The sequence below is a fragment of the Paenibacillus sp. FSL R5-0345 genome, assembly GCF_000758585.1.
In the GTDB taxonomy this organism is placed as follows: domain Bacteria; phylum Bacillota; class Bacilli; order Paenibacillales; family Paenibacillaceae; genus Paenibacillus_AQ.
The window spans coordinates 6,627,171-6,684,841 of the sequence record NZ_CP009281.1; the positions used below are offsets into that span (position 1 = coordinate 6,627,171).

A 57,671-nucleotide genomic window follows, 5' to 3' on the forward strand; every position below is an offset into this window, starting at 1 on the left:
CTTAGACGAATCTGAACCTTCGAGAGAGTCTGGAAATCATCCACTAATTTCTGCAGGGACTGCATAAGCGTCAACGAATCCTGAGAGGAGCCCACATGGTGCAAATATCGCCGAACATCATCTAAGCCATTACGAGTTAGCTTTAATAAGGAATCTATCTTTTGCTCTCCTTCAGAGGTATTCACCTCCGTACGTAAAGTCTCTAGCCCCATAAGAATGGAAGTATAAGAATGTCCGACAGTGTCATGCAAATCTTTGGATAATCGATCTCTTTCCTCCAGAAGGGTCATACGCTCGACTTGTGAGATATACTGCTCCAGGACAGCATTCTGGTTCTTAATAATCCCGTTCTGCTTATGATTCACCACCAGCAAGTGAAAAGCGAAGCCAATCGTATACACCAAGCCAAAGTTCACAATCATCGATATAGCATCCATTTGTTGTGACAATCTAGATAACATTATTGGAATCAAGATCACCGTGATCGGAGCTGACCAACGATAGGACTTCTGTGCACTATTGCTGGCAATCATAAAAGCAATTGGCAGAAAAGTTACATACGAATCAGGAAACAGAGCAGCCAAATATAAGCATAGACCACCTGAAAGGAGGATCTCCGCCATCAGATAATACTTATAATGCAGCTGCAAACAAAACCAAGGCACTGAAAAAGAGATCACACCCCAAACAAACACGATCCAGAAAGGAATCGTAAAATCCTCTGAGAGGTAACACATCGTAACTATAAAAGAAGTAGAAAAACAAATCCGAAACAGGAGGACGAGCCAATCGTACCAGAACCACTGCTTAACCAGATTAAACACTGAATTGCCCCCTATATACTGTGCTGACTAGACCTTTATTATAGTGTAACCTCCTAAAGTCTTACTAGTTACAAAAGGTCATGAGGTGGTATGACATTTCTGCTAAAGGTGTAATTTGTGCAGATGAAACATCTTTTTAAATGAAAGCCCGCATTGTATGATAGTACATATTATTTAGCCGAAAATGTAGGAGATCATCAAATGATGACCCTTGAAGGGCTAATTCAAATTTTATAACGCATTACTCATCATCGGAGGAATCATCTATGTTAGCCGCACTACTTCACGGAATCGCCTTAGCCTTTGGATTAATTCTTCCGCTTGGCGCACAAAATGTTTTTGTATTTAACCAAGGCGCCTCACAGCCAAAATTTGAGAGGGCGATTCCAGTTATTCTTACAGCCGCTTTATGTGACACCCTTCTTATTTTATTAGCCGTACTAGGCGTTTCTGTTCTTGTGTTTGCCATCCCTGTTCTACAGACCGCTTTATTTGCTGTGGGACTTGTATTCCTTTTGTATATGGGATGGTCCATCTGGAGAAGCACACCTACCTCTTCATCCACAGACACAGCACCTCTATCTTCAAAAAAACAGATCTTGTTTGCAATGTCCGTCTCTTTATTAAATCCACACGCGATCCTGGACACCATTGGGGTTATCGGCACCAGCTCTCTGAATTACACGGGCATATATAAAGTTATGTTTGCTGCTGCGACCATTCTGGTTTCTTGGGTTTGGTTCTTTGGGCTTGCTGTAGCAGGGAAGATTGTAGGACAAATAGACTCGAGTGGAAAAATCATGCGGATCATTAATAAGATCTCTGCGATTATCATTTGGGTCGTTGCAGCATATATTGCTTACAAGCTTTTTCAGATGTAATGGAAGAAAGGTCATCCCTATAGGGATGACCTTTTGTTAATATCTATACATATCCTCGTCCCTACATTCAGTTCACTTTCGATAGAAATGCCGTAAGCTTCTCCATAGTACAGCTTAATTCGTTCATGAACATTCTTCAGGCCGTAGCCTGTTCCGTTAGAGTATAACAACTGCTGGATTTGCTCCTGATCCATCCCTTTTCCATTGTCACTTACCACAAACCGGATATTGTCATTATACGTATACGCTTCAATGGTAAGCATGCCTTTTCCATCTTCTTTTTCATCGATACCATGTTTAATCGCATTCTCAACAATCGGCTGCAATATAAAGTTAATCGTCTGATAGGAATACAACTCTTCCTCAATATGATAAGTGACATCGAAAAGCTGATCATCATGCATGGCCAACTGAATGTCGATATAGGCTTGAATATTAAGAATTTCATCCCGGATACTTGTCAATTGTTTTCCATTGTTCAGACTGGTTCTATAAAATTTCGAAAGCGCATTGACCACCACGCTGATGTCCTCGGCCTCCACTTGAACCGCCCTCCAATTAATAATCGAAAGCGTATTGTATAGAAAATGAGGACTAATCTGTGCCTGGAGTGCCTTCAATTCCGCTTCTTTTTCCATAATACCGGATTGATAGACCTGCCCGATCAATTCCTTTATCCTCCGAACCATGCTGGCAAAGCTGTTGGTAAGCTCACCAATCTCATCTTTAGAATTAGAATGGATCAGGATATCGAAGTCGCCTTCTTCCACGACTCTTATTTTCTTTTTCAGCTTATAGATGGGTTGCACTAGCGTTTTTGTAAAAATCCATATAATCAGCAATAAGATTAAAATACATACCACTATGATGGACACCATTGCGGTTAGGATACTGCTGGTATCCACAATCATGCTTTTTACAGGTGTATAATAATAAAGCGTCCATCCGGGGCGTTCAATATCACTTTTGACCAAGGAATATTCCTTATGTCTAATATTGAATTGCCCTGAATCGGCACCTACAATATGATCTGCGACATTCTCTTCTTCAACCCCGCTACTTGCACTCGAATAGACAACTTGTTGATTGCGATCTGTAATAATGATGCCATAATCACTCTTCGTATTCAGCTCATCCAATTTTTCGAATATTCGATCCTTATCGAGCCTCACGTACAGCACACCAGCAAAGGTTGTATTATTACTTTTCATAATATTATGGGTTACAAATAAAACGTCATCATCATAGTTCCACTCCGTCTGATTGCTCATCTTCGCGGATTGATACCAATCTAAATTTCGAACCTGATCACTGGAGTAGATAAAGTTTCCGATCTGCTTGCCCGTATATTCTGAATAGAAGTTAACTTCCTTTAACTCCATATTAATATTCGTATAGTACCAAAGTGTCGGCTCAATATTTTCATTGAGTTCCTTCGTATAACTTATAATATCGCCTAATTCATAGCCCATAATTTTCTTGATAATCGGATTGAATACCATGAAATCAATAAAATTGTTCTGTTTCTCAAAGGTCTGTTCCAAGTTAAGCGAAATTTGTTCTACCGTATTCTTCATACCTAACATCAACTGCTGCTTCAAATAAGATTCAGCCATCCGGTAAGAATAGACTCCTAATACTAAGATGGGGATAATGATCACGACAAGATAGGAGGCCAGCAGCTTATGTTTGAGCTTTCTGTCTCGAAAAAAAGTCAGTATCGTTCTCACAACGAACGGACCTTTTCCCGATATTGCGTCGGCGTAAGTCCGAAATGCTGTTTAAAGGAAACACCGAAATATGAAAAGTCGGAATAACCCACCATTTTATATACATCGTTAATTTTATAGTTGCTTTGGTCTAGAAATTCTTTTGCTTTTTCCATGCGGTACTGATTGATATATTTCACTACACTTGTGCCCGTTCTTTTCTTAAAAATATGACTAAGATAGCTGCCCGACAGATGGACACTCGCCGCTAAATATTCCAAGCTTAGATCCTGGTTATATTTGCTCTCGATGATACGGATCAATTCATCCACAGCTCGCTTACCATATTCGCTGTCTGCTGAACGGCTTCCATCCGCCTCTGACTTGGACGGTGCACCCGCCCCTGTATACGGTTTCAAATTTACGTTACGTTTCTGGGATTCCTCTAGCTCACATTGTTCTACGACCTCAGACAGAACGTTGCGTAATGCTTCTGCTTCAACGGGCTTTAACAAGTAATGCAGCACTTTCAAGGGAATAGCCGCTCTAGCATATTCGAACTCGCTATGACCGCTGAGAAGGATGATTTTCAGATTTGGATAGATTTCCCGAGCCGCCTTCACTAACTGCAGCCCATCCATAAAGGGCATTTTAATATCTGTTAGTAAAAGATCGAACTCCTGTTGTTCAATAATCTGCAGCGCTTCCTTGCCATTTCTGGCCTCGCTGATTTCTAAAGGAAGTTTATATTTAGAGATCAAGTATTTCATGCCATCTCTCTCGTACTTATTGTCATCTGCTATTAGCATTCTGTACATGATAGGACTCCCTCCATGGCTTAATTTTATCAACTTCATTCTTGAATTCAATGGTTTTCTGAAGCCAAATCTCTACAGCCTTAAGGAATGCGGGAAAAACAGTCCCCTTAGCCACTTTCTGGCTAGAAAACTGTTTTCCTTGAAGCTCATTCATTGTAATCTGCTATACCAAACTCAGAAATCGTATTTATGATGCTGCTCACCACTTCATACAACGATCCTTGTGGCTCTGTCGCAAATAGCTCATGACCCTGCGTCCATTTATACTCCCAAGCATACCAATCAATAGGTTCTGGCGGTGTCTGACCAGACATCGCCTTACTAAGCGAAGAGATAAACATCTCCCAACGAGGTAAGTAGAAGCTCTCGATTAAACCAGACCATTCTCTATGAGAGTATTCGTGCAGTAGTTGTGATGATTCCTCTGGGCCCCACAATGTGATTAGTGTTCTCGCATTAAATTCGAACAGCTCTTTCTCTTCTACCGTTCTTCCCATACGTTTAGCATCTTCAAGCCACGGTCCAAGCAAAAATTGTTTATAGGTACGCAGCAAACGCTCCTGCATACGAATCAGCTGTAGAAATTGCTCTGATTCTTTTTCGAATGTGACCTGATCCCCTGTCTGATAAGCATCTGTGAAGCGTTTATAATAGACTCGAGACAAATCGGCCAAGGCTTGCCGAGTCACATCCGTAAGGTCATATCGATAGGTCTCAGCATCGCTGTATTCCTCAAAACACTCAAACAGAGATTTGCAGGCTTGACGCACATCTTCAAGCTCATAATATACATTTGTCGGACCCCAGTTAGATACTTTGGTAAGCTCCAAGGACGGACGTGCACATATGAAGGACTCCATCCCACCCTGCTGCACTGTGTTACAGTTGTATACACTCTTTTGTAGGAGGTTCCAAGCCTCTTGTGCTGCTGGAACAACTTTACCGTACCGACGTTCGATATAACCTTCTAGCCATTCCCCAACATCATTCGCTTCTGAGCGCCAAACGGTGTCCACCAATAGATCGTACATTACAGGATTGGTCTCAATCCCCTCCATAGCCATTCCGATCCCACACATACGACCCGCTTGTGGATTGTGCAAAGTGGTGATAGGGTCATGTGCAATTCTATCTAAGTTGCCGAACATCCCGTTTTTACCACCATAATTCTGAATCATACACCACACCCAAGGGATCCCTTGAAAGGCTTCACTCGTCTCCCAAGTCGGATGGGACTCACACCACAAATCAAGCACCAGTGCTTGCTCCGGGATCACGTTCTGTAAAATTTCTTTTTTCGGATTACCTTCCCAAGCTTGAAACACCCACACAGCCTGTGGATCATGACGAAGCATCTCAGTCTGAACACCAACTGCATAAGCTGCTAAATCAATTCCCTCGGTATTTCCGCCTTCATGGAAGGGATCTACACTATAGAAATGAATATCTGTTCCGAATAGCTTTTGCTGTTCCTCATAGAAAGCAGTAGCTACTGTAGCATACATCGGATCATCTGCCAGTAAGAGTGAAGGTCTATCAAAATTACACCATTTGCCTTGATTGACCGGTCTTGAACTAGGGAATTTATCACCGAAATCCCGGGGAACCATACCACTATAACCTGGCAGCACAGGCGAAATGCCTAAGCTTAACATCCTCTGATGAATGGCATTCGCTAATTTAGCTCGATCTTCAAACCACCATTCGGGTAGCGGACCTCCCCAAGACGTCATATTCTGCATCCATTGCCACGCAAAGAAAGCCGGTCCACATACAAATTCAGAAACCTCTTGTTCCTCATAACCTATCCGAAGCAGCGTTCTTCTCCACACTTCTTCTTGCCCAATAATGCTAAGTGCCAAGTTGATACCGTTCATCGCCATCTGATCAATTTCTTGTTGCCAACGTTCCCAATCCCAGAAAGGCATGGAGTAGGAGAAGGTACAATAGTTCAAATAATACCGATATTTATAAGGAGTCGCGAGACGAACAGGTTCGAATAGTCCAGGTAATTGTTCAGGCAACTCAAGTTGATTTCCGCACCACGATAAATGTGCCTTACAAGTATGTTTTAAATACCAGTGGAAGCCCGATGCCAAAGCTGTTCCGGAGGAGCCCTTGATCACAACCATACCACTGTCGCTTGCTAACTCAAATACATCCTGATCATTCTCTGGCGCTATAGATTCCAGGCGGATTTGGGAGGACTTTTCTGGCCCGATGACTCTTTCAATCATAGCTAATACATTCATTACATCTACACTTTGAAGCATCATAGAACGAATCCCCCTACTATCCTTTTAGCGCTCCAGCCGCAACGCCCTTAATAATATATTTTTGCATCACGAGATAGAAAATCATTAGAGGTGCAACACCCATCAATAACATTGGAAACAGGCTGGTCCAGTCCACGGAGAATTGTCCGACATTACGGAAGACTTCCAACAGGATGACGTTATTCTCCCTTGACTGTAGGAATAGAAGTGGGTTCATAAAGTCGTTCCATACGTTCAACGTACTTAAAATGACCACAGTTGCTATAACCGGCTTCAATAATGGAAATGCGATAAGCCAAAAGGTTTTAAAAACCGAACAACCGTCTATAAAAGCTGCCTCTTCCAGTTCAATCGGAACCGAGCTAAGGAAGAAGCTATGAAATAAGAATATGGCAATGATGCTGCCCGTACCGATATTTACAACCGTTACGGCAGCTAGATGATCCATTAAACCAAGCGCATTGATCAATTTATACAGATTCACAAGTCCCATTTGGAAAGGAACCATCATTCCCGCCAAGAAAAAATAGAACAAAAAGCGATTAAACGCATGATTTCTTCTCGCCAGAGCATACGCCGCCATGGATGAGAACAAGACAATGCCTAACACAGATAGCACCGTAACAATCAACGTATTCATAAATACACGCGGATATTGCATCGTGTTCCATGCCTCTGCATAATTGCCGAAGTTAAAAGTAGAGGGTAATGACAAAGCAAACAGCGTTGCCTGATCTGGTGTTTTAAATGTAGTCACAATCAAATAGTAAATTGGTATAAAAGTAATTAAGGCAGCAATAATCATACAAACTTCAAATAAGGGATTTCCCCATTTTCGCAGCCATTTCGTATTCATCGTGTTTGTTCACCCCATTTTCTCAAGAAGCTCATCATCACCATGGTAATGATCATCACGGCAATGAAGAATACAACTCCAAAGGCTGCACCTTTCGCATAAAATCCTTCTGTAAATACCGTCTTGATATAAGCTGTCATAATTGTTTGTGTCGAATTTCCCGGTCCACCTTCGGTTAGAGCAAAGATAATATCGAATACTTTTAACCCACCGATCATGGCAGTGACCGACACAACGTTAACGGAAGGCTGCATAAGCGGCAAAGTCACTCTCCAGAACTTACCCCAGCTATTGGCTCCGTCGATTTCTGCCGCCTCATATAAATCCTTAGGAATGGATTGCAGATTGGCAAGGAAGATAACCATCGCCCACCCGGTCCACTGCCACAATTGCGTTCCGACCACCGAATACAAGGCTAAGTCAGGATTGCCTAAGAAATTGATTTTCGCAAATCCCAGCGCAGTAACCGCCCGGTTGATCAGACCGAAATCTGAAGTAGACATAATATAGCTCCATAAATAACCAATAATTAACGGGCTAAATACCGCAGGCAAGAAGAACATCGAACGCAAAATATTTTTGGTCTTTAGTTTACGATCTAGAAATACAGCCAGAATTAAGCCGAGACTAGTCTGGAATACGGTCATTAGAATGGCGTAGATAATGGAGTTCTTGATCGATATCGTTAACAGATCACTATCAAAAATACCCTTAAAATTATCGAATCCTACAAATTTCAAATTATCTAATTTCATATTGGAATAGTCGGTAAAACTATAGTAAAATGTCGAGAAAAAGGGATATACACAAAATAGTAAGTAAAAGATCAGCACCGGCAGGATCAATATTTGATAATCAAGTTCCCTCTTTAGCAACCTCATTTTCGTATTCATACTATTCAACCTCTCTTGTAAAACACTTGCGGGCAGCGATCAGGCTGCCGCAAGTATCATAGCTCATTATTGTGCTTTACCTTGAATGAGTTCATTGGTCTTCTTATCAATGGCTTGCAGTGCTTCCGCAATTGTCATTTTTCCACTCAATACATATTGAAAATTCTTACCGTAATCTTCAATTACATTAGATGCATCGCCCCAGTTGTTCCACGGTGCATATACATTTCCTGCTTTCAACGTTTCGCTTACACTGGCGAATTGTTCAGGCATTTCGAATTCAACATCTTTCAAATAGCTGCTGCCACCCTTGTTGTCACTCCAGAAAGCTTGTTGTCCTTCAGGCGTTGAAATTAAATCTAGTACCTGCATGATTTCTTCTTGGTGCTCTGACTTACTATTTGCAGCAAATCCTACACCCGGACCACCAATCAACCAGCCCGCACCTGGCTCAGATCCATAGAAAGGAAACATATCAAATTTCAAATTCGGATTTTTCGTTTGAATGGCTTCTACAGCCCACGGCCCAGACTGCCACATAGCAGCTTTTCCAGTTGCGAATTCATCCAAGGCTTGGTCATAATCCACGCCGAGCATATCCTCCGTTAAATAGCCCCGTTTGATTAATTCCGTCCATTGCTCAAGGGCTGTATTCCAGTTCCCATCAAGCTTTTTCTTACCTTCACCGTACTGTACATCGAAGTCTTTATTCTCAGCCTTAGACAAGAAGTTGTTCATTACTAGGCCCATAGAAGATTTCATCATAGGCTCCCAAGATTTAGCACCCATCGCCTGAGGTTTGATTCCATTCTGTTTCAATGTCTCATGGAGCGCTAGTTCTTCCTCAAAGGTTGTAGGAACCTTCAGATTCAGCTTTTCAAAAATCTCTTTATTATAGAACATGCCTTCAAACCAACTGATTCCCGGAAGCGCATATAATTTACCGTCTACAGAGTAGACATTCTTGCCACCGTCATTATAACGATCAGCTAGTTCAGAGATATCCTTAATGTAGCCTAGCTTTGCATATCTTGATGCCGTATAAGGATTAGTAGAAATAATGTCTGGGCCTGCTCCAGCCGTTAGCTGTGTTTCAATAATATTTTGATACTGCTTGTTATCAATAAATTGATATTCAAGCTCAATATTCGGTAGCTTTTCTTTTACCAGATCAAGAAGGGTCTTAACACTATCCTCTTTGTTCCAGTACGCAATTCTAATTTTCACCTTATCTTTCTTTTCCCCTTGATTGGCTGCTGGAGCGTTATTCTCACTACCACAACCTGCAAGTGTCATCGAGAGTAAAGTGACGGCGGTGAGAAGTAAGATATTAAACTTTTTCACGGTGAGACCTCCCTTTTCTTTTCTATAATGTAAGAGCTTCCATGACTAAATTTTAGAGCAGTTCTTAAATTTACGTTATCTAAATTTCTTTGGTTCGTTATGAATAATCTGCTTTTTTATATGAATCATTAGTTGTACACCAAATTGTCGTATAATTAAGTCCAATTTACACCATAATGTACTAGAATTTTGACTTCTTGTTCGGAATGCTGTACATTACAAAGTGGACGAACAATCAACAAACCAAAATACTATAATGTTCGCATTTAGAGGTGTATATAATGAAAAAAGTATTCGATTATGAAGATATTCAGTTAATTCCTGCAAAATGTATCGTAAATAGCCGTTCGGAGTGTGATACATCAGTAACCTTGGGCGGTCATACTTTTAAATTACCTGTGGTACCCGCAAATATGCAAACCATCATAGATGAGAAGATCGCCAGCTTCTTAGCGGAAAATGGCTACTTTTACATTATGCATCGTTTTGAACCGGAGAAGCGTACATCTTTCATCAAAGACATGCACGCCCGCGGATTAATCGCATCCATAAGTGTCGGAGTTAAAGAGGAAGAGTATGATTTCGTGGAACAATTATCTAACGAACAGTTGGTTCCGGAATTCATTACAATAGATATTGCTCATGGTCATTCCGAGGCAGTCATTCGTATGATCAAGCACATTAAACAGTACCTGCCTACTAGTTTCGTTATTGCTGGAAACGTGGGAACACCAGAAGGCGTTAGAGAATTAGAGAATGCTGGGGCAGACGCTACTAAAGTAGGAATTGGACCAGGTAAAGTATGTATCACGAAGATTAAGACTGGATTTGGAACAGGCGGCTGGCAATTGGCTGCACTGCGCTTGTGTGCGAAGGCTGCAAGTAAGCCTATTATCGCTGACGGAGGCATTCGGACACACGGTGATATCGCCAAATCCATTAGATTTGGGGCTTCCATGGTCATGATCGGTTCCCTATTTGCAGGGCATGAAGAATCTCCTGGTGATACCATCGAAATCGATGGAAAGCTGTATAAAGAGTACTTTGGCTCCGCTTCTGAATACCAAAAAGGTGAAAAGAAGAATGTTGAGGGCAAAAAAATAGTTGTCGAACACAAAGGCGCTTTAGCAGAAACGTTGAGAGAGATGGAGCAAGATCTTCAGTCCTCGATTTCTTATGCTGGAGGCAATAAATTGGAAGCCATTCGTAAAGTCGATTATGTTATCGTTAAGAATTCCATTTTTAATGGTGACAAGGTCTATTAATAAGCATAAACGCCTTCGCCGTCCTTATAGGGACGGCAAGCGTTTAAAAAAGAGGTGAGTAAGACGACTTAGGTCGTTCTTGCTCACCTCTTTTTTGGTTGTTATGATTTCCGCTATAACACTTTGGGGTAATCAACTAATAGGCTATTAGATTGAACAAGAGAGGATAATTCCTATGCGGCAAGCTATGATTATTATTAACCCCTCATCTGGTAAAGAAGAAGCTGGCGAATATGTCAGATATGCAGAAAGAGTTCTAGCTGATCAAGGCTACTTGGTTACGATCAAGGAGACGGCAAAGGAACTAGATGCAACTCGTTACTGTATCACTGCCTGCGAGGAGTGTTACGATCTAGTCGTCTCCATTGGCGGGGATGGCACGCTTCACGAGACATTAATGGTCTTATGAATCAGAAACAACACCCAAAGTTAGGTGTAGTCCCTTTAGGAACGGTTAATGATTTTGCCCGCGCGTTACAGATTCCATTGAATCCCGAAATAGCCATTCAAACCCTTGCTTCCTCTAACGTAAAGACAGTTGATATTGGTTGCTTGAATGACCGCTTATTCGGAAATGTTGTTGCTGTAGGTTCAATCGCCGGATCATTATCCTCCGTATCAATCGAAGAGAAAACCAAACTCGGCTCATTGGCATATTTGAAAGAAGGCCTAAAACAACTTACAAGCACTTCCCCCCACCCTCTTGTCATTCATTATGATGAGAAGACATGGCAAGGCGATTCCCCGCTTTTTCTCGCCGTGTTAACCAACTCTGTTGGTGGATTCGAGAATCTGATACCTGATGCTGCGGTTGACGATGGTCTGCTTCACTGTTTTATTATTCAAGACCTTAGTATACTCAATACCATTACAGCCAGTATTTCTTTACTACTTGGCAGCCTTAAGGATCATAAAGACGTTGTCTATTTCACGGCCCAAAATGTGACAGTCAGCTCTCCAGAATCCGTAAGAACCAATGTGGATGGTGAAGAAGGTCCGATTTTACCAATTACGCTAAGTGTTCTCCCTCGTCATATCCAAGTCATTGTACCGGAGGTAGACTAACAAATAAAAAGCAGTCCGGAACTAAAAAAGTTCCAGACTGCCATTCATTTATGGATACCCCGTTCCATATCTCCTTCTAATCAAATAACTAAGAAGTAAATTCTATTCCGCTACAATAAACTTTTTACTTAATAACCACATTCCGCCGCTAATCCCTAAGAAATAGATAGGCATCGTCAGTAATGAACCATTATGCAGGGCGCTCATTCCCCACGTCGCTAAACTTACTAGCAGATAATATCCCAAGCTGAAGATCGCGCCTGCCGTTCCTACAACGTCCTGAAATTGAACAAGAGCAAGACTTAGACAATTAGGCAAAGCGATACCGGCCCCCATTAACATAACAAAAAGGGTGATTAAGATACATACGATCAGTATTATATCCGGCAACGCTCCAAGACTACTCACAAGTGTTAATAGCAAGGAACCAGCAGCCATCACTAGACAGCCGATGTGAATTATTTTTTCTGCGGCATAGAGACTCAATAATCTCTTGGACATCATTGCTCCCACTATCGATGCCAAGGCCACAACAATGCCTAAAAAACCATATACTCCCGGTGAAATGTTAAAGTGTTCAATAAATATAAAGGGTGCTTCTGCATAGTAGCTAAATAAAACTCCATTGATGCCCCCGATCAGTAACCCAAACACTAGTACACGTGGCAATGAGAGCATTCTTTTAACGATAGGTAGAATGGCCACCTTTTTTCTCGCGGAAACATCTGTGGTTTCTGGCAGCTTCCAAAAGGCATACATAAACAACAATACACTCATCATCACTAATGTAAAGAAAACTGCTCGAAAACCAAAAGCTTGATCCACGAAGCCGCCAATAAGCGGCCCTACTGCTGGAGTAAAAGCAATCACAGCCGAAATTTGGGCAAACATGGCATGCCGCTTATTTCCGGATACACTCTCACGAAGAATTGTTTGTGTAATGATCGAGCCTGTCGCTGCTCCGAACGCTTGTATAAACCGACTGATTAACAGCAGATTAATGGATTCCGAGTAAAAACACATCAAGCTTCCAATACCATATACAATGAGGCCACCCAGCATGGCAGGTCTCCGTCCTATGAAATCAGAGAGCCAACCCCAACACAAAACACCTAAAGCAAATCCGATAAAATATATACTTAATGTTAATTGTACAGAACTATTAGCGACGCCAAGTGCAACCGCAATATCCGGCAAAGATGGAGTATAGATCGTCTCACTAATTTGCGGAAAAGCCACAAGAACAATCATTAGCAGTAAAGATGGTGCTGCATATTTTTTCATATTAAATTCGCCCTCCTACAAGCTTATATCCTCGAACAACTACAAGAATATGAGCCTAGCTAGGGAAATGGGGGCATCATTATGGCAAGACGACTATAAATCATCATATTTAAAAATTACCTCTCATTGTTATGCTTTCATTGTTATATAGGAGGGCTTACCCGAAAGTACGGGCAAAGACTTAAGTTTCAATTATTCAACCAAGATATCATTATATACGGAAATAGAAAAGCTCTCAAACGAATCGCTTCGCCTGAGAGCTTATTTATATTACGATTTTTGTTCCGATAATCCATGTATAGTTACGCCAGCAGCGCTGGATTTCTTTTTGTCCTGAGAAGCATGTAGCTTTACCATCACAAATCTTGCAAATGGCTGTATCAATATACTTTCAGCGAATAGTGCAATCAGGAAATTTCTTGGCCAATTGGCTAAGAAGTGATTATACGTTTGAGAACTCAACCCATTTCCGATCATGTCTCCAATAAACGTCATACAGAATGACATTCCCAGTACGGTGAATAAGATGCGGAAAAGGATTTTGGCGTTGAAACTATCGGTGGGTTGTGTGAATGTAGCTGTCAGCTTTTCAGCAATACGACCAATAACAACAGGCTCAATAATCATAACAATTACCCAAATGATCGGAAACACCTTAAGAATCGTTAAGGCAACTTCACCATTAAATTCTCCAACTCCTAAAATGATATTTATTGAAGACATAAACAGTACCGTCAGTGTACAAATGATTGCACCATATAACGCCCCCTCCTTGCCGTTTCTTGGTAATCTTGCTTCTTGATTCATGATGTTCTTCCTTTCAATATTATAGGGAATAGTTGTGCCACAGTTCTTAGGGGATCTGATGATTGTTGCGTTAGACATAACATCATCGCACCTTCAATCGAAGCTATCATCCACATAGCAATCGTAGAGGCTGATTCATTCGTGAATCCGTCAGATACAAGCTTTGCACGATAAATACTTTGAATGTTCTCATATAACAAACTGCATGCTTTGCGTACAGGTTCACTCACGGTAGCCATTTCACTGACAATACTGCTAAATGTATATCCAGTGATGGTACCCTCTGTTTCTAAGCTCAAAATTAACTTATCGATCATGAATTGTATAGCTTCTTGAGTCGATGAATGTTTACTAAAAATATCCTCGACATCTATCATGATGGTTTCATTTAATCCGTGTAAACAAGCAATTAATAGTTCTTCTTTTCCATTTGAAAAATGATGATAGAGCGCTCCTTTTGTGACCTCACAAGCCTTTAAAATTTCACTGACACCTACGCTCTTATATCCTTTTTGTTGGAAAAGGAGTGTTGCCTTATCAATTATCAGCGATTTTGTATCCAAAATATCGTATTCCTCCTGACATACCAACCGGTCTGTTTGTAATTATAACAATATAAAATCCAATAATGTAAGTGTTTTTTGATTTATTTCAAAAAATAAATCAAAATTTTCATTTAATATAGCAAAAAGAGCTCAATTTCCGGAGCCCTTTCGCTGATTGTTATCCCTAGTCATATTAAGGTTATATTGCAGGAGCAAGCAAAGTTGCCGTCTCCCATGAATTAATGATATCATTCGGATGAAGTTATCTTACTTTAAATAAGAAGGAGGAATACCCGATGAAAAAGAGATCGCTAAAATATTTGTCCTTTGGTATTGGGTATTCTACGGCTGTTTTTTTCTAGAATTAATGATTGATAGGATAAGTCTGTCAAAAAATAAAACTAAAAAACAGTGGAGATATATCACCTAGATATCGTTATGTATCTTCTATTTAAAGGAGACTTCATAAAAATGAACTTAAATAATAATATTGTTACAAGATATAATCCAGAGAATATTGCGAAACCCGTTGGTAACTATAGTCATGTAACAAAGATAAGTAGAAATGCCGAGATGTATGTATTTTCCGGCCAAATTGGAATCGATCATCATAATCATATCCCTACAGATTTTAATCAACAGGTAACTAATACAATGAGTAATATTGTTGAAGTCCTTTCTTCTCAAAAGCTGACACCGGATCATGTAGTCAAAATCAACATTTGGGCCACGGAAGAAATCGATTGGGACCATTTCTATGAAATTTGGAATAAGGTATTCGGCAAGACGCCTCCTTCAATGACCATTGCTTATGTCAAAGGATTAGGTTTACCTGAATTAAAAATCGAGTTAGATGTATGGGCCGCAGGTTAAACCCTAAATTAAGAAAAACTAATTTTATATCTTCAATGCAAAACGAAAAACGAGCCTCAGAAGCGATTCGAAAGGCTCGTTTTTCTAATTCTATCTCTTTATATCTGAAGAATTGTCCCAACCATCAACGTTCTCAAGTCCCGGAATGCTGTCTTTATAGAAAACAGGATCCTTTCCTTCACGTTTCTGCTTTTTATAATCCTTCAAGGCGGCAAAGGCCACTTTAGATAATAGCAGGATGGCAATCAAATTCACGATAACCATGAAGCCCATAAATAAGTCGGCCAAATCCCATACCAATTGAACCTTTGCTACGGAACCAAAAATAATCATCGCCAAAACACTGTATCTATAGAATAGTAATACTTTTTTATTGGAATTCAAAAATTCTATATTAGTCTCACCGTAATAATAATTTCCAATTAACGTGCTGAACGCAAACAAAAAAATCATAATCGCTAGTGATCCGGATGCCCAAGAACCAATATGCTCGCTTAATGCGGCTTGTGTCAGCTTGATTCCATCCAGCCCTGGCTGCTTATAGGCATCAGACAACAAGATAATGAACGCCGTACTCGAACAAATGAGTAACGTATCTGTGAGTACGCCTAGCGCTTGCATTAGCCCTTGCTTCACCGGATGACTCGTGGTTGCCGTTGCCGCAGCATTAGGCGCACTACCCATACCCGCTTCGTTAGAGAACAAGCCACGCTTCACACCCTGTAGAACTACTGCACCAAGAGAGCCACCAGCGACTTGTTCAAATCCGAAGGCACTTTTCACAATGAGTGCGATAACTCCCGGGAGCTCCGTAATATTAATCAGCATTATAATAAGAGCAGCCCCAATGTAGAGCCCTGCCATTACCACTACAATGTATTCAGACATTCTTGCGATACGCTTAACACCGCCGAAGATAACCACCGCAAAGGCAGCAGCCATTACAAGCCCAAGAATGGCCCGGTTGGTGCCAAACGAATTTTCAAAAGCCACTGTGACCGTATTCGATTGGACCGCGTTAAATACAAGGCCGAAGGATAATGTAATCAGAACCGCGAATATCGCTCCCATCCAGCGCTTGTTCAGGCCTTTCTCCATATAATAGGCAGGGCCACCGCGAAATCCGGTCTTATCCTTCACTTTATATACCTGTGCCAAGGTGCTTTCTATAAAGCCGGATGCTGATCCAATAATGGCAATCACCCACATCCAGAAGATAGCCCCTGGACCACCTATGGCAATAGCAATTGCGATCCCCGTTATATTACCTGTCCCTACCCTCGCCGCCATACTAATGCAGAAGGCCTGGAAGGATGAAATACTATCTTTTGACCTTTCATTGGATCCTTTAAGAACCCGAAACATTTCTTTGAACATACCAAACTGTACAAATTTCGATCTTACGGTGAAATAAAGTCCACAAGCAATAAGAAGGATCACCAATATTTTTGACCACAAAAAATCATTTGTTACGCTAATCATACTATCTAAAAATTGTTGCATGTAATTCCGCCTCTCCATTCTGTCGATACCAAGTTGCTAAGCTTATAACGCATAGTATTTTCAAATATAACAGTCATTATTTCAAATGCCAATAAAAATTGTAACTTTCATAACATCTCTTGTCAGTGGGTTTCGCATACTTTTCAGAATTATGGTAGAAAATACTATTCATATCTGAATAGAGGTGGAGCTTTGTCATATGGATAAGGAAAAAGAAGATATGATTTTAACGGATCGACAGGGACATCCGATTACAGATAATCAAAATATACGAACGGTAGGAAATCGCGGGCCATCGACGCTCGAAAACTACCACTTCATCGAGAAGATATCACATTTTGATCGAGAGCGTATTCCAGAAAGAGTTGTGCATGCTAGGGGTGCAGGCGCTCACGGGTATTTTGAAGCTTATGGAAAAGTAGGCGATGAACCCGTCTCGAAGTATACGCGTGCTAAGCTATTTCGAGAAGCAGGCAAAAAAACACCTGTATTCGTACGATTTTCTACGGTAGTTCATGGTCTTTACTCTCCGGAGACCTTTCGTGATCCACGCGGCTTCGCCACAAAGTTCTATACAGAGGATGGCAACTGGGACTTGGTCGGTAACAATCTGAAGATCTTCTTTATCCGTGATCCGCTAAAGTTCCCTGACATGGTTCATGCTTTCAAGCCAGATCCTGTGACCAATCTGCAAAATCCAGAGCGGATGTTTGATTTCGTATCGAACTCACCTGAAGCTACTCACATGATTACGTTTCTGTTCTCTCCTTGGGGGATTCCAGCCAACTATCGGCAAATGCAGGGGTCTGGGGTCAATACCTACAAATGGGTGAATGAACAGGGTGAAGCCGTCTTAATCAAATACCATTGGGAACCACTGAAACATGGCATAAAGAATCTAACTCAGCAGGCTGCAGAAGATATACAAGCTAAAAATGTCAGTCACGCTACGCAGGACTTATATGAGGCGATTGCACGCAAGGATTACCCCGAATGGGAACTTTGTGTGCAAATCCTGAGTGACGATGAGCATCCTGAGCTCGATTTTGATCCACTCGATCCTACTAAGCTTTGGGATCATGAACGTTTTCCATTTTTACCTGTCGGAAAGATGGTTCTGGATCGGAATCCAGACAATTATTTTGCCGAGGTGGAACAGGTCGCTTTCGGGACTGGAGTTCTAGTAGACGGTCTGGATTTCTCGGATGACAAGCTGCTGCAAGGCCGGACGTTCTCCTATTCGGATACTCAGCGGCACCGGGTGGGCGCGAACTACATTCAATTACCGATCAACGCTCCAAAGACAAGGGTAGCAACCAATCAGCGGGATGGGCAAATGACTTATCATGTGGATAAGGCGCCTGAGCAAAACCCGCATGTCAATTACGAACCTTCCTCGCTTGGCGGGTTAAAGGAGGCAGCTCCTTCTGGCAAAGAACATCAACCGATGTATAATGATCGACTAGTTCGCGACAAAATTAGTCGGACAAATGACTACGGGCAAGCTGGAGATACCTATCGCAAGTTCGAGAATTGGGAACGGGATGAATTGATTCATAACTTGGTCGATGCCCTAAAAATTTGTGCGCCGGTTATTCAGAACAATATGATCGAGCATTTCACAAAGGCTGATCCCGACTACGGCCGCCGAGTGGCTGAAGGTCTTGCTCAAGCCAAAGCCTACCACAAACATCTAGGTACCTCAGATAATCGAGAGGGCGCGGAAATTGCAGAGCAATCTGGTACACAAACGGACGGATATTAAAGATCTAAAAAAGGGTTAAGGGGCCGGTTGTAAAGGCTTCTTAACCCTTTGCCATATTCACGTAACATACCAATACTATGATTATTCTATAGCTAAGATCATAGGAGGAACAAATCGTGCAGAATACAACCATATTAATTACCGGAGGAACCGGATCTTGGGGACGGCAGCTAGTAAAACGTTTATTGGAAAGAGAACCTAAAGAAATCAGAATATTTTCCCGTAATGAATCTCTTCAAGTAGAACTACAACAGGAATTTCTTCATAATCCCAAACTAACCTTCATCATTGGTGATGTTCGTGATAAGCATGAACTGATGCAGGCTTGCTATCAAGTAGATTATATCTATCACTTAGCAGCCTTGAAGCATGTGCCGATCTGTGAACAACAGCCGGACAGTGCGATGAAGACTAATGTACTCGGAACTCAGCATGTGATTCAAGCCGCTATTAAACATGGCGTAAAAAAAGTAGTCTACGTCTCAACCGATAAAGCAGCGCAACCATCGAGCACCTACGGAATGACAAAATCACTAGGCGAAAAGCTAATGGTGCATGCCAATCTCAGACAAACCAAAACTCAGTTTGTTTGTGTGAGAAGTGGCAACGTCCTGGGCTCAACAGGCAGTGTGGTTCCTATTTTTAAACAAAGTATTGCAAATGGAAAAGACATTTCTCTTACAGATGCTAGAATGACTCGTTTTTTCTTAACCATAGATGATGCAATTACCTTACTCCTTAAGGCGACAGAAGACAGCAAAGGCGGAGAAATTTTTGTGACCAAGATGCCTGCATGTCGCATTAAGGATCTTGCCCAAGTCTTAATTGATAACTTATCAACTGGCCCGATCCAAATCAAGGAATCAGGAATCCGCCCCGGAGAGAGCTTAAGTGAGGCTCTAATTTCGGAATTCGAGAGCACATCTTCTATTCATCTGGATGATCACTATTATGTGATTCTCCCTCCTTTTCCTATAGAAGGGTTACAAAAAGTTTATGCCTCTTGCCCGCCCGTGGACTTCCAAAGCTATGATTCCGATCATGTGTTGATGAGCAAACCTGCGATAAAAGAAATGTTACAACAAGGTGGGTTTCTAGTATGAGTACCTCGATCGTATTTACAGGTGGAGGCTCCGCTGGCCATGTATCCGGCAACCTCGTGTTGATCCCTAAGTGTTTAGCAGAGGATTGGGACGTTCATTATATAGGCTCCGAACAAGGGATTGAGCGTAAGCTTTTGTCTGATTACAAGGAGGGTGTGACCTATCATCCTATTTCCACAGGAAAATTGAGACGCTACTTCGATTGGAACAATGTAACTGATGTATTCAAAATCATGAAGGGCATCTTTCAATCCTACAGGCTCCTACGAACCATCAAACCAAGTGTAATTTTTTCTAAAGGTGGATTTGTTTCTGTACCCGTCGTGATTGGGGCTAAACTTAACAAAGTGCCTATCATTATTTATGAACCGGACCTAAATCTTGGACTAGCTAATAAAATATCACTTCCGTTTGCCACTCATCTGTGTACAAATTTTCTGGATACTGTAACCCAGTCCGCTTCCCTCAAAGCCGTTCATGTGGGACCGCTCTTGAAGGAGCAATTCAAATTAGCTGATAAACAACGTGGTTTAGCCTTTTGCGGATTCACCTCTGCTAAGCCTGTTCTTCTTATTATGGGAGGAAGCCAAGGGGCACATAGCATTAACCAAATGGTGAACAATGTACTCGCTGAGTTGATAAATAAATTTCAAGTGGTTCATATTTGCGGGGAGGGAAAAGTTGATTATCACCTCTCGATGTCAGGCTACAAATCGTATGAGTTCATTACAAGCTGTGAGTTGCCGCATTTATTAGCTATGGCGGATGTTGTCGTATCCCGTGCAGGCTCAAATTCTATGATGGAGCTTCTTTCTATGCAAAAGCCAATGTTATTAATTCCGCACACGAATGGTGGCAGCCGCTCTGGTCAACTTGCCCAAGCGCAGTATTTTCAACAAACTGGACTCGCTGAAATGTTACTTGAAGAAGAGATGACCACTCAAACCTTTGTTCATTCGATTATGACGCTATACGAGAACCGCTCTACTTACAAAGATAAGATGAAGCCTTATGAGAACGGCAGAGGAGCCTATAAGGTAATGAATTTAATCAAACAAGTAAGTGGTGAGAACTTAACAATGATCAAGGCAGGTACGGTTTAGATGGGAATGAAGCTAGCGGATTGGTTACTCCTCTGCTTTATCGCTGTCGTCTGTATTCTGGTTTATTTTGGACAAAAGATCCTGTAATAAACATTTCTAAATTGTACCGGGCTTTCTGGGGATGGGTATAATTAAAGCATCCATAATTTTAGGGGGAGAAACTCATGAAAAAGCATCCCGCGTTAGAAATGTATGATTATAATGTATGGGCCAATCAAACGATCATCCATCGCTTAAAGGAGTTGCCTAAAGACATTTATCATAAGGATATTCAGAGTGGTTTTTCTTCGGTAGCAAAGGTTGTGACGCATATTTATGTCGTGGAGAATATTTGGTTTGACTTGATTTCAGGACGAACTAGGAATGAAGCTAAAGCATCAGCTGCCCAATTAGAGCCCTTGTTAGCAATAAAAGATATTGAAGAAATGGATGTCCTCTATCGTGAGCTAACCAGCAAAAATAAAATGGTGTTGGCTAGTCAAATAGATAAGGATCCCACCGTTGTGTTAGATCATCCAACGATGGGATCGCTTGAGACATCCATTTCTGGGGCTATCTTTCACGTTGCGAACCATGGCAGCTATCACCGTGGGAATATCGGTACAATGCTACGACAAATGGGCCATACTTCAGTACTGCAGGATTATGTTGCTTATCTATACAACGAGCCGAAAAAATCATAGTGCTGCTGAGTCTATCTTATTAATTAGCTACAGATTTAAAATATTGATACACCTGATTTAGCTTCTTTTCATGTTTACCTTTCGGGCTCTCCATATTCCCAAACTCGAAAAACTTCACTTTCTTGATCCCACAATATTGAAATAATGCTTTTCTCATCAGCACTTTATGGGAGTTATTTAACCAGTATAAAGGATACAGGGTTGGCCCCTTCATACTGGAAATACAAACTACTGACTTCCCTTTCAGCAGCCCTTCAGGTATAAGCCCGCCCTTTTCTCTGTAAGCGAAATTAGAAGCGAACATTTGATCAATATACCCGAGTAGCATAGCGGGAGGCCGGCCCCACCAGATCGGGTACACGAACACAATTTTGTCGGCCTGACGAATCTGCTCACGATATTTCTCTAGCTTGGGATCGATATGCATGTCTCTTCTACGTTTGTTTTCATTAAAGACCAGCACCGGATCAAATTGCTCTTCATATAGATCAAGCACCTCGATCTTCGAGATCTTAGCATTCTCATTACTTCCTTGAATGACTTTATTGAAAAAAGCATAACTTAAACTTTTATGATTCGGATGTGTATAGATAACTAAAACGTTCATTGCTCCACCTCTTTAATTATCATTTGATAACAAAATCGTATCACAACCTTTATTTAGTTGTCAAATGATAATTGTATTATGATAATTAATTTGTTAAAGTTTAAACTAAGAGGTGATCGTTATGGACAAAGAAGCGTTTTTTCATAAATTTGTGACCTTTACGACGGCAGTCCATGAAGTAACATTCGACTTAACCAAAGATGTTAGACCGGAAGGTATTACGCCCGTTCAATATAGTATTCTGGAGTATATAGCGGTCAGTCAGCCTGTGACTCTCAGTCAAATCAGTGATTGTAAGAATATCTCTATGCCGAACACGAGCCGTGAGCTCAAGAAATTAACAGAAAAGAATCTTTGCGAAAAGCTGGATGTCGCAGAAGATCGGCGTAAGCAATTCATCCGACTGTCCGAAGAGGGACAAGCGATGATGAATACAGCTTTTGAGCGGATCGGCGAACGTTTCCTGGACCGGATTAAGGATTCTTCTGTTGAAGAACTAGAAGAAATCAACCGAGCGCTGGATGTGCTTCAATCTAAGGTATTCCATAGCGACAAGTGATAAAGAAAGGCACTCCTGTTAAGGAGTGCCTCGGTAATCATATTCTTAGCCAGCGAAATCCACTATTTCACCAGTCCGCCGATAAAGGTCTCAAAATTGTCAGCCAAGCGTGTGATCTTGTATTTGTTATCTCGATCTACATGAATAACCTCGGGTTCCCCGTCATTTCCAAACTCGCGGTAATCCAGCATGATTACTTCATTCTCAGAAGGACAATCACAAATCACCACGCCAACCTCAGGATAACGTCCATTCTCAATCACAGTCCGGCTGCCTGAAGCTCCACACAGCGACTTATTCTTATCTCGTCCAATCCCGAGGATCCCTGAGATCGTAATAAACTCTCCTGTGCCCGGAATCGGGTGGCGATTGTTATGAGGAATCCCCCCATTATGTAACTTCATCATTTCAACGTAATATTTTGGCAGCTTAAATACCAGCTCTTCTTCCACTGAAGCAATCAATGCATCTGTAGGCGGTTCAGAGATATATTCTGAGAACGCATACTCGCTGTCATCCCAAAAATTGGTGGTGTCGATCGCTACTACAGGCTTCTTTGCGGGTTTGCTCACAGGCTTCTTCGCAGCTTTCTTAGCCAATTTGCGTTTGATCCAACCCAAAAACTCCAAGGTGTCCTCATCATCAGGCTCTAGCTCATCTGCAATTGTAAATGCTTTTAAAGCTTCATCATACCGCTTAAGATAATAATAGGAAACTCCGATACGGTAATGCCAGAGTGGGTCACCTTCGCCCTCTTCTTCAATGCTCAAATACTGCTCTAAGGCCTCTTCATATTGCCCGAGATTATTAAGCGCTCTTCCCAAATGACTAGTTAGAACATAATCTCTTTCCTCTTCAGGAATTTCTGTTATTGCATCCACGATTTCCTGAAATTCATCTTCCTCATGCCACTCATCCAGTTTTGCCAATAGTTCATCACTCATCATTAATACCTCCTATTAACGATCACTCAAAATACCTATTAGAAATTATACCATTTATAGCCTATGACCTTCCAATCATGCATGCCCTCCTGCATATCCATACCCTTGAGGCGATTATACCTAGGAATAGTATGTCGTAATAGGAATACAATCATCAAAAAAAAAAAAAGCGCCGTGTCAGCCACAGTCGCTCTTTGATTACTATTCTTTTCACTATGAGATCAGCCTTTAACAAAAGATTCAAACGCAGCAACTGACTCGAACTGGTTAAGTATACCCTCTGATCTTAAATGATCCTCTAATTTCTCAATTAGATCTAGAACGGCTAATCTTAGCGGCTCTAAATCCGCCTGGGTTAATAGTACGAAGGCATAATTTATTTATAAACATCTTTTAGAGGAAACAAAGATAACTTACCATCCTCCATCCGGTATACTTTATCACAATATTCAAGCATACGCTCATCATGAGTAACCATAATCGCTGCTTTCTGGCGTGACTTCACCTCTTGCGCAATTAGACTAACTACTTCATGGGCCCGTTTAGTATCCAAACTTGCTGTAGGCTCGTCCGCCAAGATAACATTAGGATTATTTATTAATGCCCGAGCGATGGCTGTCCGTTGCTTTTCCCCACCTGATAACTCTTCTGGAAGACTTGTTAGCTTCGCGCCAAGACCCAGCTCTTCGAGTAGCTTAGCCGCCAATTGCTTATCCTCTCTAGTTACTTTACTCGACATCCTTTTTACTATTAGCAATTGATCCAAAACATTTAAATAAGGAACCAAATTTGAAGATTGCATAATAAATCCGATTTCTTGTAGTCTTATATTCGACAGTTCTTTGGCAGAAAGCGTAGAAATAGTATGCCCATTCAGCTTAACTTCCCCTTCTGAAGCTTCAAGCATCGCTCCAGCAATAGACAAGAACGTACTTTTACCTGAACCCGACGGTCCAACTACAGCCACGAACTCACCCGGCTCGACCGACAGGCTTACATGATCAAGTGCGGCGATACGATTACTTCCTTCAGCATAGTATTTTGTAACATCATTCATTTGTAATCCCTTAGTCATTATTCAATCCTCCCCAATGCCTGTAGCGGATCAATCTTTGTAATCTTTCGAACGGATACCATCGAACTTAACACAGCGATAATTAGTAAGATTACAGAATAAGTTACGACAAGATTCGTTTCCAGCTTGAAAGGCATACCCTTCGGCATAATGGCGGCTGTCCCATAAGTCAGTAAGATTCCAATTACAATACTAGTCAAAGAAATTATAAATACTTGCGATACAATGGCTTTTCCAAGGAATTTGTTACTAGCACCTATAGCTTTCATAATGCCAAACTGGTTGGTCTTCTGCATCGTAATTACATAGAAGAACACTCCAAGCACGAATGCTGAGATCGCCAGCAAAAATGCTAGCATCATTAAAATCGTACCATTCTCTTCCTTGTAGCCTGGCATCCCTTGAACAGCTCCTGCCCGGGTAACCGTATCCGTACCTGATAATTTGCTATTTATTACTTCTGGATCGATATCCTTGCCTTGCAGCATAATTGCATTAACCGGACCTGGAACTCCTTTATCTGAACCCGGAGCAGCAAAATTAATCTTCCGCCACTCCTCCATCGGAGTAAATACGGAAGCAACGTGGTTATAGGTCTGATCCTTCACAAACCCGATAATCGTCAATGATTCCGTTGTACCGTCTAACAGAAAAGTATCACCGAGGCTATAGCCCTCATCCTTCATGGTCGAGTTCACCAGTACACCAGTAGAATTCTCAGAAGTTAAGCTCTCCCCTTCCACGGTAGCCGGCTCCAAGAAACTTCCTGGATTAATTCCTATAATTGCGATGTCTACCTTGTCCTCGTTCTTAGCACCTTGCCCTTTCAGCGCTGTTGCCATTGTACTTCCCATCGGTGCTGCAGCACTAACATTTGGCAATAGCTCCACTTCGGCCAATAACTGCTCAGACAGAAGGGACTTGCTCATCGAAGACTGCGACCCTTCTTCAAAAACTACATAATCAGCCTTCATAGTCATGATTGTGGAGGCAGCTAGTGTAGATAATCCAGTACCTAAACCTGATAAAATGAATACCAACCAAGCAATTAATACAAAAATAACGGTAATCATTGAGAACTTCATTTTACTATGCATCAATTCCTTCATAGCTAAGAACATTATCTTTTTCAGCTCCCTTTACATTTAATTTGACACATGTGTCAAATTAAATGGCACTGACACACGTCTAATTTATTAAACAACATAAATGACATATGTGTCAAATTTTATTCAAAATTAGATCAGCTCTTTGCGCCCCCAATCCACATTTCAAATAACACCTTACCCCAATCAGGCGTTGGGATATTTAACATATTAGGTGTATTAATTAGGTTAAAAAAAACGCCAATAAGTACAGGAAGTGGGATATCCTTCCGAAGGCTATTTTCCTGCTGTGCACGTGCGAACAAACCAGATAACTGAATCTTAAGAGTCTTATGTGCTTCCTCAATAAATTCAAGGTCTCTCGCCGCTGCAGCAGAATTCGCTGTGTTTATTTTACTGGCATCTCCCAGGAGCTGATGGAGCGAAGATTCTTCTACATAAATAAGAAGTAACTGCTCAAGAGCGTCCATGGGGTTTGCCTCATTAATTGTTAATGCCTTATCTAATACCGCTGCGATTACGCGCTTCATACAAGCGGCAACGATCTCTTCTTTATTAGAATAATATTGATAAATGGTACTTCGGGCGCCGGACAGATGTTGCGAGAGCAACTTGAGATGAAAGCCATCATAGCCATGATCCAATACTAATTTTTTTGTCATATCAAGCAGCTCGGCTTCAGTAAAAGATTGTTTTCTACCCATGATTCATCCCCTTTTCATTATTATCAGTTTAGCACACACAAAAAGTAATGCGTAGGTCATAATAAATAGACAGACTGTCCATAAGCAGTACTCTCACCTGCGGACAGTCCTTTCAAAAATACTAGGATATTCTATTTATTGATATGTTTTACCTTCACGACTACATCCCGTTTTCAATCCTCTGCATAAACTCTTCAACAGCGCTATAGCCAAGCTGCTTCAGATACCAGTTGTTAGCGGCAGCTTCGATTAGACCAGCTACGTCACGGCCGGGCTGAAGCTGGATTTCAATATGCGGAATTTGAACACCGAGATAATCTGTGAACTTCGGCTCCAGTTCGAGCTCATTATTCAAGGAATTCTCTCGCCAAGGAGACAACTCGATGTCGAGTACAATTCGCGTCTCATCCTGAAAAGCTCTACGCCCGTACTGGCGTACAACGTTGATCAGACCAATACTGCGCAGCGCTAGGAATTCGCGGGTCGTCTCGTTATGTGTGCCGAGAAGCGTCGCTGGTCCCAGCTTCTTCAGCACCACGATATCATCCGCCACAAACCGATGGCCTCTTCTAATAAGCGTATGCGCGGTTTCGCTTTTTCCAATTCCTGACTTACCTCTGAGTAGGACACCTATACCAGACACGTTTACACATACCCCATGAATTGAAAGCTCTGGCGCCAGCGCCTTCACCAGATAGGTATCAATCTTTGCGATGATCTCTGTCGTCGTCTCCTGCGTCCGAAGCAGCGGGATGCCCTCTTCTTCGCAGAATAGAGTTAAATAAGGAATCTCCTGCTGACCTGTCGTCACAATAAAGCAGGGTGGATGATACTTGACGATATTACCAATATGTAACTTGCGCTCTTCAACGCTTAGGGTTAATAGATAATTGATTTCCTTGCAGCCCAATACTTGTACCCGCTTCGTTGGGAAAAAATCAAAGTAACCCACGAACTCCAGACCAGGTCTATGCGCCTTTGAACGAGTGATTTCACGATCCATACAGCTAGCACCTGCAAGCACTTCCAGCTTAAACGTCTCCGTAAGGCTTTGAACGGTAGTCGATTTCAATGTTGTTCCCTCCTGTGGCTGCGTATCTTGAATACGCAATACGGTTAACGGGATATATTCAACGATAAATGGGATGATTCCTGCAACAACGCTACTATAGGCTTGTGATGTCATCGAATCGGATACGATTGTTTCTATGGTACACCACACAACTCCATACTTTGTATGACTTTTTTAGCAAAAAGCCATACTAACTCTCACAGACTATGACTATCCCGAAGGAGAGTACTGATGAGCGAACATCAATGGCTGATTCCAGCAACCAAGGGATTGGGCTTCAAGTTGGACAAAGGACAGATTGTCCGGGTAACCGATGTAGAGGGTGAGCAGGTAGCCGATTTCGCTGCTTATAACGCCGTTCGCCCTAATGAACGGATTGACCCCGGTGTAACGATAGATGCTCTAGGCAAGATGAATGTGCTCCCGGGGGACATCCTCTATTCCAACCAATACAGACCACTGCTTACGATTATTAAGGATACTGTGAGGCGCCATGATTTCATTAATTCTGCCTGCCGTCCCGAGATGTATGAGGTGCTGTATAACAAAAAGGATCACGCCAGCTGCTACAATAACCTGAATGAGGCACTTGCGGAGTTTGGCCTGCCCGCTCCCGATCAGCATTATCCGTTTAATCTTTTTATGAATACTGTCATTGATCCTTCTGGAAAAGTCAGCGTGGAGCGACCGCTTTCTAAAGCTGGGGATTATATTGAGCTGCGGGCTGAGATGGATCTGATCATTGCCATATCGGCTTGTCCCTGCTCCGAAAGTGTCTGCAATGGGTATAAATGTACACCGATTGCCGTAGAGATCCTTTAGAATATGTCGCAAAGAGGTTAGTGCCAAAAGGCTCGTCTTCTAACTTACCTACTTCTTGAATAGAATGACTTGTACAAGTTAACATCTCATTCAAGGAGCGATGACCATGAATAGCTTTTTAACCTATATCGTACTCGGAATATCGTTATCTGCACCGATTGGTCCCATCAATGCAGCCCAGCTCGACCGGGGAGCGCGGATGGGATTTTTCCAATCCTGGATGATTGGACTGGGAGCCATGTGTGCAGATTTAGTGTATATGCTACTCATTTACTTTGGACTAGCCCACTTTCTGAATACCCCGTTTATGAAAACCTTCCTGTGGACATTCGGCAGCTTCGTTCTCCTTTATACCGGAATTGACACTTTGAAAAATATCAATGCCGTGCCTGGATCCGCCTCGCGTGGTGCACAGACCGGTACTAGCGCCTTCCGTACTGGCTTTTTGATGGCACTGATGAACCCACTCAGCATTCTCTTCTGGTTAGGCATCTACGGCTCCATTCTGGCCAAAAGCATAGAAAATCAACATTTGGATCAGGTGCTGTGGAATAGCATGGGTATTTTTGTTGGTATTCTACTCTGGGATGTAGTGATGGCGATGTTGTCTAGCTTCCTTCATCGGTTCACCGGCCCTTCTATGCTCCGATTCATTTCCCTTACCGCGGGGATTTGCCTTCTTGGTTTTGGCATCTACTTCGGTTTTCAGGCTTTTACACAGTTGTTTGGCTAATATGTTTAACAAGCAGGAGCTTTTCTAGGCCTTCACCCATCTCCCTCCCTTCGCATAGGATGTTTTGAACTTAACGAGGAGGGTGTTTTTGGATGGCCCATTTGAACACAAAGGTCTGGCTCGATGAGCATCTAGCTGAGCTGACGTACTGGCAGCAGGATGCTTTTCGTCAATTTACATCTATGATTGCAGATCCCGAAGGCAGATACCCCTGTATTCCGGGACGTCAGGGGTTTCTGTCCAATCATTTGCGTTTTGGTTTCGTAGCTGATCCACGAAGTGAAGAGTCTGCAATAGAGGTCGCAGAATTACTTCGTCAATATGGGGAATGCTCACGGGATACCGGCAAATATGCGTCCCTTGTTCTTTTTTTCGAAACACCGGAAGATTTGGCCAAAGGTTTCACCATTGAGGAATATGAGGATTTGTTCTGGTCGGTTCTGGACCGCGTCAGCGCGGTGGACACGGTGCCCTGGCCCGATGAAATTTCTACAGATCCCTCCCATCCTTCGTGGGAGTTCTGCTTTTATGGGCACCCGTATTTCGCGTTCTGCGCAACCCCGGCACATGAGCTGCGGAGAAGCCGCCATACCCCTTATTTTGTCATTGCTTTTCAGCCGCGTTGGGTGTTCGAGAATATTAATGATTCTACCGCATTTGGCCGCAATATGAAGAAGCAGATCCGCAAGAAGCTCGCTGACTACGATAGTGTTCCCGCACATCCTTCCCTTCAATGGTATGGGCAGGAGGACAGTCTGGAATGGAAGCAATATTTTCTACGAGATGACGAGAGTGCACCGTCTAAATGTCCATATACTTATATGAAGAACAAGTTCAAAGCAATAGGAATGAAATTTCACTCTTAAGCGCTTATGAAGTTTGTCCGCGTTTTTTCAAAAGGTGCTCCCTAAACCAGGTAATCAACGCAATGACACAGATGATCAGAAGGCTGGACCAGAAGCCGGGACGGCCCCCTTTTTCAAAAAGTGTACCTGCCACGGCAGCAATGATCAGCGCCATAGCGACCATGGATCTAATCCAACCGCCCATCTTTGGTTTCAGTAACTTAAGGAAAGAGGCAAGGATGAATAGCCATGTGTACAAAATAACTAGACCGGCCGCTGTGGTAATATGCTCAAAAATTTGCTTTGGCAGAAACAAGCTCAGTACAATTGTCACGCACAGGCCCAGCATATTGATACCAAGCGCGTAGAGCGGCATCTCCCTTTTTCCTTTAGTCACCGCCAGCCAAGAAGGAGCATCTTTATCCTCAGCCAAGGTCACCAGCATAGTCGAGACCGCATACAATGAAGCCACTAGAATGGAGAATCCGGCCACGATCATTACCCCATTCAGCACATATACAAGAATAGGTAGTTCCATCGCTTCAAGTGCAGCAATAATTGAGCTTTGATCAGGTCTCACTTTCTCAGGGCTCACGAATAATAGGGCGAGTCCTATCGACAGTACATACAGCAATGTCACGCCCAGCAGCATAAACCTGCCTGCTTTCGGAGCTTCTTTGGAGTCCCGGAGATCCGACGCCATAAAGCCCATGACCTCAATGCCGCCAAAAGCATAGAACGCATAAAGTAATCCTTTCCAGGCACCCATCCAGCCTTTATTCAGCCATGCTGTCGAACTGTGAAGCGTATCCCAATTCCCCCTCCCTCTCAAAAGGGCAACCGCAGCGACCACGATAAACATCAGTACCGCGGCGATTTTAATCATGGCGAATAGATTTTCCGCTTTGTTAATCCCCTGGCTGCCTAGAATAATGACCAGCAGACCCATCACAGCATAAATTGCGGTAAAAATCCAAAGCGGCCAGCTCGGAAACCAGACCCGCGAGAACAGGCCCAAGGCAGTTAAGGTGCTGCCAAGTATTAGAATTTCTGAACACCAATAGATCCAACCCATGCCAAAGCCTGCCCAGCGGCCAAAAGCCTCCTTGGCATAACTACGAAAAGAACCTTTTTGAGGATCCTGCATAGTCATTTGGGCTAGCGCCTCATAGACGAACAAAGTTGCCACAGCCGCCAACACAAAAATAACCAACACCAATAATCCGCTTTTACGGATAGCGATGCTGGAACCAAGAAAGAATCCCGTGCCAATCGTGCAACCTACACCAAATAGAGTAAGCTGCCACCAAGGTAGCTTGCCAGTTGGAGTACCCATATGTATATCCCCTCCGTCTGGTTTTACTATGCGTTATCGGGTGCTATTTTATTCTGGTACAAGCTTAGGCAGGCACAAGAAAACCCGGCCTCTGTTCAATAACGAACGAAGCCGGGTAATTTACAATTTAGAGATCGGTAGTGCTCTAGTTGCTTGTCGGCATCTGAGGAGATCCGGCAGCAGGAACATAGGCATCCAGCATCTGCTGTATTACTGAAACCTGAAGCTGCGGAACCTGATAATAGGCATGTTTGTTCTGATAAAGAAACAACTCATAACCCATTTCAATAAATTGCTGCACCTGTGAAGCCAATACCCGGCGTAGCGCTGGGTTCGTCACTTCAGGTGATGACATGGCCAGCAAAGAGGCATGGGATTTGATTAGACCAAGCATATACCCGCTGACCCCTGCATCTTTCACATCTGTCAGTGACGTGTTAGGCTTCTTCGGCTGGGCAGGTTGGAGGCCGTAAACTGGCTGTGTCATATTCGGGATGAGATAGGTAGCCGTTTCCTGGCTCGGCTTTTGCCCTGTCTTAAAACATTGGCAGGTCAAGTTGTACTGATCCAGCATGAAATTGTACTGACGATCCAAGATGGACAGAAGCTCCTGATCCTGAACAAAAGTTCTGAATATCATGAACTGGTCCAGTACATTGATCTGGCAGGACAATACCTCGTGCACATCGAACATTTCGTGGGCGCCGTGACCTAGCTGCTGTCCGCCCATCGTCACGCTTCCTGACTGTAGTTGCTGCTGCAAAGTATATTCTCCTTTGTTCTTAGATGAGTACCCTCTATAATATGAAGGAGAAGATAGCCAATTATGCATGCTGTAGCCGCTTGAGTGCTTTATGAATCTTATTTGTGCTCCAACCACCGACATTCTGTTATTTCTAATTCTGTGAATGTTGCTGTAAATGACGAATCCTCTGGACTACAAGCATATAAACCAAAGTTTATATGCTCACTCCCTTCAAACAAATGGAATATACGCATCTGCTTAAATGTAATTCCATCAAGAGAATTTTCAACACAGAAGTCACTCTCACGCCGACTTAATCTGTAATACATTGTTTTTATTGTTGCATCGATATCTGTTGTTGCCCAATCTGAATATCCGTGATTCGTAACTACGCTACCCAATCTTTGATATTCTTCATTCTCATATTCAATCGATGCCTTGAACCAATTGTCACTGTCCTGATAAATAATTACTCCACACTGGTCAAATCTATGAGCGCTGTCAAAATCAGTTTTCACTATAAAAGAAAAGTATTTCTCGTCCGTCTTCATTAGCAGCGCAGGTGCATTATCATTTCTAAACCCATAATAGGTGCGTTGCCAAAAATCAGTATTAGGCTCAGTTACAATTTCAATCCTGTCATCTGTAATAGAAAAAGTGCTCGTTGGATGTTGCCAAAAGAGATTTTCTTTTATAAATTTCATTTCACTGCTCCTTATCTAACATGTCTTATGATCACTTTAACGGAGTAACTTTAGCTTTACAACTCTCCCTCAAGAAAGTTAATAAGCTGAAAATGCTCCAACTCACGTTGAATATTGCATACACATTCAAACAAAGGGAGATGTTCCGACAATGAGTGCTTATGATGTGCATATCGGCAAGCTAATCAGCGGAAGACGGGAATTGGATGGCAGTGGAAGCTATATCCTCTGTACCCCCGATAAGAAAATCATCGAGATGGATTCGATCAGCTCGACTGATGGTATCGTTGTGAGTTCCAAAGACGTTGAAGAAGCCTTATATGAGTTTTGTAAATCTGCTTTGAGGAATTATATCGCAGAGGGGAACAACAAGGATGTCTACACCTTTTCCATTTATACGGATACGTATCACGGAGACTATCTAATTTACATCAACAATCTGGAGTGTTTGAACCAAAGTGTGGAGGACGCCCTTGAACATAATCGTCAGCGGTATCTTGAAAGAAAAAACGACCACTATAACTTGGCCCGCGAGCAACTTTATCAGGAATTCAAATACGCAGAAGGTGACTACACATTCATGTATGAAGAAATACCTGAGCGGCTTCAGAAGTGGCTGAGTATTCTCTACTGCATCAACATGGACGAGCCCCGATATCTCGCAATCGAAGAAAACTATATGTTGGAGAAAACACTTGGAGATTCCCAGCTCTTCCTGATAGCCATTGATGTGATTCATCGTTTGGAGCATGACCTTCAGCAGCTCAATCGTACCGATGATTTCATCGCCTACGTCTCTGCGGCGGATGGGGTCGGAGGGGATTTTCTCACCACCAGTCAGTTGCTTCGAAAATGCGTTAGCGAGGAGCAGCTATATAAGGCGATGCCTAATGTAAACGAGAAGGACAAAGCCTTCCAGGTAGCCGTCAACGCAGTTCAGCAGAAACCGCTTAAAGGGCAGGTTCTTCATTGGGTTACTGTCATCGAGCAGGGTGAATTCGGTGAGGGCAGCCCTTACAGCTTCTGGAAAACGGACTACGAAGCGTACGAACAAATGATTGGACTCGGCGAACCGGCTGTCTCTTATATCAGAGAGCATTTGAATGGCGAACTGAAACAGGATACGAGGATGATTCTGGAAATCGTGCTGGAGGATTTGGATAAGAGATTTTAAAATAAAAAGGAGCTTCGTCACTACTCACGAAGCTCTTCTTTATAATCTATGATAATTGTCCCTCTTTATCCTTGAATGTCCCTCCTGGCATCTTGCTCGGCGAGAATCTCTTTGTCCTCGGCGTTATCTCTCGTCACTTTCTGAACGCCAACGGCGCTATATGAAATCAACAGAATAACAGCTATATAATACCCCTTTACATTCAATTGAAATGGAGCATTGTACAGACCAATAAAGAACATTACATACCCAATAACCAAGCCTGCAAAAGCCATAATTGTGAAAGCCCCTGTATTTCTCATCCTGTGTTTCGGATTTTCCAGCTTAATTTCTTTATCCTCTGAATTGTCTCTAACGACCTTTTGCACAACGATACAGCTAATCGTAATTAACACCATGCAAAGCAAATAATACCCTTTCACGTTCAATTCCCAATCGTCGTTGTACACCCCCAAACAGAATAGAAAAAGACCTGCAGCCAATGCAAAATACGATACCCCTGTAAAAGCAGCTGTGTTCCGTTTACGATACCTCTGATTCATCCGACGATTCCTCTCCCAATACAGAATTGAATGGCGTTATATCCTTCTTCACTATACCGTGGAACATCGGTAAAATTCTACCATTAATTAGGTTGTTTTGGGAAAACGCAAAGAAGACGGTCTCCGTCCCATACAAATTAGGACTAAAGCCGCCTCCCATGATTACTGCAACATTATGATTAGAAAAATGCTATTCCCTCTCCTGGTCCACCAATTGCTGCTGTGCGAGACGAATCATCTCGCGGACCATCGATCCACCAATTTTCCCGCCAATCTGACCCACTGATTCTGTACTCAAATGTCCATTTTCACCGTGCTCCAATGGGACACCAAGTTCTTTTGCCACTTCGTATTTCACATCATCAGGCCGCTCCGGATCTACATTATAACCCTCGCGCCGCATCACCTCGGCTTTAAACGTTTGCATTCCGCGGCTGACTCCCGGCACGGCATATTTCCTGTTTCTTCTGGACATCCCTTATCCCCTCCTAACATGTTTTAAGTAACATGCCCGGAAAACGAAACCACCACCCCTGTTGAATAGCTCCGATTATTTCCAAGCAGGGATAAGGGTCCAACTGCTGTCAGGGTGCTTCTCCTCTTGTTTCAACAAAAAGCGGAAGACCCAACAGCCATCCCATGACTGTTGGGTCTTCCTTATCCTGTATCTTACTTATTCGCCAAGAAAGCATCGATTTGAGCTTGCAGTTCAGCTTGAATTTTATCAACACCAGCTGATTTTAGTTGTTTGTTCAGATCTGCAAGTCCTTTGTCGATATCTTTAATTACACCGTACTCAAGCGGAATGGCATAGCGGAGCATTACATTGCCCACATTGGCAATTTCAGTCTTCACTTTGCTATTGTCGAATACAAAGGTTTCAAGAGCATAGTGGTAGACGTTAGCTTCCCATCCCTTAGCCAGATCGTTAGCTTCTTGAGGGAATGCTTCATTGTCAAGGTTGAGTGGCGAGTTAAAGTTCCAATTAGAGAAGCCGGTAAAGTTCGGATTTTTATCGAGTGCTTTATATTTGGTGTCGCCAACCGGTTCATAGTGTACGCCACTAATTCCGTACATCATCAGGTCGTGCAGTTCTTTATCATTCTGCATCAGATCGATCAGCATCAAGGAACGTTCCACATTTTTGGAAGTCGCATGAATCGACGTACCGTTTTGTGTAGAAATCGCTACTGATTTTTTCTTACCTTGGTTGATATCGGCTAGTGCCACTTCATAAGGTGAATTTTCTTGACGCATCAAAGCCATAAGTGCTCCAAGTGTTCCGTTATTGTGCGTAATCGACGCGGTTTTTCCTGCTTTAAAATCCGCCTGATGATCATTTTTGCTGTTTAGTACGTTTTTTGACCAGGCATTGTTGTCAGCTAGATCTTTGTAATACACGAGCAAATCTTTGAACTCTTGTGTTTCATAGACGTTAAAGACTTTGCCTGTTTCATCCGTCAATTTGAAGGCAAACGGAAGGTCGAGGTCAAACATATTCCATTCGCTTTGCTGCTTCAGTAATATACGGTCTAAGTTATGATACTTCCAGTCTCCCGTTTCCGGAGTGAAAGGTGTAATTCCTTTTTCTTTTTCAGCTATCGTCTTCAAATACGTAGCATACGTTTCCGGGCTGTTGATTTCAGGAAGATTATATTTCTTACGCAAATCTTCACGATACAGAATCAGCTTTTCAACAGACTCTCCTCTGTTTTGTGGAACCATGTACAGTTTGCCGTTTACTTTTGCCTGATCCCAGCTCACATCTGACATCACTGCCTTAGTTTGCGGCATATATTTCGTAATCAGCTCATCGGTTAATTCTAGAAACCCGCCTTTCAGCGCCTGATCATTATAGCCAGCCCAGTTTGCCGAATAGATGAGATCGAAATCTTCATTTGCCGCCAGCTTCAATGGATATTTTTGAGCCCAGTCAGACCAGTCCAAGAACTCACCCTCAAGGGTCGCATTAATTTTTTCTTTCAGCTTTTTGTTAATCTCAGCAAAAACACTATCATAGTCTACCGGTTTAGGACCAACGAAGATCATTTTCAGCTTAACTTCTTTTGAGGTATCAATGGTGTTTGGGTCAGCTGCAGGTTCTGAGGTGTTGGTGGCGTCTGGTGCGTTCGTGGCATCACCTGCAACCTCTGTATTACTTGTAGCCTTTGCAGGCGTATTAGCGTTGTTATTGCCACCGCCGCATGCACTTAGAATCATTACGAAGGTTAAAACGAGCGCCAGCATGATCAATCTATTTTTCTTCAGCATCTCAAGCCTTCCCCCTTGTGTTTAATTATATTGATAAACCGGATATTCCCGGGTTCATCCTTTCACAGCGCCAATCGTTAAACCTTGAACAAAATATCTCTGAACGAATGGATAAGCGAGCAGGATCGGACCTGTGGCCACAACCGTCATTGCCATCTTCAAGCTCTCGCTCGGGATCGATGTGGTTACGACTGCTCCTGCACCCATCATGGCTTTTCGCATGCCGTCCATATTGCCTAGCATTTTGTACAAATAATATTGAAGCGGCATCAGTTTCTCATCAGAAATAAATAGAAGGGCATTGTACCAGTCGTTCCAATAAGCAAGGGCCAGGAACAAACCAATAGTAGCTAGCGCCGGCTTGGAAAGAGGCAGGATTAGACGGGCATAAATTTTAAAATCGCCTGCGCCGTCAATTTTGGCCGATTCCACAATCGCCTCCGGAATACTGCCCATAAAAGACTTCATAACAATGATGTAAAAGACATTGAGCATCATCGGAATCACTAAAGCCATGAGTGTATCCTTTATATGGAGATAGTTAACCATAAGCAGATACCATGGAACGAGACCACCGTTAAATAAAGTTGTAAAGAAGAAGAAGAATGAGAACTTATTACGCCATTTAAAATCTTTTCTGGAAAGCGCATAAGCCGTCATCGAAGTCAGAAACAAGCCAAACAGTGTGCCTATTATAGTAACGCCGATTGTCACCGTGTAAGCTTGAATCATCTGGTCGGGATATTTAAATAAAATCCTGTAGGCTTCCGTTGAGAAGGCAGTCGGTATAAATTGATAGCCATCCGTTAGAATTTTAGTTTCTTCCGTCAGCGATGAAGATACGACAAGTATAAACGGGAATATACATAAAATTGCGAGAAAGATTAGGGATACATAACCAATACCCGAGAATATTTTACGATCGAGCTGCTTCATATCGTTACCTCCATTATGAAAACTGTACCTCTGATGCGGTTAGAATAAGGCGCGGTCTTTATCGTATTTACGAACAGCATAGTTCACAGTCATGATCGTTGCGAAGCCAAGAACGGACTGGAAAACACCTGCCGCAGCCGACATGCCGATATCATTCGAAGTAATCAGCGATCTGAACACGAAAGTATCGATCACGTCTGTCGAAGAGAACAACAAACCGTTGTTGCCGATCATGTTATAGAACATTCCGAAATCACCGCGGAAAATATTCCCGACCGCCAGCAGCACCAAGATAATAATCGTCGGGTAAAGATTTGGAATCGTCACTTTCCGGATCCGCTGAAAAATGTTGGCGCCATCGATTTCAGCCGCTTCGTACATTTCAGTATCTATGCCTGTAATCGCTGCCAAGTACATCACTGTTCCGTATCCAAGACCCTTCCAGGCGGAGACGATAACCAGGATATATGGCCAGTAGGCAGGCGTATTGTAAATATCAATAGGATCTAGCCCAAGTCCTCTAAGGAGAGCATTCACAGTACCGATATCATAATTGAGCAGGTTATAGGCGATTGCGCCAACAACAACCCATGAAATAAAGTAAGGAAGGAACAGCGCCGATTGCGTAATTTTGCGGAACCATTTGCCACCGACTTCAAACAACATAATCGCTGCAAAAATTTGTAAAGCGTTATTCACCACGATAAAGGCAATATTGTACAATGCAGTATTTCGTGTAACCCGCCAGGCATCCCCTGATTCAAAGAAAAAGCGGAAGTTGTCGAACCCGTTCCAGGCACTCCCAAAAATACCGCCCGCGTAATCATAATGCTTAAAGGCAATAATAATGCCTGCCATTGGGACATAGGCAAACAAAAGAAAAAAAGCAACCGCCGGAGCCAGCATCAGCAACAAAACCCTGTAGTTTTTCAAATCGCTCCAAAATGTATGCCCTTTCATCTTTGCACCCCTTTCTTCTCTATAGCTCTCATTATAAAAGGATGGCGGCAGTAAGATAATTCAGCCAAACAACTAAACATAATACTAATTCAACGATTTGATAAGAAAAAAGCCCCTGTCCAATTAGAACATGAGCCTCCTCAATAAGAAATCAATTTAGATTTTATTTTTCTTCCGGTACTCGCCGGGCGACATGCCCATGTATTGCTTGAACTGCCTGTTAAAATAAATAATGTTCTTATATCCGGCTTGTTCCGCAATCTCATATACTTTCTTCGTTGGATCTTCGAGCAGCTCGCATACCCGCTTCATACGCAATTCACTTAGAAAATCGCTAAATAAACTATTAGTTTCTACCTTGAACAAATGACCCAGATAGTTAGGCGTAAAATCAAAGTGGGCGGCGACTTCGTTTAACGTTATTTTTTGATCTAACCTTTCCTTCACATATTCCGTAATTTCATCGATTAACTTCCGCTTTTGTCTTTGTCGCTTCAAGTAAAGCCGCTCCGACAATTCAAAGAACCTTCTTCTTAACCACGAAAGGATATCATGCACGGTTTCGAACTGAAACAGCACAAAAGGTTGATGAGAATCCCAGTTTAAAATCTCGTACAAATGCTCATTCATTTGCTGTAGATCAGCATGAAGCTTGGAGGTAATCCGGATAATGATATCGTAAATGTCGTTTTTCTGGGAGAGCGGGCTGTCTCCGGCAAATAACTGCAGCAAGCAATCGTCTATAGTGGTAAGGTCGTATTCGAGCATAGCTTTAAGCATCCGGTCAACAATTACCTCTAAATCCGAAGCGATTTTTTCCTTCGGGTGCCACTCCGAGGCATCTTGGATGAGCCTATTCTTACCTACGATCCACTTAATGCTTAAAGCGGCCTGAGCCTGTCGGTAGGAGTCATGAAGCTTGACCGGGTCGGTTGTGTACATTCCTCTTCCGATGGTAATCGAACAGGAAAACTCCTGATAGAATGCCCGAAGCAGCTCTTCCAGCAAAGCAATGAAATATTGCTCCTGAACCGCAGCGAGGATTACAAAGCGATAGTCATAGGCCGTTATCACCATGCCCAAATTTTGATCCTGAGCGAACTTACGAATGAACTGATTAGCGCTGCTGCTCCACGAGCTCCGCTCTTCTTCTGTCCAGGTCTGGATTCTCCGCGCCATGTCGTCGATCTCTATGATGGCAACTGCCGATGCACCTTGTAAGTATGGTGTAAGAACGTTATGAATGTGCATCTCCACCTGTCCCGGAGCAGGCTCGTTAAACCAACGCAGCAGCAGCTCCTGATTAACAAGCGTCAGCGTTTCCGACAAGGATATATGCTGTTTACGCTCTTTCTCTATCTTGGTGCAGAGTTCGGTCAACGTCTCGTTCAGCTCGTCATCATCAACAGGCTTAAGCAAATAACTGTAGGCGTTCAATTGAATCGCTTCTTTGGCATAATTAAAATCCTGATGTCCACTAATAAAAAGAATATGAACTTCGGGGTTGATCTCCTTCGCTTTACGCACGAACTCCACGCCCGACATAATCGGCATACCGATATCAGAGAGAATAATATCAATAGGGTGCTGCTCCATTATTTTCAGAGCGGCAAACCCGCTCGTTGCCGTTCTCACGTTATGCAAAGGCAAACGATCACTGCCGGCCACACGCCGTCTGAGCCATTCCAAATCGATTACTTCATCATCCACCAGCAGAACATTGATCTCCATCGCCATACTTCTCATTCCCCCATAACTTCCCTAATTTCCGCATTATCCACCGGTAAGATGATTTGAACTGTCGTTCCCGCTCCAAAATAGCTGCCGATTTGAATGCCGAAATCGCTGCCGTATCTCAGTTTAATTCGTTCTTCCACATTTCTCAGACCGTAGCTGCCAGGTTGGTATGCGCTTGACCGCATGTTTCGAAGTGTATCCGGTCGCATGCCGATCCCGTTATCAATGACCTTGAGTTCGATGCGGTCACCAAGCCGCTTTCCAGTAATACGAATCGCAATGGTCTCCCCGAACCAGGCGTGCTTGAATATATTCTCCACAAATGGCTGCAAAATCAGCTTGATAATAGGAATCTGTAAAATTTCCGGATCGACATCATAATAAACCTCAAAGGCATCCGCATATTTTACTCTCTGGATCTCCAGATACATCCTCACCTGCTCCAGCTCATTTTCAAGTGAGATATATACATGCCCATCATTCAACGTGAGTCGATAAAACTTAGACAGGCCATGTACCATCTGTGTAACCTTCTCTGTTTCCCCCAAATTGGCCAGACTGCCAATCGTCGACAATGTGTTGTACAGGAAATGGGGGCTGATCTGGGCTTGGAGCACATCCAGCTCCGCTTGCTTTTTCTGAATGCCCTGCACATAGACGTTCCGGATTAGCTCCTGAATGCTAGTCGCCATTTGATTAAAACTATTCGCAATATAGACAAATTCATCGTTTCCCGGAAATCCGATTCTTTTATAGAAATTCCCCTCCTGAAACGACCGAACCAAATACACAATCCGCTTAATTTTTTTGCCAGATATACGTGCAACTAGAAAACCGATAATAGCCATCACCAAAAAACTAATAGAACAAACGGTACTAATCACCTTCCGCATTCTACTGGCGTCTTTGTTCAAATAAGAGTGGGGCACGCGTGCCTCAATGACATAGCTGGATACCGGAATATCTTCACTTATTATTAAATAAGAGTCTTGCTTCGCAGTTTCATCGACAATACCTTGTTCATACATCGTCAAACCTGTCGCCCTATCCATCAGACGAAGATTAAGCCCCTGTTCAATTGGAAAAGTATCGAAACTGCCAAAAAGCTCGTCGATTCTCGCCGTAACACGAATGTACCCGATGATAGCCGGAGCTGCCTTGGAAGAAACGAGCTTGCGAAAATACGAAATATTGCCTAGTTCACGGTCGTTGTCCGCTTGAAGCCACAAGCTGTCCTCGTTATTTGCCATAATCGACTTAAACCAATCCGTATTCTCGATCACCTGATCAGAAAGGACATAATAATCACTTCTACCAATGGGCGTCGACATCTCATCACCGGTAATTTCCAGCATCGTCTCATTAACGGTAAAAAGCGCAAGTCTCAGCTTGTTTCCATACAGTTGTAGAGGAGCCTTCATATAAGGAACAATATCATCTCTCATTTTGAGCATGTTTTCCAAAGGATCTCCCCTGAACTGAAGGGCATTCTGAAAATTCGTATTTAGAAACAGCGAGTTGGTCATACGTTTAATTTCATCTGTCTGGTATTCGATGTTGCTTCTCGTCTGCTTCAAAGCCGTACGGACATTCGTTTCCGCCATTTCGGTCCTGGACTCGACGAGCATTGTATAGGCTATATAGCCAACCAGCATGTCTGTCAGCAATACTAGAATCAGATACGGAATCATCATCTTGTATGTGAACGGAATATATTTTTTACTAGGCAGTTTCCTCTCCATGCGCATGCTCCCTTATCTCCGTATCCATCATAACTACTATTTCCACCCATTCTACAACGAAAAGAAAGCGGTTACTATATCTTCTATTTGGAAGCTTATCTTTAGAGCAGCACTCTGTTTTCCAAAATGTTTTTCAAACTGATATGCGATTTGGAAGGTCCGAACTTTATAAGTTGATCTTGAAATTCAGCAAGCGCCTCAATCGATGAGGTCTGCACCTTAATAAGATAGTTATATTCTCCACTAATGCGGAACAAATCAGTAACCTCCATAGCATTGTTGCAAAAATCAGTGAGCTCTTGGCAATGTTCTGTTTTAATTAGAATAAAGGTAGTCGTACCCCGGTTCAGATCCCGCAAATTAAAAGCTGTGTGATACCCCGAAATGATGTTCCTTTCTTCTAGCTTAATAATTCTTTCTTTAACGGAAGGCTGTGACATCGAAACCTCTTTGCTGATTTGTGAAATGGGCATTCGGGCATTGTACTGTAGTAATTGCATAATTTTTTTATCAATCTCATCCATAAGATGCTCCATAGTAAGCGCCTCCTCACCCAATTTTATATAATAAACCCGTTGAGTTAAAATACCTTATATTCAATAACCATGTTAGTATAAAACACTTATCTTATATATGTATCTCCTATTTTAATCCAACTATAATAAATAGTACATTAGATATAGGAGTGATTAATAATGAGCGTAAAAGGTCTTGCACATATAGCGATTCAAGCCAAAGATTATATTGCAACAATTTCATTTTATATCGACGTTTTAGGGTTCAAGTTAGGTCATCATTGGAGTCTGCCATCCTTTCAAATCAAAGAAGCATGCATGTTGATTTCACCTGACCAAAAGACCTGCATTGAGATTTTTGATAACGATGCAGTCATTGCCGCCCAAGGAAAAAAAGCCTTGTCTGAGGAAGAAGTAGCTCACGGAGCACTCTTACATTTCGCCTTCTACGTGGATAATGTCGATGAAATGTACCAAAAAGCCCTTGCTCATGGAGCAAAGGCTTTTATAGCACCAGATTCGCTTTCTCTTGGTGAACCACCTCTCCTGATCAAGAACGCGATCGTTCACAGCCCCAATGGGGAAGTTATCGAATTTCTTGAAGAGGTGGATTTTGATATGTCTACTTACACTACCTCATACAAAGAGGTATCCAAGGCTTGAATAAAGTGTGACCAATCGCTTGTCGTGTACAGCAGAAGGCGATGCATCGCGCGAGTACAAGCCGTATAAAAGAGTTTACGTTCGCTCTCCCGATGATACGTCTGCGTGGAAGCATCGTAGATTAGCACAGCGTCGAATTCTACCCCCTTAGCAAGATACGCAGGAATAACCAACGTTCCCTTCTCAAAGGTGAGCGTCTCCTTCGTAACAAGTCGCAGATTCTCGCCCCCCTGTGCAGCCAATGCTTCATAGGCTTCGCGACTTTCCGCAGCAGTCTTAGTAATAACGGCAATGGAGTCGAGACCTTCGGCCATAAGCGCCGCAAGATCCTCTTTTATTCGGACCGCCCGCTCTACGTCATTGCTAGCCTTCACTAGGTGCGGCTTCTTGCCGCCCCTATCAAAAGGCACGATCTCTTCATTAGGTAGCAGCGCCTTCGTAAACTCCACAATCTCGCGAGTGGAGCGATAGCTTCGGATTAGACGAAATAGGTTCGTTTCCTCTTCACCATAAAGCCGGATCAAAGGAGAATTCACCTCTTGCAGATTCGTCGCTTGCGGGAAAATCGCTTGACTGAAATCGCCGAGTATTGTCATGCTGGCGCGGGGAAACAATTGTTTGAGAAACGCGAATTGGAACGGCGAATAGTCCTGCCCCTCGTCAATAAATAAATGCCGCACCATTGTATTCGTGCGAGAACCCTCGATAAGCTCTTTTAAATATAGGAATGGGGTCTCATCCTCATAAAACAGCTCAGTATGGCTCAACTTTTCCTTCGTTTGCATACAGATTTCTGACCATTGATCAGGTACTTCGGTCTCACCCGTCATTTCCTGATAGATAGCAGCATCACTAAACAACTGATCGTATAATCCAATCGTATTTATGAACTTCAACCGTTTGGCATCCCGTCTCAGCGGTTTGAAGTGCTCCTTCACGATCATTCGACGCAGCAGTTCTTCTTCCTGCGAACTAAAGTCAAAAACATTCTCTTCCCCGTCCTTCTGAATACGAAAATCGCCATAGATTTCAAGATACTGCTCCGTAAAATCGAAGACAGCCTCTTCTCGCCGGTACTTCTTAAGCACCTCACTGTACGCTTCGGCATATTGATCGTTGTCGAGGTAATCGACCTCATCTTGAACCCAGGGTGCCTCCATTTCCTGACGTTCTAGCTTAGTCAACTCGCGCAGCAGCCATTCACGTAGTAAAGCGACGCGATTCGCCAATCGGATAGAGCTGTCGTAGCTGTAAAATTGCGATTTCATTTGCTCCGCAGTAATCAAATCGCGGTCCCGGAAACGAATACTGTGGAACAGCATTCCCTCTTTCCCTAGCCATTGTGCGTAGCTTTGGAGAGCATGCAGAAAGGCTTCAGAAGCCTTATATTGCATTCCTGTTAGCCGTGCTTCATATCCCTGCGAGGATTGTGATGATGTCAGTACATATTCAATCTGCTCGAAGGGGTCCTCTAGATGAACCGTGGATCCAAGCCAATAAGCAAGGTATTCCTGAAACGTCGTTTGCTGCATATTCTCCTCGCCAAGCTCGGGCAGAACCGTCGATACATAACTGTTAAACATCGGATTTGGCGAAAAAAGAACGATCTGATCCGCCTTGAGCCTATCGCGGTGTTTGTATAATAAATAGGCTACCCGTTGCAACGCTGCGGACGTCTTTCCGCTGCCAGCCGCCCCCTGTACAATGAGCATACGACTTTTGTCATTGCGGATGATGGCGTTCTGTTCCTTCTGAATGGTCGCCACAATGCTCTTCATTTGTGAATCCGCGCCCTTGCCAAGCACCTGCTGAAGCAATTCGTCCCCGATCGTTAAGCTCGTATCGAACACGTTCTGGAGCTGGCCGTAACGGATCTGATATTGCCGCTTCAGCATCATCTCACCTGTAATCTGTCCACCCGGCGTTTCATAAGTGGATCTCCCCGGAGAATGGTCATAGTACATGCTTGCAATAGGTGTTCGCCAGTCATACACCAGAAAGTCCACACCGTCTGCATCGACGAAAGAAGCCACTCCGATATAAATTTTCTCACTGGAGCTCAGGCCGTCTTCATGAAAATCCATTCGCCCAAAATAGGGAGAGGGCAGAAGCCGTTTCATATTATTAAAACGCTGGACCCGTTGCCGGTGACTGCGTTCCCGCTCGGACAACAACGCTTCTTGCTGCTTTATACTGTAGAAGGTCTCTTCAAAATCTTCGTCTGTGCTCGTATTGACCGTGACTTCTTCCCAAAACCGCTTGCGAATGTCCACCACCTGATCACGTAACCCAGTTACTTCGGGTTCTAGTTCTGCGATTCTTAATCGCAGCTTTTCCGTAACCAAATCAAGCCGTTCTTGTTCTTGCTGCCAATCGTTTACGTCTACCATCTTCACGAACACGCTCCTTTTCATTCTTGTTATAAAGAAGCAAAAATTAAATTTGACAAACTGCTGATCCACATGGTATTATAATAGTGTGGATAAGATGTTATACTTATGTGTAAATAAGTGAAATTAACAGCAGTTCTATAATATTATCACGAACTTTCTTTGCATGCAAATTAATTATATGTAGAAGAACCGGCACAGTCTGTCAGTTCTTCTTTTTTTGTACCCTCAGCATGGCTGTACATAGCAAATAGACCGTCCTTCGGACGGTCTATTTGCTTACTCAAGTAAGCTTACTATTTAGTTTGTAGGAGATTCATAATGATGGTTACTGCCTCTGCTCTTGTTGCGGTCTCATTTGGTGCAAATACATTGCCATTACGTCCGCTCACAATGCCTGATTTCTTCACGGCTGCAACTGCATCCTTTGCCCATGCAGGAATTTGGCTATCATCAGCAAAGCCTGTTGATGCCGCCGATGTTAAATCTACCCCTGCTGCTCTAGCGATCATAACTGCCAGCTCCGAACGTGTTATGCTCGCTGCCGGACGGAAGGTAACATCCTCATAGCCGCGTATAATCTTCGCCTCTAAGGCTTGTGCAATGGACTTCTCGGCCCAAGCAGGGATTGTATCTGTGAAGCCCAGTTCCACACCGTTTCCAGTAGGCTTCAGCGCATTCATCAGCATCACCGCAAATTCAGCGCGTGTCACCGTAGTATTCGGCTTGAACGTTCCATCCGTATAACCCTTGATGATCCCTTCGCTCACCGCTTTCTTAATATTGGCCTCCGCCCAATGTCCGGAGATATCACTGAACCCAGCTTCTGTTGTCGGTTCAGTAGATGCATTTGTTACCGGCAATCCGGTCGCTTGATCCACTACGAGTACAGCAAACTTCGTAAAGTGATCCACATCTGCAGCAATGCGATTTCCATCTATTTTGCCGCCGTTAACTTTCACCCAGCTCTTCTTCACTTCATCATAATAAAAGATCGCTACAGTCTGGCCGCTCTTCACTTGTCCTGAATCGAACACAAAGGTTAGCGTGACCGGTTTACTAAAGTTCTCCGCGAAGTTTTTTAGAATCTCATAGATCGGGCTTACGAGAATCTCATGATTGCTGAGAAGAGTCTCTGTTTGGAGCACTTTCTCAATTGTTAATGTCAGTTGCTTGCCTGAAGCATTAGCCGGAATAGAAATCACAAGCCCATTATCCAGTCTGACTTCACCGGATTGACCTGCGGGAAGCGTCAGTTTCCCGTTGGTGGAGATAACCGGAAGTACGATGTTGGAGCTACTACCGCCATCATTACCACCGTTGCCATTATCATCAGAACCGTTATCTTGTGCAGCTCTCGTTATCGTTGCAGTATACTTCGTACCTGTGCCATCCTGGGCAATTACGAATAACTCCAAACGATTACTACCTACTTCAAGAGGAAGCTCTACGCTCGTTTCCCCGCTTGTCAAACTTATCGGACCAGCCACAAGCGTATTGGCAGTATTGTACACACTCGCTGTTAAGGTACCATAAACAGCATCGCTGGCCGTTGCCGTCACCGTGAAGTTAGATAAGGAATACGGTACGTTCGCTGTATAATCGTATACACTTCCGCTCACTGTTTGATCCAATGTTATGCCGCTCAAATTCATGCTATTCAAGCTTGCACTAGAACTTAATGTCGTAAACGTAATCTCTTGCCCATAGCTTACTCCGACTCCATTCACGGCATAGGCACGTACATGATAGGTAGATCCCGATTGAAGTCCCGTAAGTTTCACTGAAAAGGCTCCTGTTCCACCTGATTCAGCTATGGCCTTACCGTCAGCAATTGTAGGAGTGGCGGTAGTGGAATATACAACTCCCCGCTCTGTAACCTCAGCACCACCGTCCGAAGTGATGTTTCCTCCAACCTTAGCAGTCATAGAAGTGATTTGTTGTACTTCTGCATTTGTATCAACAATAGCAGACTCTTCAATACCTCTTACATAGCTTAAATAGAAATCATCAATCGTTCCCCATGCGCCGCCATCGGCTTTGATATTTGCTCCGATCGTTAGCGTTCCATCGGTAACGAGAATATCCCGAATCTCAGGATTATTCCACTGTGTCCATCCCTTCACACCAGTGTCTATTTTTACTTCTTTACCATCCGTTACAGCAAACAGATTCATGTTGGGGTTTACAGCATCTCCCCCTTGAATAAACATTGAAAGATTATAATATCCCGGCTTCAGCCCAGAAATGGTCTGCTCCACTCTAAAGTCCACTGCTTTCGCCGAGTAGAAATGTAGAGAGTAGTTGCCCGTCTTGGCATCTGAGACTTTGTTTTGGAAGTCTGTGTGTGGTTCTTTAGCGTTAGCATAGGTGATTTTCCACATGCTTCTATCGCTATTTTCAAAGCCAGCATTGACGATAAAGTTCTCTTTTTTAATGACTAGAAAAGCCTTAACCGTTTGACCGCCTTCTACCGTTCCACCGATCACATAGCTGCCCGCTCCCTGGCTAATAGCTTGCTCAAGCGCAACCTGATCCCACGTTACTGGAATCATTGCCGAACTTCCATCATTGTAAATAACACTTACGTCTTTCGGCAGATGGATTGGCTCCCCAGCAATCTCTGTGACGGTTACATCTTTTACTTCATCTACAGCAATCGGAGCAACAGCACCTGTATTAACGTATTTAAATACATTCAGTGAAGCAAGCGGATGTCCGTTAAAATCAAACAAAGCCTGATTGTCAACAGCACTTCCTCCGTACCATTCCCCTGCATCTTTTGGATCATATTCCTTGGCGTAGCTAGATGCCCAGCCTGAACCGTATTTTTCCCAAATCGACTTATTCTGCTCCAGATTATCTTTCGGACCTACCGGAAGCCATGCAGGTTCCCAATAAAACACACCTATTCCCGCTTCACCCACATTCGCAACAGCTTCGATCACGTCTCTAACCGAGTTGGCCTGACCTTGAACGCTGATAGGATAGTTTAGAGTTTGACCCGAGCTTTGAGGCGCTGTATTTCCGTGTCCATCTCCATCCTCAGCGGTATACGCGTACGAGGTTTCGGCTACCATTACTTTTTTTCCATAAGTATCAGCCACTTGCGTCAACACGGATGTCAAATTGCTTAAAGTGCCGTGCCAGAAAGGATAATAAGAACTTGCAAATACATCATAGTCTACATTATTATTCTGCAAGGTTTTCGCATAGGAAGCATATCTGCCTGCCCCCTCAGGATTTGTAAAATGCAGAGCGATCAGAATATTAGAATCGATCTCTCGAATCGCTTTACTTCCCGCACTAAACAATTGGCTAATCTTCGTCCAATCAGATTCACCGACGAATTGTCCATTCGTTTCATTACCAACCTGAACCATGCCAACATCAATATCTGCATCGATCAGGGCTTCCAGACTTACTTTGGTATATTCGTAAAGTGCAGTCTTCTTATCTTCAAAACTCAAGTTTGCCCACGCCTTAGGCGTATGCTGCTTGGCGGGATCGGCCCAAAAGTCTGAATAATGGAAGTCGACCAGTAGCTTCATACCGTTTGCAGTCGCTCTTTTCCCGATTTCGATAGCGGTTGCCAGGTCATTATTACCACCGCCATAACCATTACCAGTTGTATCAAAAGGATCATTCCATATCCGTACCCGAACGTAGTTAACCCCGGCTTCATGTACGGTTGTAAATATATCCTGCACTTCTCCGTTTTCATTGTAAAACTCGACTCCGCTATTCTCTAAAGAAATAATACTGGAGATGTCCACGCCCTTAATAAAATCAGGCTGAAGTCCTTCTACCTTCTTCACAAAAATATCCGCCGGCACCGGCAGGGTCGTATCCGTACTCAACTGTTTCAACTCAAAGCTGTCCAAAAAACCATATGCGCTTGGAGCGCCGCTTATGTTCGCACCAACCTCAAAACTCGGGGTATCCTGCTTCAAGATAAATTTCAGGCTGAGCGTTCCCCAAGCATTATAGCCAGTGGTAGCAACAGCGGATGCCTTCTCGTCACCCGCAAACAATTCAACATTCCCTGTTTCCTTGTCAGTACCGCCCATCGACTTGACTGAGAGCTCATAGCTTCCCGCAGGGAGATTCGTTATGGTCTGCTTAAGCGCGATCGTCTGGTTTCCAGTAGCGGCTTTGTTAATCCAATATTTGAAAGCACGAGCTCCTTCGTCAGGGCTTAGCCAAGTATCATCGGCATATGCAAAATGCTTGATTTCTACTTGATCCCAATTTGCCGTAACGACACTCCATGATCCATCTTCCCAGAAATCGTCCTCGAAACCGCCATTTACTATTAACGAACTATTCGAATCTGCAGCCAAAGCACTCCTCATGTTGAATGAGAATGAACTTAACATCAACAACACTGCTAAAAAGACAGAGATACCCTTTTGATTAACTCGCATGTTCTGATCACCTTCCATTCTAAATTTTCAGATGCATATGTGTGCGTCCTAAGTTATGTAAGCACTTACAAATCAATATACCAATAGTTAAAATATTTAGTAACGGATGAAAAGAAAACATTTTGTATGCTTAAGCAAGCTTTATAGGCTTTAATCTTCATTTTCCACTATTCTGGAATAGATGATATTAAATAGATTTTAGATTTTTTTATCCAAATATAACTTTTTGTATGCCTTCTCCATCTAATCATACAGAGGGCCCTCAAGGAGGAAAAATCATTTGCTGGAAAACGAACTGGATATCAAAAAAGCGCAGAAAGGCGACCACGAGGCGTTTACCCGTCTTTTCAGGCAACTGGAACCCCAGTTGTACAGATTAGCCAAAACCATTCTGCTAAAAGATGAAGATTGCGCGGATGCTCTTCAGGAAACAACACTGAAGGTGTATAAAGGGTTGGCCAACCTTAAACAGCCTAAGTTTTTTAAAACCTGGGTTATACGCATCCTAATTAATGAATGCAATCAGTTACTTCGTATGCGAGAGCGAACTATAGCTGTGGCGGAAATTCCCGAGGAACCGGTCGATTCCTATGTGCATTTTGAAGATTCAGGCAACGTAGACCTGCAAAGCTTCATTAATCAGTTGGACGAATCCCTGCGGCTTGTTATCGTGCTTTTTTATTATGACGATTTATCCATTAAGCAGATTGCAGATGTGCTCGACATCTCCGAGGGAGCGGTCAGGGCACGACTTCACCGCGCACGGAGATTGTTGTCCAAACAGATACATCCTGTGCGGGAGGAGGGTCTTGCTAATGAATAATAACCATTTAGAAAAGCAGATCAGGGAGCTAGGCAAGGCTAATATACAGGAGCTTCCTCCTTTACTGCGGTCGCGGCAGGATTCGATTTATGCATCGCTCGCCACAATTGTCCAGGATCCTGTGGAAAAGGAAAAGAAAAAACGGATATATCCAAAGGTCGCAGCTGCTGTATCTGTAGCGATAGTGCTAAGTGTTATGCTAACGGCCGTCTATCCGCCAGCGTTGGCCAATGCACTCAAACAGCTTCCATGGATAGGCGGAATTTTTGAACGGGCAGATGATATAGGATTGCAAGCCGCTCAACGTCTGGGTCTGATCACCCGGCCGAACAGCAGTGATACGCATGAAGGAATCACCTTATCTGCCGAAGAGGCTGTATTTGATGGCAACCGATTGGCATTCTCTGTGAAACGTGAGGGAGATGAACTGGAAGGTAAGCTAGCCGGAGTAACGATTGGAGAGGATGGGAAACCTTTTCTAGCGAAAGGTGCGATAACTTCTGCAGAAGTACTGATCGACGGGTCTTCCCTGGAGGAATTCTCAGATGGTCATTGGGAAGCTGTTCCTTTTCTAACCTGGACGGAAGGCAAGGAGCAGAGTACAGCTATTTTTGAACTGGTGGATTCTTCGAATTTGGGGATCACCAAGCCTTTTCCTGATCAATTTGTACTGACTGTAACCCTTCACTTAAACGGTATAGATACACCATATGTTCTGGAGATTCCTGCACGAAAGGTAACAGAAAATAGTATTGCCGTACCTGATATACGTGCACAAGCACAGGGATGGAGTCTGACGCTGCAAAAGCTGGAATATAGCCCATTAACCACGCGTCTGTTACTCAATATTGAACAGGAGACTGACGGGGATCACACAGATTTTAATACATTGGGCTTTGAAGTGAAGGATGAACAGGGACTGGTTCTGAAAAATATATCGCAAAAAGCGCTCCTTTCTTCCAATAGATCACAGGATGTGAATCTGCTTATTGAGCCGTTCGAGAAATATCCTAATATGCTCACAATCCGTGGCTATCTTTATGAGTTCGAGGACTCTAAAAGTAAGAGTGGCGCATTCAAAGCAGATAGTTCCGGAAATCCTGTGAAGCATTATATCGATGGTCTGGAAATGAACGTGCTAGTTAAATAAAAACTAAGGAGAATGATATCATGAAGAAAATGACCAAGAAATGGTCTGTAATTTTAAGTGCTGCTGTATGCCTTGGAGCGCTGGGAATGCCGGCTTTAACCCAAGCAGCCAGTGTTCAACCTGCCGCTGAAGCTTCCCTGAATACAACAAAAGTCGCCGATTCACACGATCAGCTTACTTTAAAGGGCAGTGCACAGTTTGACGGTAACTATATTAAGATCGATCTGAGCCGTGAAGGATCCCTGTTCTCAGGAATGCTCGCAGGCGTAACCTTGAATGATAAAGGTGAACCTTATCTTGCAGAAGGAACGATTATGGGAGTAGACGCCAAGCTCACTCAACCAGGAGACATTGATTTTAAATCACCACGCTGGATCAGTGACGGTAATGCCAACAAGGCGGTTGTTGTATTGCAGACCGGATGGCTTACTGAGCAACAAAAGGCAAGCCTGGCTTCCTCTGAATTGAGCATCCATGTGAAGCTTAACGGAATCGAAGCTCCGTATGTACTAAAGTTTTCTCTCAAGCAAGCAGGAGTAGCGCGTAGTATTCAGCTGCCAGCTTTAAAGAAAGACAACCAATTTGAAATCAAAACCACTCGCGTTGCTGTGGGAGAGACTTCTGTGCGTATTGCTTTAGCAGTTAGAGGGACTGCTAACCAAGCACAGGCTTTAGGATATGACATTTATGATAATCTGGGAAACGAATTAGAATATATTGCACGGGAATCTGTTGCAACAACCCAGAATTCTGTTTCTGAAGATTTATTGTTCGAGGCACTTCGCCCAGCCGCAGAATATCTGATTATCAGACCTTATCAAGCCGTATTTGAAAAAGGCACTGCCGGGGCTTACAAAGTAGATGCCAAAGGTAAAGTAGTTAAAAATTACAACAAACAACTGGAGATCAAAATTCCTCTAAAAAAATAATTGTTATCGCTGCAACAGAAGGGGATTACCTGTTGGCCGTTAGGCCTGAGGTAATCCCCTTTTGCATGGACGAAGTGTAATTGTACTACTAATCATGCATAGACAAATCCAGTGTATTCCCTTTACTAATGAAGGATTTATAATTGGTAATTTTGTCGTTCAGCATCTTCTCTGTCTCTGTTAAATGCCTGATTTGATCCTGAACTGAGCTTCTATGATCTTCGAGAAGATCCAAACGGGCTTGGCTTGTATGCTCGCCCTCTAGGTATAACTGGGCATATTGCCTGATCTGTGCGATAGGCATTTGGGTTTGTTTCAACCTCAGTACAAATCGCAGCCAAGCAAGATGAGTATCCTCATATACCCTTTCTCCATTGGCATTGCGAATCGGAGCAACGATCCCTTCTTTTTCATAATATCTCAGTGTATATGTAGTTATCTCCAATAACTTGGATACCTCGCTAATCGTATACATACGAGTCCTCGAATCTAATATGTTTTGAAAGTCACCCTGATTATAAAAAACATTTGCCTTAGAGTAAACTCTAACCTATATAATCAAATCGCTGTAGGATAAAATTACAAGCTCGTTTAAAAATAGGAGGAAATCACATGAAGTACACTGTAATTACCGGCGCTAGTTCAGGGATAGGTTATGAAACTGCTCTAGCTTTTGCAGCGCGTGGAAAAAACTTAATTCTTGTTGCCCGCAGAAAGGAACAGCTGGAGGAGTTACAGTCTGAAATTACCCGTATTCAGCCTGATGTAGAGGTTATCATTCGAACGACTGACTTATCCGTTATTGAGAATGCTTATTCACTTTACGAAAGCTTGCAAGAGTATCCCCTCGAAACCTGGATCAACAATGCCGGATTTGGGAACTTTGCTTCAGTGGCCGAACAAGATTTAAATAAAATAACTACAATGCTACATCTGAACATAGAAGCGTTAACTATACTCTCCTCTCTATTCTTTCGAGACTACTCCACTATTGAAGGCACTCAATTAATTAACGTTTCATCTGGTGGCGGTTATACGATTGTGGGCAATGCTATAACGTACTGTGCGAGCAAGTTTTACGTAAGTGCATTTACTGAAGGGCTATCTCATGAGTTGAAGAGTCAAGGTGCACCTATGCAGGCTAAAGTGTTGGCACCTGCCGCAACAGAAACAGAATTCGCGAAACGTGCTTTCGATATCACGGATTTCGAATATCACGGCGCTGTGCCTAAATTCCATACCGCAAAGGAGATGGCTGGATTCATGCTTGATCTGTATGACAGCAATCATGTGGTGGGATTAGTGGATGGTTTGACGTACGAATTTGAGTTGAAAGATGCTATTTTTAATTATGTGGAGCGTACGCGATAGACTTGTCTTGTAAGTTAAGGCATGAAGAGGGCCATCCTTCAATGGATGACCCTGCAAACTAATCAAGATATTGACGCCTCCATTCGAAAATCTCATCCACAGCTTGGTGTGACCCACCGGATGTCCGAAAAGAATCTTTAATTGTTGCAACAGCTTTTTGGAATGATGGAAGGGTCAGCACACGCTCTACAGCTTCACGTAGTTCAGTTGCAGTTAATCCTTGCATTTGTAATTTAATACCCGCTCCTGCATTGGCGACTTGCTCAGCAATGATCGGTTGATCCGCACTTTGTGGGATTACAATTAGCGGAACCCCGTAATAGAGACCCTCATGCACACTGTTCATTCCACCATGAGTAATGAATAATCTCGAGTTTTGCAATACATTCATTTGTGGAACATAATTTTTCACAATGAAGTTTTGCGGAATTTCTCCCAAATCATAGATTTGGACTTTATTCCCAATGGACATCACAATCGTATGATCCATATTCCCGAATGCCTTAAAACAGAGCTTATAGAAATCTATGGCTTGGTTGAAAACTGTGCCCATTGAAATGTAAATTAATTCTTTTCCCTTAATTGCAGAAAGGTCAAAATCATCTGGAGTTAATCGTGAGGAGATAGATGGACCCACGAACTTATACGATTGATTCAGGGCTTCACCATAAGGATGAAACTCCCTTGTCGTATAAACGATTGTAAGTGGTGCAGGATTACAGAACACTTCATAAGGAGAATGGATTTCCACGCCGTATTTTTCTTTTATTTTTGCCGTCAGGCTTTGAAATCTATCGTCCACAGCTTTTACTATTTCTGCAGGAGCTTCCATGTAAAACTGCTCCATAAGTTGATCAAATGATGCCTTTGTCTGTACAAAAGAAGTACAAGAGTTGATTGCAGGAAGCTTGAGGATTTGAGCAATTAAACGTCCGCAACCAAACATGGAATCATGAATGATATAATCGAAATGCTCCCCTTTGATCTGCTCAAGAACGCCCGGAATAACTATATTCGCTGTAAGTAAAAGCCCATTCACTCTTTCAAGTAAATAATCTCTTCCACCTGAAATAAAAGCCTTTATATATTGTTGATCGTCCAATGTCCGAACTATAGCGCCCGTCTCCTCAATACGTTCCCGAAAAGCTTCTATAGAGAAGTACACTACCTCTTCTCCACGAGAAATAAGCTCCTGTACAATACCAATCGTTGGATTGATATGTCCCTCTGATCCTGCATTAATAAATAAGACACGCGCCATCCCTTCCACTCCTCAGTTATGACCTAAATTATGATGTATGTAGCTCCAATTCTGTCCTTTTCAATGTACCCATTATACGTTCATCAACGGCCGACTTCTACTTCTCAAATGGATGATCGCAAAAACCATTCTGCCAGCGCTAATCGACGCGCCGCTGTCGAATACGATTTCCGCAACTTGCTGGATAATGTCGTTAGGTACGGTGAAGAGGGCTATTATCTGGGTTTGGACTAACGGAGGATACTGAGGAAGTGAATCTCACGGTCAAAAACCGGGGCAAAGGCATCTGCCTCTCAATCTTCAAAGAAATTACGGAATTATACAATGGCAGCGTGCGATTGCTCGAGGGAACAACGACAGAAACTATTTTTCAGATTACAATTCCTAAAAAGCCTCCTATTGATCGTTTGAATCAACGTTAGTCATATTTACTTGTTCTGCGCGCTTTATTGTATAAATAAAGGGCTGTGACAGCTGCGCTCAATATTCCGCAGATCATATCCATCATCGTATCGCTCAAACTACCGTTTTGTGAATGTAATCCGAAAAGATGATCTACTGTAAACTCATAAATCTCCCACAGCCCAGCCATGGCAACAGCAAACAGGAAAGCGAACCAGATGATGATGTTGGAAGGTACACCGCCCAGCTCTTTACGCTTAGCCATCTTGATCAAAATGAATTGTCCTACGAAGAATAGAATAACTCCGGACAGCAGATGTTCAATCTTGTCTAGATAAGGGATGAACGCATACATATTGAATAAATTGGCGAGCATCATCGTAATCGTGATAAAGATCAGCACCGAGAACCGCAGTGCAGGAGGCAATTCGCTTTTAGTCCATGTGATTAAGCCCCTAAAGAGTAATAGGACGACAATGATAAGACCCGCTTGAAAGGTTTTACCATAGTTCCCAATCACGCTAAAATAAACAAATGATACACCGCATACGATGTACAAAATCATTTCAAAAACATCATTGAACCTATACCTTCTAGAGGTTTCTCGCATAGCAGTTCCTTTCTGACTAGATCCGTTTAACTAATTATCACCCATTCAAAGCCACCCCATACGACAATCAAATCGGTAGCAACAAAAAGACCCCTGAGATATTCCCATAAGCGGGAATACACGGGGTCTTAAGCCAACCAATCAACCCAGATAGTTGCAGAGTTTTATGTAACCTTAACCTCTACATCGCTTTTTCAGCCAAATCGCTAACTAAATTTCTCATCCACTTGCGGGAGTAAATCCGGGCATAGCCAAAACCGAAGCGGACAAGCTCCTCCAGTGAGATGACAAGGTACACGAGGTAGACTGGCTGCTTCCAGACGTATGACAGCAGCAGCCCAGATGGGACCCCAATCAGCCACGTTGCTGTCGATTCCATGCTGAATACGAACTTGCTATCTCCCCCGCTGTTTAGAATGCCACCCGCTATAATCATATTAGATACTTTGACCCAAAGAAATCCAGCGAATACGATAACGATATACACACCCATTTGTTTGGCATCCTCGGAGATATTAAATGCGGATACATACAGCTTCGAACCTGCCGCAATGATAGCCCCTACAATCAGAGAGATAATGATACCAAGCCGAATGAATTTTTTCGCGTGATCGAGTGCGATATCTGTTTCGTTCGCACCCAAACGGTTGCCAACGAGCACCCCGGCTGCACTAGCCAGACCGGATAATAAGCCGATACAAAGCCCTTGCAACGGGAAGGTAATGGTCATTGCTGTCATTTCCGTCGTTCCCATGCGGCTATAGATGATTGCATATGCCGTTTCACCCAACACCCAGATCAATTCCGTTAGCAACAGCGGATAAGTCGTTCCAAAAAACTTGCGGACGAGCGGTTTAGGAATGATGAACAAGTTCTTTAACCCGACAGCTCCCGGTAACCGATACCGGTACACGGCGCC

At 43.0% G+C, this 57,671-nt stretch carries 51 protein-coding genes and 3 pseudogenes (2 of these 54 cut by a window edge); 19 read left to right on the forward strand and 35 right to left on the reverse strand.

The features are described 5' to 3' along the window. A protein-coding gene (locus R50345_RS29240) for a helix-turn-helix transcriptional regulator (protein ID WP_042131604.1) crosses the window boundary here: on the reverse strand, window positions 1–824 show its 5' portion. The gene continues 964 nt to the left of window position 1, outside the view; only the first 824 of its 1,788 coding nucleotides appear in the window; the start codon lies at window positions 822–824; the stop codon falls past the left edge of the window. Between the two features lie 266 nt (window positions 825–1,090). Between R50345_RS29240 and R50345_RS29245 the strand changes: the two genes are divergently transcribed. After that, window positions 1,091–1,705, forward strand: coding sequence for a LysE/ArgO family amino acid transporter (locus R50345_RS29245; RefSeq protein WP_042131606.1), 615 nt, complete (start codon window positions 1,091–1,093; stop codon window positions 1,703–1,705). A gap of 17 nt (window positions 1,706–1,722) precedes the next feature. Here R50345_RS29245 and R50345_RS29250 read toward each other — a convergent pair whose 3' ends face one another. The 6 genes from R50345_RS29250 to R50345_RS29280 form a co-directional block, all read right to left on the reverse strand. Then, window positions 1,723–3,321: a sensor histidine kinase gene (locus R50345_RS29250; protein WP_231573984.1), complete on the reverse strand. Its 1,599-nt coding sequence runs from the start codon at window positions 3,319–3,321 to the stop codon at window positions 1,723–1,725. A gap of 110 nt (window positions 3,322–3,431) precedes the next feature. Further along, the gene (locus tag R50345_RS29255; protein WP_042131609.1) at window positions 3,432–4,232 is read right to left on the reverse strand and encodes a response regulator transcription factor; all 801 of its coding nucleotides are present in this window, start codon (window positions 4,230–4,232) and stop codon (window positions 3,432–3,434) included. Window positions 4,233–4,378: 146 nt separating this feature from the next. Further along, a complete protein-coding gene (locus R50345_RS29265; protein WP_042131612.1) occupies window positions 4,379–6,508 on the reverse strand; it encodes an alpha-N-acetylglucosaminidase in 2,130 nt (709 codons plus the stop codon). A 16-nt stretch (window positions 6,509–6,524) separates the two neighbouring features. After that, window positions 6,525–7,364 carry a carbohydrate ABC transporter permease gene (locus R50345_RS29270; protein ID WP_042131614.1) on the reverse strand — a complete coding sequence of 280 codons (840 nt, stop codon included), beginning with the start codon at window positions 7,362–7,364 and terminating at the stop codon, window positions 6,525–6,527. Further along, window positions 7,361–8,119, reverse strand: coding sequence for a carbohydrate ABC transporter permease (locus R50345_RS29275; RefSeq protein ID WP_231573986.1), 759 nt, complete (start codon window positions 8,117–8,119; stop codon window positions 7,361–7,363). The genes R50345_RS29270 and R50345_RS29275 overlap by 4 nt, the downstream gene beginning before the upstream one ends. A gap of 204 nt (window positions 8,120–8,323) precedes the next feature. Next, entirely contained in the window at window positions 8,324–9,601 is a 1,278-nt protein-coding gene (locus R50345_RS29280) for an ABC transporter substrate-binding protein (RefSeq protein ID WP_042131615.1), read from the reverse strand. 281 nt (window positions 9,602–9,882) lie between these two features. Here R50345_RS29280 and guaC point away from each other — a divergent pair, with 281 nt between their 5' ends. Further along, on the forward strand, window positions 9,883–10,866 hold the full coding sequence (guaC, locus tag R50345_RS29285) for a GMP reductase (protein WP_042131616.1): 984 nt from the start codon (window positions 9,883–9,885) through the stop codon (window positions 10,864–10,866). A 187-nt stretch (window positions 10,867–11,053) separates the two neighbouring features. Next, window positions 11,054–11,931, forward strand: a pseudogene (locus R50345_RS29290) (diacylglycerol/lipid kinase family protein). Between the two features lie 102 nt (window positions 11,932–12,033). Here R50345_RS29290 and R50345_RS29295 read toward each other — a convergent pair. The 3 genes from R50345_RS29295 to R50345_RS29305 all read right to left on the reverse strand — a co-directional run bounded on the left by R50345_RS29295 (window position 12,034) and on the right by R50345_RS29305 (window position 14,585). After that, window positions 12,034–13,215: a multidrug effflux MFS transporter gene (locus R50345_RS29295; RefSeq protein ID WP_042131617.1), complete on the reverse strand. Its 1,182-nt coding sequence runs from the start codon at window positions 13,213–13,215 to the stop codon at window positions 12,034–12,036. Between the two features lie 270 nt (window positions 13,216–13,485). Beyond that, the gene (locus R50345_RS29300) at window positions 13,486–14,022 is read right to left on the reverse strand and encodes a DUF2798 domain-containing protein (RefSeq protein ID WP_042131618.1); all 537 of its coding nucleotides are present in this window, start codon (window positions 14,020–14,022) and stop codon (window positions 13,486–13,488) included. Then, a complete protein-coding gene (locus R50345_RS29305; protein WP_042131619.1) occupies window positions 14,019–14,585 on the reverse strand; it encodes a TetR/AcrR family transcriptional regulator in 567 nt (188 codons plus the stop codon). The genes R50345_RS29300 and R50345_RS29305 overlap by 4 nt, the downstream gene beginning before the upstream one ends. A gap of 453 nt (window positions 14,586–15,038) precedes the next feature. On the opposite strand from R50345_RS29305, the gene R50345_RS29310 reads away from it, so the two are divergent. Continuing rightward, the gene (locus R50345_RS29310; RefSeq protein WP_042131620.1) at window positions 15,039–15,440 is read left to right on the forward strand and encodes a RidA family protein; all 402 of its coding nucleotides are present in this window, start codon (window positions 15,039–15,041) and stop codon (window positions 15,438–15,440) included. 90 nt (window positions 15,441–15,530) lie between these two features. On the opposite strand, the gene R50345_RS29315 is transcribed toward R50345_RS29310, so the two are convergent. Beyond that, complete coding sequence (locus R50345_RS29315; RefSeq protein WP_042131621.1) at window positions 15,531–16,943, reverse strand: alanine/glycine:cation symporter family protein; 1,413 nt, start codon at window positions 16,941–16,943, stop codon at window positions 15,531–15,533. A gap of 226 nt (window positions 16,944–17,169) precedes the next feature. Between R50345_RS29315 and R50345_RS29320 the strand changes: the two are divergent. From R50345_RS29320 to R50345_RS29335, 4 genes and pseudogenes are all read left to right on the forward strand, one after another. Further along, window positions 17,170–18,708, forward strand: a pseudogene (locus R50345_RS29320) (catalase); the annotation flags it as partial. A 116-nt stretch (window positions 18,709–18,824) separates the two neighbouring features. Next, window positions 18,825–19,811, forward strand: coding sequence for an SDR family NAD(P)-dependent oxidoreductase (locus R50345_RS29325; RefSeq protein ID WP_042131623.1), 987 nt, complete (start codon window positions 18,825–18,827; stop codon window positions 19,809–19,811). Then, entirely contained in the window at window positions 19,808–20,914 is a 1,107-nt protein-coding gene (locus R50345_RS29330) for an undecaprenyldiphospho-muramoylpentapeptide beta-N-acetylglucosaminyltransferase (protein WP_042131624.1), read from the forward strand. The genes R50345_RS29325 and R50345_RS29330 overlap by 4 nt, the downstream gene beginning before the upstream one ends. Window positions 20,915–21,078: 164 nt before the next feature. Further along, on the forward strand, window positions 21,079–21,597 hold the full coding sequence (locus tag R50345_RS29335) for a DinB family protein (RefSeq protein WP_042131625.1): 519 nt from the start codon (window positions 21,079–21,081) through the stop codon (window positions 21,595–21,597). 19 nt (window positions 21,598–21,616) lie between these two features. Here R50345_RS29335 and R50345_RS29340 read toward each other — a convergent pair whose 3' ends face one another. After that, complete coding sequence (locus tag R50345_RS29340; protein ID WP_042131626.1) at window positions 21,617–22,204, reverse strand: NAD(P)H-dependent oxidoreductase; 588 nt, start codon at window positions 22,202–22,204, stop codon at window positions 21,617–21,619. Window positions 22,205–22,325: 121 nt separating this feature from the next. Here R50345_RS29340 and R50345_RS29345 point away from each other — a divergent pair, with 121 nt between their 5' ends. After that, window positions 22,326–22,763, forward strand: coding sequence for a MarR family winged helix-turn-helix transcriptional regulator (locus tag R50345_RS29345; RefSeq protein WP_042131627.1), 438 nt, complete (start codon window positions 22,326–22,328; stop codon window positions 22,761–22,763). A gap of 62 nt (window positions 22,764–22,825) precedes the next feature. Here R50345_RS29345 and R50345_RS29350 read toward each other — a convergent pair whose 3' ends face one another. From R50345_RS29350 to hprK, 5 genes are all read right to left on the reverse strand, one after another. Then, entirely contained in the window at window positions 22,826–23,707 is an 882-nt protein-coding gene (locus R50345_RS29350) for an SMI1/KNR4 family protein (protein ID WP_042131628.1), read from the reverse strand. A gap of 376 nt (window positions 23,708–24,083) precedes the next feature. Then, complete coding sequence (locus R50345_RS29355; protein WP_042131629.1) at window positions 24,084–24,782, reverse strand: ABC transporter ATP-binding protein; 699 nt, start codon at window positions 24,780–24,782, stop codon at window positions 24,084–24,086. After that, window positions 24,782–25,903 (reverse strand): ABC transporter permease, encoded by a 1,122-nt coding sequence (locus R50345_RS29360; RefSeq protein ID WP_042131630.1) that lies wholly within the window; start codon window positions 25,901–25,903, stop codon window positions 24,782–24,784. Before R50345_RS29360 ends, R50345_RS29355 begins: the two co-directional genes overlap by 1 nt. A 122-nt stretch (window positions 25,904–26,025) precedes the next feature. Then, window positions 26,026–26,592 (reverse strand): TetR/AcrR family transcriptional regulator, encoded by a 567-nt coding sequence (locus R50345_RS29365; RefSeq protein WP_042131631.1) that lies wholly within the window; start codon window positions 26,590–26,592, stop codon window positions 26,026–26,028. Window positions 26,593–26,752: 160 nt separating this feature from the next. After that, window positions 26,753–27,664 (reverse strand): HPr(Ser) kinase/phosphatase, encoded by a 912-nt coding sequence (gene hprK / locus R50345_RS29370; RefSeq protein WP_042131632.1) that lies wholly within the window; start codon window positions 27,662–27,664, stop codon window positions 26,753–26,755. A 231-nt stretch (window positions 27,665–27,895) separates the two neighbouring features. Between hprK and R50345_RS29375 the strand changes: the two genes are divergently transcribed. The 3 genes from R50345_RS29375 to R50345_RS29385 all read left to right on the forward strand — a co-directional run bounded on the left by R50345_RS29375 (window position 27,896) and on the right by R50345_RS29385 (window position 30,085). Then, a complete protein-coding gene (locus R50345_RS29375) occupies window positions 27,896–28,486 on the forward strand; it encodes a DUF1989 domain-containing protein (RefSeq protein ID WP_042131633.1) in 591 nt (196 codons plus the stop codon). A gap of 106 nt (window positions 28,487–28,592) precedes the next feature. Continuing rightward, window positions 28,593–29,219, forward strand: a complete 627-nt coding sequence (locus tag R50345_RS29380; protein ID WP_042131634.1) for a LysE family transporter — start codon at window positions 28,593–28,595, stop codon at window positions 29,217–29,219. Between the two features lie 92 nt (window positions 29,220–29,311). Further along, entirely contained in the window at window positions 29,312–30,085 is a 774-nt protein-coding gene (locus tag R50345_RS29385; RefSeq protein WP_042131635.1) for a YqcI/YcgG family protein, read from the forward strand. A gap of 4 nt (window positions 30,086–30,089) precedes the next feature. Here the strand turns inward: R50345_RS29385 and R50345_RS29390 are convergent, their stop codons facing one another. The 3 genes from R50345_RS29390 to R50345_RS29400 form a co-directional block, all read right to left on the reverse strand. After that, on the reverse strand, window positions 30,090–31,400 hold the full coding sequence (locus R50345_RS29390) for an amino acid permease (protein ID WP_042131636.1): 1,311 nt from the start codon (window positions 31,398–31,400) through the stop codon (window positions 30,090–30,092). A gap of 145 nt (window positions 31,401–31,545) precedes the next feature. Beyond that, on the reverse strand, window positions 31,546–32,130 hold the full coding sequence (locus tag R50345_RS29395; protein ID WP_042132573.1) for a spore coat protein: 585 nt from the start codon (window positions 32,128–32,130) through the stop codon (window positions 31,546–31,548). A gap of 131 nt (window positions 32,131–32,261) precedes the next feature. Continuing rightward, window positions 32,262–32,849: a DUF1349 domain-containing protein gene (locus R50345_RS29400; protein ID WP_042131637.1), complete on the reverse strand. Its 588-nt coding sequence runs from the start codon at window positions 32,847–32,849 to the stop codon at window positions 32,262–32,264. Window positions 32,850–33,000: 151 nt separating this feature from the next. Between R50345_RS29400 and R50345_RS29405 the strand changes: the two genes are divergently transcribed. Continuing rightward, window positions 33,001–34,023: a hypothetical protein gene (locus R50345_RS29405; RefSeq protein WP_042131638.1), complete on the forward strand. Its 1,023-nt coding sequence runs from the start codon at window positions 33,001–33,003 to the stop codon at window positions 34,021–34,023. 65 nt (window positions 34,024–34,088) lie between these two features. Here the strand turns inward: R50345_RS29405 and R50345_RS32370 are convergent, their stop codons facing one another. The 9 genes and pseudogenes from R50345_RS32370 to R50345_RS29445 form a co-directional block, all read right to left on the reverse strand. Then, window positions 34,089–34,325 carry a YiaA/YiaB family inner membrane protein gene (locus R50345_RS32370; protein WP_306035596.1) on the reverse strand — a complete coding sequence of 79 codons (237 nt, stop codon included), beginning with the start codon at window positions 34,323–34,325 and terminating at the stop codon, window positions 34,089–34,091. Window positions 34,326–34,382: 57 nt separating this feature from the next. Then, window positions 34,383–34,565 (reverse strand): annotated as a pseudogene (locus R50345_RS32375) (YiaA/YiaB family inner membrane protein); the annotation flags it as partial. A 190-nt stretch (window positions 34,566–34,755) separates the two neighbouring features. After that, complete coding sequence (locus R50345_RS29415) at window positions 34,756–35,040, reverse strand: alpha/beta-type small acid-soluble spore protein (protein WP_042131641.1); 285 nt, start codon at window positions 35,038–35,040, stop codon at window positions 34,756–34,758. 194 nt (window positions 35,041–35,234) lie between these two features. After that, entirely contained in the window at window positions 35,235–36,836 is a 1,602-nt protein-coding gene (locus tag R50345_RS29420; protein WP_042131642.1) for an ABC transporter substrate-binding protein, read from the reverse strand. A 54-nt stretch (window positions 36,837–36,890) separates the two neighbouring features. Then, window positions 36,891–37,772: a carbohydrate ABC transporter permease gene (locus R50345_RS29425; RefSeq protein ID WP_042131643.1), complete on the reverse strand. Its 882-nt coding sequence runs from the start codon at window positions 37,770–37,772 to the stop codon at window positions 36,891–36,893. Window positions 37,773–37,811: 39 nt separating this feature from the next. Continuing rightward, window positions 37,812–38,732, reverse strand: coding sequence for an ABC transporter permease (locus tag R50345_RS29430; protein ID WP_042131644.1), 921 nt, complete (start codon window positions 38,730–38,732; stop codon window positions 37,812–37,814). A gap of 156 nt (window positions 38,733–38,888) precedes the next feature. Continuing rightward, window positions 38,889–40,469 (reverse strand): response regulator, encoded by a 1,581-nt coding sequence (locus tag R50345_RS29435; RefSeq protein WP_331281349.1) that lies wholly within the window; start codon window positions 40,467–40,469, stop codon window positions 38,889–38,891. A gap of 5 nt (window positions 40,470–40,474) precedes the next feature. Then, a complete protein-coding gene (locus R50345_RS29440; RefSeq protein ID WP_042132577.1) occupies window positions 40,475–42,211 on the reverse strand; it encodes a sensor histidine kinase in 1,737 nt (578 codons plus the stop codon). A 101-nt stretch (window positions 42,212–42,312) separates the two neighbouring features. After that, window positions 42,313–42,747 carry an Lrp/AsnC family transcriptional regulator gene (locus R50345_RS29445; RefSeq protein WP_042131645.1) on the reverse strand — a complete coding sequence of 145 codons (435 nt, stop codon included), beginning with the start codon at window positions 42,745–42,747 and terminating at the stop codon, window positions 42,313–42,315. Between the two features lie 159 nt (window positions 42,748–42,906). Here R50345_RS29445 and R50345_RS29450 point away from each other — a divergent pair, with 159 nt between their 5' ends. Then, window positions 42,907–43,389 carry a VOC family protein gene (locus R50345_RS29450; protein ID WP_042131646.1) on the forward strand — a complete coding sequence of 161 codons (483 nt, stop codon included), beginning with the start codon at window positions 42,907–42,909 and terminating at the stop codon, window positions 43,387–43,389. Here R50345_RS29450 and helD read toward each other — a convergent pair. Then, a complete protein-coding gene (helD, locus tag R50345_RS29455; RefSeq protein ID WP_042131647.1) occupies window positions 43,353–45,779 on the reverse strand; it encodes an RNA polymerase recycling motor HelD in 2,427 nt (808 codons plus the stop codon). The two genes, R50345_RS29450 and helD, sit on opposite strands and share 37 nt — an antisense overlap. A gap of 296 nt (window positions 45,780–46,075) precedes the next feature. After that, on the reverse strand, window positions 46,076–50,206 hold the full coding sequence (locus tag R50345_RS31035; RefSeq protein WP_081954222.1) for a glycosyl hydrolase 53 family protein: 4,131 nt from the start codon (window positions 50,204–50,206) through the stop codon (window positions 46,076–46,078). Window positions 50,207–50,486: 280 nt separating this feature from the next. Here R50345_RS31035 and R50345_RS29465 point away from each other — a divergent pair, with 280 nt between their 5' ends. Genes R50345_RS29465 through R50345_RS29475 form a run of 3 tightly spaced genes read left to right on the forward strand, consistent with a single transcriptional unit; the run spans window position 50,487 to window position 53,108 of the window. Further along, a complete protein-coding gene (locus R50345_RS29465; protein WP_231573988.1) occupies window positions 50,487–51,029 on the forward strand; it encodes a sigma-70 family RNA polymerase sigma factor in 543 nt (180 codons plus the stop codon). Continuing rightward, window positions 51,022–52,179 (forward strand): DUF4179 domain-containing protein, encoded by a 1,158-nt coding sequence (locus R50345_RS29470; RefSeq protein WP_042131648.1) that lies wholly within the window; start codon window positions 51,022–51,024, stop codon window positions 52,177–52,179. Before R50345_RS29465 ends, R50345_RS29470 begins: the two co-directional genes overlap by 8 nt. Window positions 52,180–52,199: 20 nt before the next feature. Next, window positions 52,200–53,108 (forward strand): DUF5643 domain-containing protein, encoded by a 909-nt coding sequence (locus R50345_RS29475; protein ID WP_042131649.1) that lies wholly within the window; start codon window positions 52,200–52,202, stop codon window positions 53,106–53,108. A gap of 88 nt (window positions 53,109–53,196) precedes the next feature. On the opposite strand, the gene R50345_RS29480 is transcribed toward R50345_RS29475, so the two are convergent. Then, entirely contained in the window at window positions 53,197–53,583 is a 387-nt protein-coding gene (locus R50345_RS29480) for a MerR family transcriptional regulator (protein WP_042131650.1), read from the reverse strand. A gap of 137 nt (window positions 53,584–53,720) precedes the next feature. Here R50345_RS29480 and R50345_RS29485 point away from each other — a divergent pair, with 137 nt between their 5' ends. Next, the gene (locus R50345_RS29485) at window positions 53,721–54,479 is read left to right on the forward strand and encodes an SDR family NAD(P)-dependent oxidoreductase (RefSeq protein WP_042131651.1); all 759 of its coding nucleotides are present in this window, start codon (window positions 53,721–53,723) and stop codon (window positions 54,477–54,479) included. A 58-nt stretch (window positions 54,480–54,537) separates the two neighbouring features. On the opposite strand, the gene R50345_RS29490 is transcribed toward R50345_RS29485, so the two are convergent. Beyond that, a complete protein-coding gene (locus R50345_RS29490; protein WP_042131652.1) occupies window positions 54,538–55,740 on the reverse strand; it encodes a macrolide family glycosyltransferase in 1,203 nt (400 codons plus the stop codon). 108 nt (window positions 55,741–55,848) lie between these two features. Between R50345_RS29490 and R50345_RS32280 the strand changes: the two genes are divergently transcribed. Then, window positions 55,849–55,974: a hypothetical protein gene (locus R50345_RS32280; RefSeq protein WP_269321976.1), complete on the forward strand. Its 126-nt coding sequence runs from the start codon at window positions 55,849–55,851 to the stop codon at window positions 55,972–55,974. A gap of 184 nt (window positions 55,975–56,158) precedes the next feature. Here the strand turns inward: R50345_RS32280 and R50345_RS29495 are convergent, their stop codons facing one another. After that, window positions 56,159–56,707: a DUF2238 domain-containing protein gene (locus R50345_RS29495; protein ID WP_052414775.1), complete on the reverse strand. Its 549-nt coding sequence runs from the start codon at window positions 56,705–56,707 to the stop codon at window positions 56,159–56,161. Between the two features lie 226 nt (window positions 56,708–56,933). Beyond that, window positions 56,934–57,671 carry the 3' portion of an MATE family efflux transporter gene (locus tag R50345_RS29500; RefSeq protein ID WP_042131654.1) on the reverse strand. The gene runs 627 nt beyond the window's last position, so 738 of the gene's 1,365 nt are visible here — the last part of the coding sequence; its start codon lies off the right edge, out of view — the gene reads right to left on this strand; its stop codon occupies window positions 56,934–56,936.

Coding starts and splice junctions, on each gene's coding strand:
- R50345_RS29245 (WP_042131606.1), top strand. CDS start 1,091: ATGTTAGCCGCACTACTTCACGGAATCGCCTTAGCCTTTGGATTAATT.
- R50345_RS29250 (WP_231573984.1), bottom strand. CDS start 3,321: ATGGCTGAATCTTATTTGAAGCAGCAGTTGATGTTAGGTATGAAGAAT.
- R50345_RS29255 (WP_042131609.1), bottom strand. CDS start 4,232: ATGTACAGAATGCTAATAGCAGATGACAATAAGTACGAGAGAGATGGC.
- R50345_RS29265 (WP_042131612.1), bottom strand. CDS start 6,508: ATGATGCTTCAAAGTGTAGATGTAATGAATGTATTAGCTATGATTGAA.
- R50345_RS29270 (WP_042131614.1), bottom strand. CDS start 7,364: ATGAATACGAAATGGCTGCGAAAATGGGGAAATCCCTTATTTGAAGTT.
- R50345_RS29275 (WP_231573986.1), bottom strand. CDS start 8,119: ATGAAATTAGATAATTTGAAATTTGTAGGATTCGATAATTTTAAGGGT.
- guaC (WP_042131616.1), top strand. CDS start 9,883: ATGAAAAAAGTATTCGATTATGAAGATATTCAGTTAATTCCTGCAAAA.
- R50345_RS29295 (WP_042131617.1), bottom strand. CDS start 13,215: ATGAAAAAATATGCAGCACCATCTTTACTGCTAATGATTGTTCTTGTG.
- R50345_RS29300 (WP_042131618.1), bottom strand. CDS start 14,022: ATGAATCAAGAAGCAAGATTACCAAGAAACGGCAAGGAGGGGGCGTTA.
- R50345_RS29310 (WP_042131620.1), top strand. CDS start 15,039: ATGAACTTAAATAATAATATTGTTACAAGATATAATCCAGAGAATATT.
- R50345_RS29315 (WP_042131621.1), bottom strand. CDS start 16,943: ATGCAACAATTTTTAGATAGTATGATTAGCGTAACAAATGATTTTTTG.
- R50345_RS29330 (WP_042131624.1), top strand. CDS start 19,808: ATGAGTACCTCGATCGTATTTACAGGTGGAGGCTCCGCTGGCCATGTA.
- R50345_RS29335 (WP_042131625.1), top strand. CDS start 21,079: ATGAAAAAGCATCCCGCGTTAGAAATGTATGATTATAATGTATGGGCC.
- R50345_RS29340 (WP_042131626.1), bottom strand. CDS start 22,204: ATGAACGTTTTAGTTATCTATACACATCCGAATCATAAAAGTTTAAGT.
- R50345_RS29345 (WP_042131627.1), top strand. CDS start 22,326: ATGGACAAAGAAGCGTTTTTTCATAAATTTGTGACCTTTACGACGGCA.
- R50345_RS29350 (WP_042131628.1), bottom strand. CDS start 23,707: ATGAGTGATGAACTATTGGCAAAACTGGATGAGTGGCATGAGGAAGAT.
- R50345_RS29355 (WP_042131629.1), bottom strand. CDS start 24,782: ATGACTAAGGGATTACAAATGAATGATGTTACAAAATACTATGCTGAA.
- R50345_RS29360 (WP_042131630.1), bottom strand. CDS start 25,903: ATGTTCTTAGCTATGAAGGAATTGATGCATAGTAAAATGAAGTTCTCA.
- R50345_RS29365 (WP_042131631.1), bottom strand. CDS start 26,592: ATGGGTAGAAAACAATCTTTTACTGAAGCCGAGCTGCTTGATATGACA.
- R50345_RS29375 (WP_042131633.1), top strand. CDS start 27,896: ATGAGCGAACATCAATGGCTGATTCCAGCAACCAAGGGATTGGGCTTC.
- R50345_RS29380 (WP_042131634.1), top strand. CDS start 28,593: ATGAATAGCTTTTTAACCTATATCGTACTCGGAATATCGTTATCTGCA.
- R50345_RS29385 (WP_042131635.1), top strand. CDS start 29,312: ATGGCCCATTTGAACACAAAGGTCTGGCTCGATGAGCATCTAGCTGAG.
- R50345_RS29390 (WP_042131636.1), bottom strand. CDS start 31,400: ATGGGTACTCCAACTGGCAAGCTACCTTGGTGGCAGCTTACTCTATTT.
- R50345_RS29395 (WP_042132573.1), bottom strand. CDS start 32,130: ATGGGCGGACAGCAGCTAGGTCACGGCGCCCACGAAATGTTCGATGTG.
- R50345_RS29400 (WP_042131637.1), bottom strand. CDS start 32,849: ATGAAATTTATAAAAGAAAATCTCTTTTGGCAACATCCAACGAGCACT.
- R50345_RS29405 (WP_042131638.1), top strand. CDS start 33,001: ATGAGTGCTTATGATGTGCATATCGGCAAGCTAATCAGCGGAAGACGG.
- R50345_RS32370 (WP_306035596.1), bottom strand. CDS start 34,325: ATGAGAAATACAGGGGCTTTCACAATTATGGCTTTTGCAGGCTTGGTT.
- R50345_RS29415 (WP_042131641.1), bottom strand. CDS start 35,040: ATGTCCAGAAGAAACAGGAAATATGCCGTGCCGGGAGTCAGCCGCGGA.
- R50345_RS29420 (WP_042131642.1), bottom strand. CDS start 36,836: ATGCTGAAGAAAAATAGATTGATCATGCTGGCGCTCGTTTTAACCTTC.
- R50345_RS29425 (WP_042131643.1), bottom strand. CDS start 37,772: ATGAAGCAGCTCGATCGTAAAATATTCTCGGGTATTGGTTATGTATCC.
- R50345_RS29430 (WP_042131644.1), bottom strand. CDS start 38,732: ATGAAAGGGCATACATTTTGGAGCGATTTGAAAAACTACAGGGTTTTG.
- R50345_RS29435 (WP_331281349.1), bottom strand. CDS start 40,469: ATGGCGATGGAGATCAATGTTCTGCTGGTGGATGATGAAGTAATCGAT.
- R50345_RS29440 (WP_042132577.1), bottom strand. CDS start 42,211: ATGGAGAGGAAACTGCCTAGTAAAAAATATATTCCGTTCACATACAAG.
- R50345_RS29445 (WP_042131645.1), bottom strand. CDS start 42,747: ATGGAGCATCTTATGGATGAGATTGATAAAAAAATTATGCAATTACTA.
- R50345_RS29450 (WP_042131646.1), top strand. CDS start 42,907: ATGAGCGTAAAAGGTCTTGCACATATAGCGATTCAAGCCAAAGATTAT.
- helD (WP_042131647.1), bottom strand. CDS start 45,779: ATGGTAGACGTAAACGATTGGCAGCAAGAACAAGAACGGCTTGATTTG.
- R50345_RS31035 (WP_081954222.1), bottom strand. CDS start 50,206: ATGCGAGTTAATCAAAAGGGTATCTCTGTCTTTTTAGCAGTGTTGTTG.
- R50345_RS29470 (WP_042131648.1), top strand. CDS start 51,022: ATGAATAATAACCATTTAGAAAAGCAGATCAGGGAGCTAGGCAAGGCT.
- R50345_RS29475 (WP_042131649.1), top strand. CDS start 52,200: ATGAAGAAAATGACCAAGAAATGGTCTGTAATTTTAAGTGCTGCTGTA.
- R50345_RS29480 (WP_042131650.1), bottom strand. CDS start 53,583: ATGTATACGATTAGCGAGGTATCCAAGTTATTGGAGATAACTACATAT.
- R50345_RS29485 (WP_042131651.1), top strand. CDS start 53,721: ATGAAGTACACTGTAATTACCGGCGCTAGTTCAGGGATAGGTTATGAA.
- R50345_RS29490 (WP_042131652.1), bottom strand. CDS start 55,740: ATGGCGCGTGTCTTATTTATTAATGCAGGATCAGAGGGACATATCAAT.
- R50345_RS32280 (WP_269321976.1), top strand. CDS start 55,849: ATGGATGATCGCAAAAACCATTCTGCCAGCGCTAATCGACGCGCCGCT.
- R50345_RS29495 (WP_052414775.1), bottom strand. CDS start 56,707: ATGATTTTGTACATCGTATGCGGTGTATCATTTGTTTATTTTAGCGTG.